We start from the raw sequence: 53,130 nt of genomic DNA, 5'->3' as shown, positions 1-53,130 counted from the left end.
CACCACCCGAACTAGGCTCACCTCCCATGTCGAACCGGCGGATCGGGGTCATGGGTGGCACCTTCGACCCGGTGCACCACGGCCACCTGGTCGCGGCCAGCGAGGTCCAGGCCCGCTTCGACCTCGACGAAGTCGTCTTCGTGCCGACGGGCCAGCCCTGGCAGAAGAGCGAGCGCGAGGTCAGCGCCGCCGAGGACCGGTACCTGATGACGGTCATCGCCACCGCGTCCAACCCGCGGTTCTCGGTCAGCCGCGTGGACATCGACCGGCCCGGTCCGACGTACACCGTCGACACCCTCACCGACCTCAAGGCGAGGCACCCGGACTCGGACCTGTTCTTCATCACCGGCGCGGACGCGCTGGAGCAGATCCTGTCGTGGCGGCGTGCGGACGACGTGTTCGACCTGGCCCACTTCATCGGCGTCACCCGACCGGGCTACGAGCTGGTCGACACGCACCTGCCGCCGGGCGCGGTGTCGCTGGTGGAGGTGCCCGCGATGGCCATCTCGTCGACCGCCGTCCGGGACCGGACGGCCTCCGGACTGCCCGTCTGGTACCTCGTGCCGGATGGTGTCGTCCAGTACATCAGCAAGCGCCGGCTTTACTCGATGCCGGACTGAGCCGGGACGCCGGTACCCTCATTGACTCGTGCGGGCGTAACGGCGTCCGCCGGTGTGATGAGGAGTGACGTGGCAGCCACCGACGAGGCACGACGGTTGGCGCTGGTCGCCGCTAGCGCGGCAGCCGACAAGAAGGCGCACGACGTGATCGTGCTCGACGTGTCCGACCAACTGGTGATCACGGACTGCTTCGTGATCGCCTCCGCCGCGAACGAGCGGCAGGTCGGCGCGATCGTGGACGAGGTCGAGGAGAAGTTGCGCGAGACCGGCCGCAAGGCGGTCCGCCGTGAAGGCGCGCGCGAAGGTCGTTGGGTCCTGCTGGACTTCGTGGACGTGGTCGTGCACGTCCAGCACGTCGAGGAGCGCACCTTCTACGGCCTGGAGCGGCTGTGGAAGGACTGCCCGCGCATCGAGTTCGACGCCGGGCCGCCGACCGACGAGGCCGCCGAGGCATGACCCTGAACCGGCTCGTGCTGTGGCGGCACGGTGAGACCGATTACAACGCGACCGGCCGCATGCAGGGCCACCTGGACTCGTCGCTGACCGAGACCGGGTGGAACCAGGCGCGGTTCGCGGTGCCGGTGCTCGCCGGGTTCGAGCCCGAGCTGGTGGTCGCCTCCGACCTGCGCCGCGCCAGGGACACCGCCACGGTGTTCACCGACGCGACCGGCGTCGACCTGCGCGTCGACGAACGGTTGCGCGAGACGCACCTGGGCAAGTGGCAGGGGCTGACCTCGACCGAGATCGAGGTGGAGTGGCCGGGCGCGCTGGACCTGTGGCGCGTCGACGGCACCCTGGCGCCGCCGGACGGCGAGACGCGCGTCGAGGTCGCCGAGCGCGCGCTCGCCGTGGTGGCCGATGTGGACGCGGAGTTCTCCGGCACGGTCATGCTGTGCGCGCATGGCGGCCTGATCAGCGCGTTGACCGGGAGGTTGCTGGAGCTGCCGGTTGACCGCTGGGCGCTGCTGGGCGGCATCGGCAACTGCCACTGGACCGTGTTCACCCGCCGGCCGCACGGCGACGGCAGGTGGCGGCTGTCGTCGTACAACGCCGGAATCACCCGGTGAGACTGCTCGTCCTCGGCGATTCGCTCTCGTTCCACGGTCCGCAGGGGCCGTTGCCCGCCGATCACCCCCGGTTGTGGCCGAACGTCGCGGCATCGGCGTTGGGCGGGCACGCGGAGCTGGCGGCGGGGTTCGGCTGGACGGCGCGTGACGCCTGGTGGTCGTTGACCGGTGATCCGCGGGTGTGGTCGTTGCTGCCGCGCACGGACGTGGTGGTGCTGGCAGTGGGGCACATGGACACGCTGCCGTCGCCGTTGCCGACCTACCTGCGGCAGGGGTTGCGCTACCTGCGGCCGGACGGGCTGCGGCGGCGGGCGCGGGCCGGGTACCGGACGTTGCAGCCGGTGCTGTCGCGGGCGTTCTGCGGGTACCCGGTGGCGCTGCCGCCTCGGTTGACCGTGCGGTACCTGAACGACTCGGTGTGCGCGGTGCGTGCTCTGCAGCCCGGTATCCGGGTGGTCGGGATGACGCCCTCGGTGCACTGTTCGGCTGCGTACGCCGGTGTGCACAGCGGGCGTGCGGCGGCGGAGCGCGCGCTGCGTGAGTGGGCTGTCGGGGTGGGCGTGCCGCTGCTGGACGTGCCGCCGCTGGTGGGCGAGCACCTTCGGTCACGGCTCGGCAACCCGGACGGCATGCACTGGGGTTGGGAAGGGCACGAGCTGGTCGGGCGGGCCATGGCGGAACTGATCAGGTCCGTGGCGGTCGGCCACTCGGGTGCGGCGGAGCCGTAGTCTCGGCACTCGTGTCCACCACGATCGTCACCGACTCCACGGCGTACCTGCCCGAGGGGTTCGCCGAGCGGCACGGCGTCCGGGTCGTGCCGCTGCACGTGGCCGTGGACGGTCGCAGCAGGTTGGACGGGGTGGATTTCGGGCCGGCCGAGCTGGCCGCCGCGTTGGGGGAGCACCGCCGGGTGACCACGTCCCGGCCGACGCCGGGTGAGCTGGCCGAGGTGTACCGGTCCGTGCTGGCCGAGGGCGCGGAGGCGATCGTGTCCGTGCACCTGTCCCGTGACCTGTCGGGCACGTGGGAAGCCGCGCGGTTGGCCGCGGAGGAGGTCGACCCGAGCCGGATCAGGGTGGTCGACTCGCGGGCCACGGGCATGGGGCTGGGGTTCGCCGCGCTGGCCGCGTGTGCCGCGGGTGGTGACGCGGAGTGCGCGGAGGAAGCCGCGGTGGCCGCCGCTGCCCGGGTCAGGATGTTCTTCTGCGTGGAGACGCTCGACCACCTGCGGCGAGGTGGGCGGATCGGCGCCGCGGCCGCGTTGGTCGGCACGGCGCTGGCGGTGAAGCCGTTGTTGCACGTGGACGACGGTCGGATCGTGCCGTTGGAGAAGGTGCGCACGATGGGGCGGGCGATCGGCCGGCTGGTCGACCTGGCCGCGTCGGCGGCGGGTTCCGGGCCGGTCGGCCTGGCTGTCCACCACCTGGCCGCGCCGGAACGTGCGGCGGAACTGGCGACGTTGCTGGACGAACGCGTGCCTGGCTCGACCGGATGCCTGATTTCCGAGGTCGGAGCCGTGATCGGCGCGCACACTGGCCCCGGTGTGCTGGGTGTGGTGGTGCTGCCCGGAGGGGTGTGCTAGCTCCCTTATCCATCATTCAGCCGGTTATCCACAGATCGAAAACCCGCACCCCACCCCCTGCTTCATCCGGCCTAACGTCGAGCCCATGTTCGACAAGAACCCGGAAACCACGACCGCCCGCCTGAAGGCCCTCATCTCCCAGGAGCGGGGCAGACACCGCGCGGCGGACGCCGAGACGTTGGTCTTCGTCTCGTCGGACGGCCGCGCCGCTCCGGCCGCGCCACTGCTCCGCCTCTTGCGCCGCTGGCTGCCCGAACCAGCCGTCCCGCACCGCCGCAGAATCCTGCTCGCGGGCGTGATGGCCGGCGTGGCGCTGGTCGTCGCCCTGGCCCTGTGGTGGGAGCGCCCGGTGCCGGAGAGCCCACCGGACCTCCCGGTGGCGGAAGCCGCCGTCGTCACCCGCGCCGAGGAACAACTGGTCGTCAACGTGGTGGGCCTGGTGCCCGCCCCCGGCCTGGTGACCGTCCCGAACGGCGCCAGGGTGGCCGACGCGCTGCAAGCGGCGGGCGGCGCCAACCCGGGCGCCGACCTGACCCCGCTGAACCTCGCCCGCAAGGTCACCGACGGCGAGCAGATAGCCGTGGGCATCGCCGTCCCACAACAGTCCGACACGACCACCGAGCCCTTGAACCTGAACACCGCGACCAAGGACCAACTGGACACCTTGCCGGGCGTGGGCCCGGTGACAGCACAGCGAATCGTCGACCGGAGGCAGAAGCGCGGCCCGTTCACGTCCATGGACCAACTGGGCGAGATCGAGGGCATCGGCGACGCGAAGCTGGCCAAACTCCGCGACCTAGTCCGCCTCTGACCGCCCGACACCATGCCGCCGCCCCACCGCCCCACCCCGACCCCACTCGGAGACCACCATGCGTCCCACCCGATCCTGCCCCCATGCCCACCACTCAGCGCCCAATCCACCGCGCCGCAACGCATCCGACCCCCACCGCCAGACCCGCCAACTCCTGAACCGCGTCCGGCGCACCCTCCGCACCACCGGTTCCCGCCTGACCACCCTGTCGAGGTTCCGGTGGGTGACCTCGTGACCCGCGCACCCAGCCCTCACCGCACCACAGACAACCCGCCAACGACATGCTCGTCCCGGGACGGGCCGCACTTACCCCGACTCCCGGCGGCCCGGCCCTGAGCCAAACGTGAGCCCATAAACCCTCACGCATCGGCTGCCGGCTGCTTTCGCATGGCCTGGCCGGCCTGACCCACGGTTCGAGGGCACGGGCGTCGCCACACAAGCGGCCTGAACTGCGGCGCTCATCGGGCTGCACCTAACGAAGTGGGCGTAGTTGGCGGTGTGGGCAATCGGCCTGACCGCCGTCGTTCTCGGTCGTTCTCCGCGGTTCTCCGCGCCCTACATCCGGGGGTGAGGTCGTGAGTCCTCGTGCGTATCTGGTCCCCGCCGCGCTGGCGGTGTGGGCGACGGCCCTGGCCGGGCTGCTGTGGGCGTGGTGGGCCGCCCTCGCGGTCGGTCTGGTCGCTGCCGTGATCGGCGGCTCGGCTTTGCGTCGGTGGCGACCGGCAGCGGTGGCGGTGGCGGTCGCGGGTCCGGTGGCGGCGTGCTGGATCGGTGCCCAGGTGCACGGAGCGGCCCACCACCCGCTGGGGGTCGCGGCGGAGCGGGGCACCCCCACCACTGTCCACTTCGAACTGGACAACCGGCCGCACGGCTTGCGCACCAGTGGTTTCGGCTCGCGGGCGAGCGGGGTCGACCTGGTGCTGGTGCGCGGATCGCTCGATGGCGGCGGTCGGATCGCCGTGCTGGCGCCGGCGGCGCGGTGGCGGGACCTCCTGCCCGGCCAACGGGTCACCGCGCGTGGCACCCTCGCCCTTCCCCGCGAAGGCGAGCTGACGGTCGCGGTGCTTCGGGTTCGCGGGCCTCCGCAGGACGTGACCGAAGCGCCGGTGTGGCAGCGGGTCGCCGAGGACCTGCGGGCCGGACTGCGGAACGCGAGCACCGCGCTCGACCCCGAACCGGCCGGGTTGCTGCCCGCGCTCGTCGTCGGCGACACCTCCGGCCTCCCACCCAGGGTGGTGGAGGAGTTCCGCACGGCGGGTCTCGCCCACGTCCTCGCGGTCAGCGGTGCGAACCTGGCGATCGTCTGCGGCGCGGTCCTGTTGTTGCTGAGGCTGCTGCGGGTCGGTCCGCGTGGTTGCGCGGTGGGTGCGATGGCGGCACTGGTCGGTTTCGTGGTGCTGGCCGGGCCGGAGCCGAGCGTGTTGCGGGCTGCGGTGATGGGTGCGGTGGCGTTGCTCGCGCTGGTCCTGGGTCGGGAGCGGTCGGCGTTGCCGGCTCTCGCGGCCGCGGTGGTGGTCCTGGTGCTCTACGACCCGGAGTTGGCCACCGAGCCGGGGTTCGGGCTGTCGGTGGTGGCGACGGCGGCGCTGGTGCTGCTCGCGCCGAGGTGGGCCGCCGCGATGAAGGAGCGCGGCGTCCCGGTGGGCTTCGCCGAGGCGTTGGCGGTGCCGGTGGCGGCGAACCTGGCCACCGCGCCGCTGGTCGCCGGGCTGTCCGGCCAGGTGAGCCTGGTCGCGGTGGTGGCGAACCTCCTGGTCGCGCCGGTCGTGGCCCCGGCCACCGTGCTCGGTGTGGTGGCCGCCGTGCTGGCGCAGGTCCATGAGCCGACGGCCCGGCTGGTGGTCGAGGTGGCCGGTCCGGCGGTGGGCTGGCTGATCACGGTCGGCCGGCACGCGGCGGCCGTGCCCGGCGCGGCGGTCGGGTGGCCCAGTGGCTGGGTCGGTGGGCTGCTGCTGGCCGGGGTGCTGGTGCTCGGCTACGCGGTCACCAGGCTGCGCCGCGTGCGGACATTGGTCGTGGCGGCCGTCATCGGCGCGGTGGTGGTGGTCGTGCCGCTGAACGTGGTCGCGCCGGGGTGGCCGGTGCCCGGCTGGTCGGTCGTGGCCTGTGACGTGGGCCAGGGCGACGCGGTGGTCCTCGCCACCGCCGAGCGCGACCGGGCGGTGTTGGTCGACACGGGGCCGGACCCCGTGCCGGTGCTGTCGTGCCTGCGGCGGCTCGGGGTGCGGCGCATACCGCTGGTGGTGCTCAGCCACCTGCACGCCGACCACGTCGGCGGGTTGGCGGCGGTGCTGGCTGAGCGGGGTGTGGGCGCGGTGGCGGTGGGGCCGTCGCGGGAACCGGGGTGGGCGTGGGAGGAGGTGAGGGAACGGGCGCGGACGGCGGGGGTCCGCGTGGTGGAGCTGGGCGCCGGGCAGCGGCTGAGCTGGCCGGGTCTGGAGCTCGACGTGCTCGGTCCGCGCGCGGACCCCGTGAGCGGGACGGACACGAACACGGCGGTCAACGACGCGTCGCTGGTGCTGCGGGCCTCCACCGCGGCCGGGCGGGTGTTGCTGACCGGGGACATCGAGCTGGCCGGGCAGGCTGACCTGCTCGGCGGGCACGTGGACCTGCGGGCCGACGTGCTCAAGGTGCCGCACCACGGGTCGCGGTACTCGTCACCGGCGTTCCTCGCGGCGGTCCGGCCGCGGATCGCGTTGGTGAGCGTCGGCGCGGGCAACCGCTACGGCCACCCCAGCGGGGTGCTGGTCGACGCGTTGACGAGCCGGGGCGCGCTGGTGCTGCGCACGGACCGGGACGGCGACACCGCCGTCCTGGCCGGCCCGGACGGGCCGCGGGTCGCCCGCAGGAGCGGCGGCCAACCCGACAACGGACAAGGGGAGAACGATGAGGAACGACGTCTGGATCCGATTGCACTCCGGCTGGTCGCCGCAAGGCGACAACCGGGCCGTGGCGTGGGCGCTGTGGCAGCCCGGCTACACCGCGCAACCCTGGCCGACCGACGAGCTCCGGCCGGCGTTCACGTACTACGTGTGCGAGGAACTGCCCGGCGGTGAGCGCGGAATCGTCGCCAGGGCGACGGCCACCGCCGTGATCCGCCTGGCACAGGTCCCCTCGCCGGACACCGCCTACCGGCTGATCGCCGACGGCCTCTTCGACGCCGACCTCGCCATACCGCCGGAGGCGTGGCACGCCGAGCGCTACAACCAGGAGAAGGCGAAACGACCCTGGCCGCAGATGCTCACCGCCTGGCGCGTGGTCACCGAACCGGTCGGCCCGCACGTCCTGCCCGAGCTGACCGCCTTCCCCCGGACCGGGTGGCTCCGCTCCTCCAGGATCGCCCTATGACCGCGACAGCGGACAGGAGAGCGCCGGCAGGGCGAAGAGGTTGGCCGGCACTGAGCCGACCGCCGCCGCACGGGCTGCCGCCGTGCCGCGCCTAGTGCCGCACCGACCGCCGCCGCGCCGCCTGGTGCGGCGCGGGCCGCCGCCGCGCCGCCCGGGGCCGGAACCATGGTCCGACCCCGGGCGAGCACGGGCGGAAGGTGATCAGTCCTGGAGGGCATTCAGGACGGCCTCGGCCGACGGCGGGACGTTGGCGCGGGGGCCGACGCGGTCGCCGAGGGCGTCCAGGGTCTTGAGGCCGTCGCCGGTGATCAGGAGCACGGTCTCGCCGTCCGGGTCCAGTTGGCCGGTCTCGATGAGCTTCTTCGCGGTGGCGACGGTGACGCCGCCGGCGGTCTCGGCGAAGATGCCTTCGGTCCGGGCCAGGAGGCGGATGCCCTCGACGACCTCTTCGTCGGTGACGTCCTCGATCGCGCCGTTGGTGCGGCGGACGGCGTCCAGCACGTAGGGGCCGTCGGCGGGGGCGCCGATCGCCAGCGACCTGGCGATGGTGTCCGGGCGGACCGGGGTGACCACGTCGTGGCCCGCCTTGAAGGCGGCCGAGACGGGGGAGCAGCCGGTGGCCTGCGCGCCGAACACGCGGTACGGGGTCTGCTCGACCAGGTCGAGGTCGCCCAGCTCGCGGAAGGCCTTGTCGACCTTGGTCAACTGCGAGCCGGACGCGATGGGCACCACGATCTGGTCGGGCAGCCGCCAGCCGAGCTGTTCGGCGACCTCGTACCCGAGCGTCTTGGAGCCCTCGGCGTAGTAGGGGCGGACGTTGACGTTGACGAACGCCCAGTCCTCGTGCTCGGCGGCCAGTTCCTGCGCCAGCCGGTTCACGTCGTCGTAGTTGCCGTCGACGGTGATCAGGTTGCCGCCGTAGACGGCGGTCATGAGGATCTTCGCCTGCTCCAGCGTGGAGGGGACCAGGACCACCGACTCCCAGCCCGCGCGGGCCGCGGCGGCGGCGACGGCGTTGGCCAGGTTGCCGGTCGACGGGCAGGCCAGGACCTTGAAGCCCAGTTCGCGGGCGGCGGCGAGGGCGACGCCGACCACGCGGTCCTTGAACGAGTGGGTCGGGTTGCCGGTGTCGTCCTTCACCCACACCTTGCGCACGCCGAGGGCCTTGGCGAGGCGGTCGGCCTGGACCAGGCGGGTGCCGCCGGGGTTGGTGTTGGGGTGCGACTCGACGGTGGTCGGCACGGGGAGCAGGCCGCGGTAGCGCCAGATCGACCGGGGGCCCGCCTCGATGTCCTCGCGACGGATCCGACCGAAGTCGTAGGCCACTTCCAGCGGCCCGAAACACTCGAGACAGGCGTATTCGGCGGCGAGCGGCGTCTCGTGGCCGCATTCGCGACACGACAGCGCGCGGGCAGGACCGAGGTCGAAGGAGGTGGTGGCCGAGGGCACACTGACAGCAGTCATCGCGAGGTATCTCCTCATCTTTCCCGCGCACCGCGGGTCGGAATTGGCACCGTGGTCGCCAGCGGACGCTGTGCGACGGGTTGCCGGGGCTTCTTCGGGCCGATCCCTCTGCCCCTCTGGATGAGCGGTATTCAGTTGTGGGCTTCAACTTACGTCACGATCCCGACCCTCAGCCAGAGACGTCCACCATCCGGACGTCTGCCACCCGTGGGAGGATCGCGCCCGTGAGTGCGCCCGCTGACATGCCCGACGCCGTGCACCTGATCCTCGGCGAGGAGGAGTTGCTGGTCGAGCGCGCGGTGCGCGGTGCGTTGGCGGCGGCGCGCAAAGCCGATCCGCAGGCCGACCTGACCCGCGTTCGCGTGACCGATCTCACCACGCCTGAGCTGGCGGAACTGGTGAGCCCGTCCCTGTTCGCCGAGGGACGGGTGGTTGCGCTGGAGGCCGCGCAGGAGTGCGGCAAGGAGATCGCCGACGCGGTCGTCGGCTACGCCAAGGCCCCGGCGGACGGGGTGACGGTGGTGGTCGTCCACAGTGGCGGCGGGCGCAGCAAGGCGGCCAAGGACCTGCCCGCGGCGCTGCGCAAGGCAGGTGCCCGCGTGACCGAGTGCCCGAAGATCACCAAGGCGGCGGACCGGGAAGCGTTCGTGCGCAACGAGATCCGCGCGGCGGGCGGCGGCAAGGCCGATCCGGAGGCCGTGGCGGCGCTGATCGAGGCGGTGGGGTCGGACCTGCGCGAGCTGGCGGCGGCGGCCTCGCAGCTCGTCGCCGACACCGGCGGCAAGGTGGACGCCGAGGCGGTCCGCCGCTACCACCGCGGCCGGGCCGAGGTGACCGGGTTCGCGGTCGCGGAGAAGGCCGTGATGGGCGACCGGGCCGGTGCGCTGGAGGCGTTGCGGTGGGCGATCCAGCTCGGCGTGCCGCACGTGCTGGTCGCCGACGCGCTGGCCGACGCCGTGCGCACGATCGCACGGGTGTCCGCGGTGGGCCGGGGCGACCCGTTCAAGCTGGCGGGCGAGCTCGGCATGCCGCCGTGGAAGGTGAAGAAGGCCCAGGGCCAGTCGCGTGGCTGGGAGGACCGGGGGCTCGCGGCGGCGATGACGGTGGTCGCGGACCTGAACGCCGACGTCAAGGGCGTCGCCGCCGACTCGGGCTACGCCCTGGAGCGCGCGGTGCTGAGAATCGTCGCCGCTCACGGCCGCCGCTGAGCGCGGAGCCGGTTGTGCGGCTATCGACCGCGCGACTGCCGGGGCGGTGGATGGCGGGCGCTGACTGCCTGCCGCCGGGGCGCTAGGGCGCTGACTGGTGGGGCGCTGACTGGTGGGGCGCTGACTGGTGGGGCGCTGACTGGTGGGGCGCTGACTGGTGGGCGGCTGCCACCGACGCGGCGACGCGCGTGGCTGTGAGGTAGGCGGCTGCCGGGTCGCCGGGTTGGTGGCTGCTCGGCCGCTGGCTGCGGGCCTGCCGGCCGGGGTTGCCCGCTCGCGGGGCTGTCTGCTGGCGGGGCTGTCTGCGGACCGGGTTGCATTGCCGGCTGCTGTGGCCTGCTGTCCGAGAGAGCGCAAACGACAAGCGCCGCCCACCCCGCGCGGGGTGGGCGGCGCTTCAGCGTGAAGACCAGATCAGATCTGGTTGGCGCGCCGCGCCAGCGCCGACTTCTTGTTGGCGGCCTGGTTGGCGTGGATCACGCCCTTGGAGACGGCCTTGTCGAGCTTGCGCGACGCGTCCTGCGCCAGCGCGACAGCCTTCTCCTTGTCACCGGCCTCGGCGGCCTCACGGAACTTGCGGATGGCGGTCTTGAGGGACGACTTGACGGCCTTGTTGCGCAGGCGCGCCTTCTCGTTCGTCTTGATCCGCTTCATCTGGGACTTGATGTTCGCCACGCGAAAGCCACCTTTTCCTCGGTCTCGGAGTCGCACCGCGCTTGTCACCGGCTCCGCCCCACGAGGGGGCGGTCTTCCTCCACAGCGGAATGCCGCGCGGTACGACCGAGAAGGTTATCAGGGCAGCTCACCGCACCGTGAATCGAGCCCTCCCGTCGCCGACCACGACCTCGTAGTCACCCCTGGCGACCTCGGGCTTGCCCGAGGCGTCCACGTCACCCGCCGTCACCGCGAGCCGCCGCACGTCGAACGTCACCTCGACCGCCCGCTGCTCGCCGGCCTTCAACGCCACCCGCGTGAAGCCGACCAGGCGCTGCGGCGGCGTGAGCACCTTGCTCACGGGCTGGTGCACGTACACCGGCACGACCAGCGTGCCGTCACGCCCACCGGTGTTGGCCACGGTCACCGACACCTTCACCTGGCCGTCCCGCCGCACCTCCGCCGAACCCAACTTCGGCGCGGACGTGGTGAACGTCGTGTACGACAGGCCGTGCCCGAACGCGAACGCCGGGTCGTACCCGGAGCCGGCCACGGTGTTCGCACCGCGCAACTGGTCGTACGAGAACGGCTGGTCGCCGACCGCCTTCGGCCACGACACCGGCAGCCGGCCGCTCGGGTTCACCGCGCCGAACAGCACGTCGGCGATCGCGCTGCCGCCCTCGGAACCGGGCAGCCAGCCCGCGACCAGCGCCGACGCGTCCGCCACCGTGCCCAGCACCTGCGGCCGGCCGGTCAGCAGCACGACCACGACCGGCTTGCCGGTCGCGCGCACGGCGTCGACCAAGCCCTGCTGCGCAGCGGTCAGCGCGGGCTCCTCGGTGTCCGCCTCACCCTCCGCGCCCGGGTCCTCACCGAGCACGACGACGACCGCGTCGGCGTCACCGGCCTGCGCCACCGCGTCGGCCTGCGTGGCCGCGCTCACCACGTTCGCCGACGGCGCGGCGGCCTTGATGCCCTGCAGCACGGTCACCGTCGGCGGCATCGGCGACCCGTTCGGCACGCCCTGCCAGCCGACCGACCAGCCACCGAGCTGCCTGGCCGCGGAGTCCGCCGTGTCACCGGTCACCACGAGCTTGCCCACGCCGGTCGACAGGGGCAGCACGCCGTCGTTGCGCAGCAGCACCGTGCTCTCCGCCGCCGCCTGACGGGCCAGCGCCCGGTCCGCGCCGTTCACGATCGCGTCGGCCTTCTCCACGTCGACGAACGGCTTCTCGAACAGCCCCAGCTCGAACTTGAGCTTCAGGATCCGCCGCACGGCCTGGTCGATCCGCTTGCCGGGGATCGCGCCGCTCCGCACGCCCGCCAGCAGCCCGGCGGTGAACCCGGCCGCGTCCGACGGCTCCATCGCCATGTCGACGCCCGCGTTCACGGCCATCGCGATGGCCTCCTCGTAGTTCGCCGCCACGTGGTAGCGGTCCACCAGGAACCGGATGTCCTCCCAGTCGGTGATCGCCACGCCCCGGAACCCCATCCGGTCGCGCAACTGCGTGGTCAGCAGGTACTTCGACGCGTGCGCGGGCACGCCGTTCACCGCACCGGAGTTGATCATCACGGTGCCGACGCCCGCGTCGAACTGCGGCTGGAACGCGGGCAGCACGGTGTCCTGCAGGTACCGGATCGGCAGCTGGGCGGGCGCGCGGTCGTGGCCGTTGAACGGCTCCGAGTAGCCCGCGAAGTGCTTGGCGGTCGCGGTCAGCTTCGCGGTGCCGTCGGTCGGGTCGGCCTGCTGCCCGCGCACGTTCGCCGCCGCGAGCGCGCCGGCCAGCACCGGGTCCTCGCTGTAGGTCTCGTAGTACCGGCCCCAACGGGTGTCGCGCGCGATGTCGGACACCGGCGCGAAGTTCCAGAACACGCCGGTGGCGCGCATGGCCCGACCGGTGGACTTGCCGAGCTGCTCCTGCAGCTCCGGGTTCCACGTCGCGCCGAGGCCGATCTGGTGCGGGAACATGGTGGCGCTGAGCACGTTCGAGTGGCCGTGCACACCGTCCGCGCCGTAGATCAGCGGGATCCGCAGCCTGCTGTGGTCCAGCGAGTACTTCTGGATGGCGTTGGTCATCTCGGCCCACGCGCGCGGCGTGTTCGGGTTCGGCGCGTCGCCGCCACCGGACAGGATGGAGCCGACCTTCGCGTCCTCCAGGACCGCCTTCATGCAGTCCTCGCGCAGCGGACCGGGGTTCCACTCGCAGTTGCCGCGAAGCTTGCCCAGCCTGATCTGGGTCATCTGGCCGACCTTCTCCTCCAGCGTCATGCGCTTGAGGAGGCTCTCGACGCGTCGGTCGACCGGCGCCCGGGCGTCCTGGTAGTCCTGCCCGGCAGGCTCGATGATGCCGCTGGCCTGCGCGCCGGTGACCAGCAGGGCCAGGGCGACCAAGGCGGCCACCGCGGTCCGCTTGCGGGATCTCAACACCGAGAAACCTCCTGCGTGGTTCGGGAGAACGTCCGAGGACACCCTTTCCCGCGTGACCTGGCACACAACAGGGCCGAACGGCCCATTTGGGAGCGTTCCCACACCGTCGACCAGCACGGAGAGGCGTACTGCTAAAAAACAGTACAACCGTCCGGTTAGACTGGACGGGTGACCGCCGCACTCGACTGGCCCGGTTTCGGGCACATCTCGCTCGCCGCCCTGCTCTTCCTCTGCCTGGCCGCCGTCGTCGCGGGCGCGGTCGACGCGGTGGTGGGTGGCGGCGGACTGGTCCAGCTGCCCGCGCTGCTGCTGATCGCGCCCGGTGGCCAGCCGCTCTACGCGCTGGCCACCAACAAGATCGCCTCCGTGGTCGGCACGGCGGCCGCGGTGCGCACCTACTCCCGGCAGACCACGATCGACTGGTCCTCGGCGTTGCCGATGGCGGCGGCCGCGTTCGCGGGCGCGGTGGGCGGTGCGGCGTTCGCCGGTGCGTTGGCGCCCGGTGTGCTCAACGGCGTGGTGCTCGTCGCGCTGGTCGGCGTCGGCCTCTACACGTGGCGCAAGTCGGAGTTGGGCGTCGCCGAGACGCCGAGGTTCACGCGCTTCGCGCAGATCGCCGTGATGGCCGCGGGTGGCGCGCTGATCGGCTTCTACGACGGCTTGGCGGGTCCGGGCACGGGCGCGTTCCTGGTGTTCCTGCTCGTGGGTCTCGTCGGGTTCGCGTTCCTGCGCGCCTCGGCCACGGCCAAGGTCGTGAACGTGGCCACGAACCTGGGCGCACTCCTGTACTTCATCCCGGCCGGAAAAGTGTTGTGGGGCTTGGGTTTGGTGCTCGCGCTGTGCAACGTGACCGGAGCGGTGTTCGGCGCGCGCCTGGCGGTGCGGCGAGGCTCGGCGTTCGTGCGCCGGGTGTTCCTCACCGTCGTGGTGGCGCTCGTGGTCAGTCTGGGGTGGAAGGCGGCGGTTGGATGACCCGGAACGTCGCGCCCATCGGGTCGCCGACCGTGGTGAACCGGCCGAACCGCGACTCGACCACGTCGCCGACCGTGACGCCGCCCAGCTCGCTCACCCGCCGCACCGCCGCGTCGGCGTCGGCCACCGCGAAGTAGGTCATCCAGTGCGGCGGGATCTCGGCGGGGATCTCGTCGGCCATCCCGAACACGCCCGCCACCGCGCGCCCCTCGACCCGCAGCTGCGTGTACGGGAAGTCCGGCAGCGGGTCCAGCCCCACGTCGAACACCTGTTGGTAGAACTCCGCCGCGCCGAACGGGTCGCGGGTGGCGAGCTCGTTCCACACCACCGAGCCGGGCTCGTTCACCACGTACGCGCCGATGTGCGTGCCCGCCTCCCAGAGCCCGAACGCCGCGCCGTACGGGTCCACCGCGATCGCGCCGCGGCCCGGTCCACCGGTGTCGAACTCCGGCACGAGCACCTTGCCGCCGTTGGCGTTCAGCTTCTCCACCGACTCGTCCAGGTCGTCGGTCGCCAGGTAGGTCGTCCACACCACGGGGAACATCACGTCCGACGGCATCTCGCCGAAACCCGCCACGGGCAGGCCGCGCACCAGCGCCATCGTGTAGTGCCCGGTCTCCGGGCCGCCGATCTCGAAGTCCCAGCCGAACAGGCCGCCGTAGAACTCCATGGTGGCTTCACGGTCGGTGGTCATCATGTCCACCCACGCGGGTGTTCCTGGCAGGTACGGGGCGTCCATCTCGCTCACCTGGCCAACAGTCGCACCAGCCGTCACGCTCCGCGAGTTGATCACGGCCCGACCGGGTGGCACGCGAACGCCGTCGGTGCGATGGGTCCGCACCGACGGCGTCGGTCATCCGGTGGAGCCGTCCCCGTCGCTCTTGCGGGGCCGGCCACGCCTGGGTTGGTCGGCCGCGCCGGTGGGCAGGCGGCCGGCTTCGGCGAGCGCTCGGCGCAGCAGGAACTCGATCTGCGCGTTCGTGCTGCGCAGCTCGTCGTTCGCCCACCTCGTGAGCGCGTCGTGCACCGCCGGGTCGAGGCGCAGCAGGACGCTCTTGCGCTCGGCCACGTCAGGTGTACAGCGACCCGGCGTTGACCACTGGCTGGGTGGATCGGTCGCCGCAGAGCACGACCAGCAGGTTCGACACCATCGCCGCCTTGCGCTCCTCGTCCAGTTCCACCACGTCCTCCTCGGCGAGCTTGGCCAGCGCGAGCTGGACCATGCCGACCGCCCCCTCGACGATCCGAGACCGCGCCGCCACCACCGCGCCCGCCTGCTGGCGTTGCAGCATCGCCTGCGCGATCTCCGGAGCGTAGGCCAGGTGCGTGAGCCGGGACTCGATCACCTTCACGCCGGCGGACTGCACGCGTGCCGCGATCTCCACCGACAGCGTCTCGGTGATCTCGTCCGCGTTCTCCCGCAACGACAGCCCGAGCTCCTCGTGGTTGTCGTACGGGTAGCTGGTCGCGATGTGCCGCACCGCGGTCTCGGTCTGGATGCCGACGAACCGCACGAAGTCGTCCACCTCGAACTTCGCCCGCGCGGTGTCCTCGACCTGCCACACCACCACGGCGGCGATCTCGATCGGGTTGCCGTCCGCGTCGTTGACCTTCAACGTCGCGGTCTCGTGGTTGCGGATCCGGGTCGACACCTTCACCTTCGTGGTGAACGGGTTCGCCCACCGCAGGCCGTCCTGGCGGACGGTGCCGGTGTAGCGGCCCGCGAACTGCAGCACGCGCGACTCGCCGGGCGCGACGGTGAACAGCCCGGCGCCCGCGAGGGCGCTTCCCGCCATCAGCAGCGCGCCGCCCACGATCCCCGGGACGCTCGGCCCGTCGTCGCCCGGGATCGAGCTGAGGACGAGCACCGCGACACCCAGCAGCAGCGCGACCACCGCGCCGCCGAAGACACCCCACCCCGAGACCGCGCGCGCCTCCCGCTCCCGGACCACCGGAGTCGGCATCTGCACCGCCAAGTCCGCCATCGCGTCCATGTTCCACCCCTCGTTCGCATATCGCGTGCTTAGCAAAGTGATATCACTTTTTTCGAAGGTCGGGCAAGTCGGGCGGGTTACGAGGACAGAAGTTGACCGCAATGGGTCCTACGGTGGGCGCATGACCCCGGTACTGAGCCGTCGCGCCCTCGGCCGAGCCACCCTGGCCCGCCAGTTCCTGCTGGCCCGCACCGGGGCGACCGTGCCCGAGGTCGTCGCGCACCTGGTCGGGTTGCAGGCCCAGACGCCGCACACCTGGTACACCGGCCTGTGGTCGCGGATCGCGGGCTTCACCCCCGACCGGGCCGCGGACCTGCTCGTGGACCGGCAACTGGTGCGCATCGCCGTGATGCGGTCGACGATCCACCTCGTGACCGCCGCGGACGCCCTCGCGCTGCGCCCCGCGGTCCAGCCCGCGCTCGACCGGGACCTGTTCCGCAACTTCACCCACGGCCGGGACATGCGCGGCCTGGACGTGGACGCCGTGGTGGCCGCCGGTCGCGCGTTGCTGGCCGAGAAGCCGCGCACCAACAAGGAACTCGGCGCGCTGCTGCACGAGCAGTGGCCGGACCGCGCCCCCGCCTCGCTCGCCTACGCGATCCGGTGCCTGGTGCCGTTGGTGCAGGTGCCGCCGCGCGGGCTGTGGGGTCGCAGCGGCACGATCGCGCACACCTGCGCGGAGACGTGGCTGGGCGCGTCGGTGGTGGACCGGCCGTCGGTGGACGACCTGGTGCTGCGCTACCTGGCCGCGTTCGGGCCCGCGACGGTGAAGGACGTGCAGACCTGGTCCGGCCTCACCAGGCTGCGCGAGGTGGTCGAGGGGCTGCCGCTGCTGCGGCTGCGCGACGAGGACGGCCAGGAGCTGTTCGACCTGCCCGACGCGCCCCGGCCGGACGAGGACGTGCCCGCGCCGCCGAGGTTCCTGTACGACTTCGACAACCTGCTGCTCTCGCACGCCGACCGCCGCCGGGTCGTCACCGACGACGTACGCGCGCAGAAGTACGACCCGCACGGTCCCGTGCCGCAGTTCTTCCTGGTCGACGGCGTCACGGCGGGCGACTGGAGGCTGCACCGCACCAAGGAGGTCGCCACGCTGGAGCTGCGGCCGTTCCACCGCGTGCCCGCGATGGACGAGGTGGAACGGGAGGGCGAGCGGCTGCTGGCGTTCCTCGCGGCGGACGTGCCGCGGCACGAGGTCCGGACAACCTCGCCGGCGGCGGCACGTCTCTGAACGCATGGGGACGATCACCGTGCGCTCACCACGCGCCGAGGACGTGGCTCCGCTCGTCGAGGTCCACGTCAAGGCCCGCCGCAGCTACTACGACGGCCACCTGCCCGAGGCGGAGTTGGCCGAGTGGGAGCAGGCGGTGCGGGCCAGGGGCTACGACCTCGCCAAGCCCGGCCGGGTGTGGCTGTGCGCCGAGCTGGACCACGTGCTCGCCGGCTTCGCGCTGGTCACGCCCGGTGGCGAGTTGTCGCAGCTCCAGGTCGACCCGGCGTGCTGGGGCAACGGCGTCGGCCACGCGCTGCACGAGGCGGCGATGGACGCGCTGCGCGACCTCGGCGTCACCACCGCCCGCCTCGACGTGTTCGCCGAGAACCACCGCGCGCAGCGCTTCTACACCGCGCACGGCTGGCGCGCGGACGGCCGCGACGGCGACCACGTGCGAATGGCGCTCGACCTGCAGGTGTGATCGGCTGGCCGGCGTGGAGATCCTGAGCAGCCGCGTCCTCGTCCGCTCACGGCAGCCGGAGCGCGCTCGGGCGTTCTACCGGGACGTGCTGGGCCTGGCCGTGTACCGGGAGTTCGCCGGCGGGACCGTGTTCTTCCTCGGCCAGGGGTTCCTGGAGGTCTCCGGCGCCTCGACCGAGCACCCCACGGACGCCACGCAGCTGTGGCTGCAGGTGCGTGACCTGGGACGGGCCGCCGAGGAACTCGCCGAGCACGTCGTCCGGCCCGCCCGCCGCGAGCCGTGGGGCCTGGACGAGCTGTGGATCGCCGACCCGGACGGCAGGCGGATCGTGCTGGTCGAGGTGCCCGCCGACCACCCGCTACGCCGGGACGTGCGCCAGTAGCTGCACCGCGGGCCCGACCACGCCGCCGTACTGGTGCAACGACGTGCGCACCCCGGTGAACCCCGCCGCCTCGGCCTCCTGGATCAGGTCGTACTCGGAGGTGTCCAGCACCCGCCGGTGCACCGAGACGACCAGCCTGCCGCCGGGCCGCAGCACCCGGAGCAGCTCGTGGAACGCCGCCGGCCGGTTGCCCCACAGCTGGAGGTTGTTCACCGAGATCACCACGTCGACCGAGTCCTCGGGCTGACCGGTACGCGTCGCCGCGCCCTCGCGCAGCTCCACGCGGCCCGCCACGATCAGCTCCGCGCACCGCTCGCGCGCCTCGTCCAGCATGACCTGCGACGGGTCGACGCCGATCGCCTTGAGCGCGCGTTCGCCGGCCAGCTTGAGCCCCACCCCCGGACCCGGGCCGAGCACCAGAACGACCTCTTCCGACGTCGGCGCGGCCACCTCGGTGACGTGCTCCTCGACCTTCGCGTTCAGCACGGCCATGACCCGGCCGCCCAGCTCACCCACCTTGCCGCGCGGGTGCCCGAACGCCGCGTCCAACGCCTTCATCAGGTTGTTCGCCATGCCTCCAGGGTCGCCGCGGCGCGTCGCGACCGCATCGGGGACCGCCCTGAGACCGGCCCGGGGGCACCCCGGGAGTGCTGCTCGGAGGCAGCGGTCCCGGGGGTGGGTCTCACCGCCAGCCCATCCGCCGCAACGCGTCCACGACCAGCGAGAACCGCTCCGGCTCCAGCACCGAGCCCTCCCGGCGGATGTCGTCCTCGTCCAGCTCGAACACCCGGTCCAACCGCAGGTAGGAGTGCCTGCCGTCGCGGTCCCAGCGACCCACGCCGAGGTCGAGGCAGTCGTCCAGCTCGTGCCGGTCGGGGGTCTTGCTGGTCAGCATCAGGCCGAGCAGCGCCCGGCGGTGGCGGCCGACGACCAGCAGCGGCCGGTCCTTGCCGCGGGTCGGGTCCTCCTCGAAGGGCACCCAGGCCCACACGACCTCGCCCGGGTCGGCCAGTCCGTCCAGGTCGGGGGAGTACTCCAGGGTGGCCGCCACCGCGGCCGTGTGGACCTCGCGCACCGCGCCCCTCGACGGGCGGGCGTCTTCACCGTTCGCACGCACGGCGGGCAGCTTATGGCCTCCGTCACGCACGCGTGGAACGCCACGACGGCGTGACGTGAGATGCTGTGCCTAGTTGAAATGGGCAGATCCCGTCCTTCCTGTGCGAGGAACCTGAGTGACCACGTTCGCCGACCAGACGTTCACGCCTCCGGACCTGATCCGGAACTTCTGCATCATCGCGCACATCGACCACGGCAAGTCGACCCTGGCCGACCGCATGTTGCAGCTCACCGGCGTCGTCGACGCGCGGGCGATGCGCGCGCAGTACCTCGACCGCATGGACATCGAACGCGAACGCGGCATCACCATCAAGGCGCAGAACGTGCGGCTGCCGTGGCAGGTCGAGGGCCAGGACCACGTGCTGCACATGATCGACACCCCGGGTCACGTCGACTTCACGTACGAGGTGTCGCGGGCCCTGGAGGCGTGCGAGGGCACCGTGCTGCTGGTCGACGCCGCGCAGGGCATCGAGGCGCAGACGCTGGCCAACCTGTACCTCGCGATGGAGAACGACCTCACCATCATCCCGGTGCTCAACAAGATCGACCTGCCCGCGGCGGACCCGGACAAGTACGCCAAGGAGCTCGCGCACATCGTCGGCTGCGAGCCCGAGGAGGTGCTGCGCGTCTCGGCCAAGACCGGCCTCGGCGTCGGCGCGCTGCTGGACGAGGTCGTCAAGCGCGTGCCCGCGCCGGTCGGCGACGCCGACGCGCCGCCCCGCGCGATGATCTTCGACTCGGTGTACGACACCTACCGCGGCGTGGTCACCTACATCCGCGTGGTCGACGGCAAGATCACCCCGCGCCAGCGGATCCGGATGATGTCCACAAACGCGACCCACGAGCTGCTGGAAGTGGGCATCATCTCGCCCGAGCCGAAGCCGAGCGCGGGCCTCGGCGTCGGCGAGGTGGGCTACCTCATCACGGGCGTGAAGGACGTGCGCCAGTCGAAGGTCGGCGACACCGTGACGGCGGAGAAGCACGGCGCCACGCAGCCGCTGGCCGGCTACCGCGAGCCGCGCCCGATGGTCTACTCCGGCCTGTACCCGGTGGACGGCTCGGACTACCCGATCCTGCGCGAGGCGTTGGAGAAGCTCCAGCTCAACGACGCCGCGCTGACGTTCGAGCCGGAGACGTCGGCGGCCCTGGGCTTCGGCTTCCGCTGCGGCTTCCTCGGCCTGCTGCACCTGGAGATCACCCGCGACCGGCTGGAGCGCGAGTTCGGCCTCGACCTGATCTCCACCGCGCCCAACGTGGTCTACCGCGTGGTCATGGACGACGGCACCGAGCACGTGGTGACCAACCCGTCCGACTGGCCGGACGGCAAGCGCGCCGAGGTGTACGAGCCGATCACCAAGTGCACCATCATCGCGCCGAGCGAGTACATCGGCGCGATCATGGAGCTGTGCCAGTCCAAGCGCGGCCAGCTCGGCGGCATGGACTACTTGTCCGAGGACCGCGTGGAGCTGCGCTACACCATGCCGCTCGGCGAGATCATCTTCGACTTCTTCGACGCCCTGAAGTCGCGCACGCGCGGCTACGCGTCGTTGGACTACGAGGAGTCGGGCGAGCAGGACGCCGAGCTGGTGAAGGTCGACATCCTGTTGCAGGGCGAGCCGGTGGACGCGTTCAGCGCGATCGTGCACAAGGACCACGCGTACGGGTACGGCACGAAGATGGCGAGCAAGCTGCGCGAGCTGATCCCGCGGCAGCAGTTCGAGGTGCCGATCCAGGCCGCCGTCGGCGCCCGCGTGATCGCCCGCGAGACGATCCGCGCCATCCGCAAGGACGTGCTCGCCAAGTGCTACGGCGGTGACATCACGCGCAAGCGCAAGCTGCTGGAGAAGCAGAAGGAAGGCAAGAAGCGGATGAAGATGGTGGGCCGCGTCGAGGTCCCCCAGGAAGCCTTCGTCGCCGCCTTGTCCACCGACGACTCCGGCAAGGACAAGGGCAAGAAGTAGTACCACCGGCCAAATCCGCGCCGACCGCCACATCTTCGGGTGACTGGTCGGCGCGGATTGCTGTTTTCGGGGATCCCCTCCGCCATGGTTGGCGCACCAACCGGAAGGAGGGGACCATGACGGTCATGGCGCATGACCAAGGCGGACGTCCCTACACGGTCGAGGACCTTGGAGGGATGCCAGATGATGGCCGGCGTTATGAGCTCATCGACGGGATGCTGCTCGTGAGTCCAGCTCCCGGCGCTCGGCACCAGAAGGTCGTCTTGAGGCTCGGCATGTTCATGGAGCTGCGATGCCCGGACGACTTGCACGTGTTTTCCGCACCCTTCTCAGTGCGGACGTCCGAGTCGAATGAGCTGCAGCCCGACCTTCTCGTGGCCAGGGATGCGGATCTGACCGACAAGCTGCTGCCTGTCGCACCGCTGCTGGCGGTGGAGGTGCTGTCGCCGAGTACCGCGCTGAACGACCTCAACACCAAGAAAGCGGCCTACGAGCGGATGGGGGTGCGCAGCTACTGGATCATCGATCCGCAGGACCCCAAGCTCACCGTGTTCGAACTCGACGCCGATGGTTGCTACGGACAGGTGGCCGAGGTGAAAGGGGAGGACTCGTTCGACGCGACGCTGCCGTTCCCGGTGCGGATTGTGCCTGCGCAACTGCTCGGCACCCTGTACAACCGGCCCGTGGAATGACGGAAGGGCCCTCAGGACGCCCCTGTCCTGAAGGCCCTCGAAGGGGTGTGGCGGCTCAGCCGTGGTTGCGCAGCGTGGTGCTGAGCGCCTGGCGGCGGAGGATCGCTTCGATCTCACGCGCCTCGTGGCTGGAGTGCCGGGCGAGGATGGCTTCCATGTCCATCCGGGCGCTCGGGGTGTCGTAGGCGGCCAACTCGCGGTTCAGGTCCGCTTCCCGCTTGCGGATCTGCCGCCGGGTGGCGAAGTACGTGCGAACGGTCTCCAGAACGGTGGTCATATCGCCTTTCGGTCGTCCTTCTGTATCGGTTCACCTACTATGATGCCGCACGTCAGAGCCTTGTGCGACCGGATTCGACGTGATCTCCGCCGCAAGTGTCACGGCGGCGTGAAGGCCACGTCACCGGCCCAGGATGTCGAGGGCCTTCGAGTACTTCGCCCGCAGCCGGTCCTGGGTGGCGGTGTCCAGCAGGGCCAGTCGGGGCGGTGACGTGTTGTCGGCGATGTCGGCCCGCTTCACCTCCACCGCGACGGGATCGGTCAGCACCCTTCCCAGGTAGTCCTCCTGCGACTCCCCCTCACGGTGGCTCAACGTGACGACGGTCGCCACCACCTCCGGCGGGCAGCCGGCCGCCAGCAGGTCGTCGGCGGTGAGGGCGGTGTCCTCGACGACGTCGTGCAGCACGGCCGCCATGCGCGCGTGCTCGCCGGACACCCGGCCCATCACCCGCAGCGGGTGGCCGATGTAGGGCTGCCCGGACTTGTCGACCTGTCCCTCGTGGGCCGCCCGCGCGATCCGGATGGCGTCATCAACGGTGAACGTCATCGGATCATTGTTCACACCTTGACAACCCGCAGTGGTCTAGTCCATTTTTCGAGTGGCCCACCTCACCTGTGCTGGGCCTTGGCCGCCGACGAGGACGTGGAGGTCGACGTGGTTTCGAGGACGAGACGCGCACTGGGCGCGGTGCTGGCGGGTGTGCTCGCCATCGCGGGCCTGACCCTGGTCGTGGTGGGCAGCGCGTCGGCCGCCAACCTGGTCGCCAACCCCGGGTTCGAGGGCGGCACGGGCGGGTGGACGTGCAGTGCCGCGGCGACGGCGGCGACCACGACCAAGCGCAGCGGCACGCACGCGATGGCGGGCACGCCTGCGGGCCAGGACAACGCCCGCTGCTCGCAGACGATCTCCGTGCGTGCCAACACCGCCTACCAGCTGTCCGCGTGGGTCCAGGGCAGCTACGTGTACCTGGGCGTGACCGGCACCGGCAGCGGCGACAAGAGCACGTGGACGCCGGGCTCGGCGGGCTTCAGCCGGCTCTCGATCGACTTCACCACCGGCGCGAGCAGCAGCGTCACCATCTACGTGCACGGCTGGTACGGCCAGCCGACCTTCTACGCCGACGACGTGAGCCTCGACGGCCCCGGCACCCCGCCGACGAGCACCACCACCAGCACCACCACCAGCACCACGACCACGACCACGACGACCACCACCACGACCACGACGCCCGGCAACCCGGACCCGTCGCTGCCCAAGCACGCGCTCACCGGGTACTGGCACAACTTCGACAACGGCTCGCGCCTGCTCAAGCTCGCCGACGTGCCCACCACGTACGACATCGTGGCCGTCGCGTTCGCCGACGCCACCACCACGCCGGGCGCGGTCGCGTTCACCCTCGACCCGACGTTGTCGAGCAAGCTCGGCGGCTACACCGACGCGCAGTTCAAGGCCGACATCCGCACGCTGAAGGCGCGCGGGCAGAAGGTGATCATCTCCGTCGGCGGCGAGAAGGGCACGATCAGCGTCGGCAACTCCACCGCGGCGACCACCTTCGCCAACAGCGTCAAGACCCTGATCGCGAACTACGGGTTCGACGGCGTGGACATCGACCTGGAGAACGGCGTCAACGCCACCTACATGGCGCAGGCGTTGCGCGCCATCCACGCGGGCGGCGGCAAGGTCATCGCGATGGCGCCGCAGACCATCGACATGCAGTCCACCGGCGCGGAGTACTTCAAGCTGGCGTTGGCGGTGAAGGACATCCTCACCGTGGTCAACATGCAGTACTACAACTCCGGCTCGATGCTCGGCTGCGACCAGAAGGTCTACTCCCAGGGCACGGTGGACTTCCTGGTCGCGCTGGCCTGCATCCAGCTGCAGAACGGCCTGCGCCCCGACCAGGTCGGTCTCGGCCTGCCCGCCTCGCCGTCCGGCGCGGGCGGCGGCTACCAGTCGCCCGCCAACGTGAACCGGGCGCTCGACTGCCTGGCCAAGGGCACGAACTGCGGTTCGTTCAAGCCCGCGCAGACCTGGCCCGGCATCCGCGGTGCGATGACGTGGTCGATCAACTGGGACGCCTCCAACAACTGGCAGTTCGCCAACGCGGTGGCGCCGCACCTGGACACGCTGCCCTGACCCCACCGCGCGTGTCCTACCTCCAGAACCCCCGAGTTGACCGCTCGGAACGCGGCGTTTTGCGGCAGAACGCCGTAGACCTGGCACTACGTGACCACAGCGGTGGCGCGGGTTAGGGTCGCGCCATGTTGGACCGACTCGAAGTGCCCGTCATCGCCGCGCCGATGGCCGGTGGGGCGTCCACACCCGCGCTCGTGGCCGAGGTCGGCCGGGCGGGCGGCCTCGGGTTCCTGGCCGCCGGCTACCTGTCCGTCGAGGCGGTCGCCGAGCAGATCACCGCGACCACCGCGCTGACCGACCGGCCGTACGGGGTGAACCTGTTCGTGCCCGGCCCCCGGTCCACCACCGACCTGTCCGGTTACCGCGACCGCGTCAAGGCGCAGTCGCCCGCCGAGCCGGGCGAACCGCGGTGGGACGACGACGCCTACGCCGCCAAGCTCGAGCTCGTGATGGCGTTGCGCGTTCCGGTGGTCTCGTTCACGTTCGGCTTGCCGAACCCCGAGGACGTGCACCGGCTGCACGCCGCCGGCTCCACGGTCGTCGTCACGGTCACCACACCGCAGGAAGCCGCCCAGGCGGCGCAGGTCGGCGCCGACGCGCTGTGCGTGCAGGGCAGCGAAGCGGGCGGGCACCGCGGCACGTTCGCCGACGACGGCGTCTCGCCCGGGGGCGGCGAGCTGTTCGGCGTGCTGGCGGCGTTGCGGCTCGTCCGCGCGAAGGTGGACCTGCCGCTGATCGCGGCGGGCGGCCTGGTGCACGGCGCGGACGTGGCCGCCGTGATCACCGCGGGCGCGGTCGCGGCGCAGCTGGGCACCGCGTTCCTGCCGACGCCGGAAGCGGGCACGTCCGCCGCGCACCGCCAAGCCCTCGCCGAAGGCACCCGCCGCACCGCGTTGACCAGGGCGTTCAGCGGACGTCCGGCGCGCGGCCTGGTGAACCGGTTCCTGGTGGACAACCAGGGGCAGGCGCCCGCCGCCTACCCGGAGGTGCACCACCTGACCCGGCCGGTGCGCGCGACCGGCGACCCGGAGCTGATGTCGTTGTGGGCCGGGCAGACCTACGCGCTGGTCCGACCGGCCCCGGCGGCCGAGGTGGTGGCGAGGCTGGTCGGCGAGGCGCGCCAAGCCCTTTCCGTCGCGATCACGCGCATTTCACCGGCGTAGCACCACAGAATGGCGACGTGACCACCGCGCGCGAACTCGCCGACGAGATGCTGACCCTGGTCCTGGACGACGATCCCGTCATGGCGACGCTGCTCGGCATCCCGGGCTGGGACGACCGGCTGCCGGATCCGAGCGCCGAGGGCGGACGCGCGCTGCGCGCCCGGGCCGAGGACGTAGCGCGGCGGGCGCGCGCCGTGGACGACGACCCGGTGACGCGCGCGGTGGTCGTGCAGCAGGCGTGGAGCCTGGTGCACCGCCTCGACGCGAACCTGGTCGAGCACACCCACGCCGAAGGCCTCACCGCGCCGCTCGCGGTCCTGCTCGGCGCGTTGCCGCTGATCCGCCCGACCGACGACGGGGCGCGGCAGGCGTACCTGACCCGGCTGTCGTCGCTGCCCGGCTACCTCGACGTGCTCACCCGAAGACAGCGCGAGTCGACCCGACGTCCGCTCAGACACCTGGTGGAAGCCGCCGTCCACCGCCTAGACCGCTACCTGACCGACGACGAGGACCCGCTCGGCACGCCGTTGCACGGCAGCCCGCACGCCGCCGAGTGCGCCCGACTGCTGCACGAGACCGTGCGCCCCGCCATCACCCGCTACCGCGACTTCCTGCGCGCCGAGGTCGTCGACCGCGGTCGCGGCGAAGACCGGCCCGGCCTGTGCTGGCTGCCCGACGGCGACCTGATCTACACCGACCTGGTCCGCATGTACACCACGACCGGCCACACGCCCGAGGAACTGCACCGGATCGGCCTGAACCTCATCGAGGAACTGGACCGGGAGTACGAGGAGATCGGTGGCCGGGTGTTCGGCCCGACCACGGCCGCCGGCGTGCGCGCCCGGCTGATGGCCGACCCGGAGCTGCGCTGGAGCAGCCCCGAGGAGATGGTGACGCTGGCGGCGCGGACCATCGCCCGAGCGGAGGAGGCCGCCGAGGCCTGGTTCGGCACGGTGCCGCGAGCCCGGTGCGCGGTGGAGGTCGTGCCGGGGGCGGAGGCGCCGAACGCGCCGCTGGCCTACTACGTGGACCCGGCGATGGACGGCTCCCGGCCGGGCACCTACTTCGTCAACACCCACCAGTCCGGGCTGCGCGAGCGGTTCAGCGCCGAGTCGACCGCGTTCCACGAGGGCGTGCCGGGTCACCACTTCCAGATCGCGCTGGCCCAGGAGGTCGACGACCTGCCGCTGCTGCGCCGGTTCGCGGGCATCGAGGCCTACCTGGAGGGCTGGGCGCTCTACGCCGAGCGGCTGGCCGACGAGATGGGCCTCTACAGCGACGACGTGGCGCGGCTGGGGATGCTGTCGGGCGACTCGCTGCGCGCCGCGCGCCTGGTGGTGGACACCGGTCTGCACGCGTTGCGCTGGACCCGGCAGCAGGCCGTGGACTACCTGCGCGCCAACGCCGTCATGCCGGACGTGGACATCTTCTCCGAGGTCGACCGGTACATCGAGAACCCCGCGCAGGCGCTGTCCTACATGGTGGGGCGGCTGGAGATCCAGCGCCTGCGCGGTGAGGCGGAGCGGAGGCTGGGCGACCGCTTCGACATCAGGGCGTTCCACGACCTCGTGCTCGGCGGCGGGCCGCTGCCGATGGCCGTGCTCGCCGACGTGGTCGACGACTGGTGCGACTCAGTCCTCGCGGTCGGCGTTCGCGGGGTTGTTGAGGACTGACCTGCGCTTGCTGTAGGCGAAGTACACGACCAGCCCGATGAGGAACCAGACGCCGAAGCGCAGCCAGGTCTCCGGCGCGAGGAACGTGATCAGCCACAGCGAGAACACCACGCCGATGATCGGCACGACCGGCATGCCCGGCGTCTTGAACGTGCGCGGCAGGTGCGGCTGCTTGTACCGCAGCACGATCACCGCGACGCAGACCACCACGAACGCCAGCAGGATGCCGATGTTGGTCAGCTCGGCGGCCTCGGCGATGGGCAGGAAGCCCGCGATGACGGCGGACGCGACGCCGAGCACCCACGTGGTGCGCGTGGGCACGTGCTTGACCGGGTGGGTCTTGGCGAACCACTTCGGCAGCAGGCCGTCGCGCGACATCGAGTAGCCGACCCGCGCCGCGCCCATCAGGAACGTGAACAGCACCGTCGTGATGCCGAGCACCGCGCCGACGGAGATGATGATGCCCAGCGCCGGCAGGCCGATGTCGGCGAACGCCGAGGCGAACGCGCTCTCCGCGTCCACGTCCTTGTAGTTGACCATGCCGGTGAGCACGAGGCAGGCCAGCACGTACAGCACCATCGAGACGGCCAGCGAGTAGATGATCGCCTTCGGCATGTGCTTCTGGGAGTCCTTGGACTCCTCGGCGGCCGTGCTCATGGCGTCGTAGCCGAACACCGCGAAGAACACCGTGGCCGCGCCGGTGAGCGCGCCCGAGATGCCGAACGGGAAGAACGGGTTGTAGTTGTCGGTGTTGATGTGGAACGCGCCGACGACGATCACCAGCAGCACCACGGCGACCTTCAGGTACACCAGGGTCGTCTCGAAGCGGGCCGCGTTCTTCATGCCCATGTTGAGCACGAACGCGATCAGCAGGCAGAGCAGCACGGCGAACAGGTTGACCTTGTAGCTGCCCGCCGCGACGTCACCGGTCTCGGTGCCGGGCGCGCCGAGCATCCACACCGGCAGGTCGAGGCCGAGCAGGTTCAGCAGCTCGTTGAAGTAGCCGCTGATGCCGATCGCCACCACGGCCACGATCGCGGTGTACTCCAGCAGGAGGTCCCAGCCGATGAACCAGCCGACGATCTCGCCGAGCACGGCGTAGCCGTAGGTGTAGGCCGAGCCCGCCCTGGGGATCAGGCCCGCGAACTCCGCGTAGGAGAACGCCGCCGCGGCGCTGGCGATGCCCGCGACGAGGAACGAGATCAGCACGGCGGGGCCGGCGGTCTTGTTGGCCACGGCGCCCGCCAGCGAGAAGATGCCCGCGCCGATGATGCCGCCGATGCCGATCGCGGTGAGCTGCCACAACCCCAACGTCCGGGTCAGCGCCGTCTTCTCGTCACTGATCTGCTCGATCGGCTTGCGGCGGAACACCCCGCTGCCACGGCCGAACCCGTCCTGGACCGTCATTCGTCCAACTCCCTCGGTGGATCGGTGTGCGGCGAACCGTACGCCGGTCAACTGTCACGGGGTTTGTCCGATTGCACCATTCGAGGGAGTGGATTTTGTGCGGGCGTACGGGTTGACGAAGCTCAGCCGCGCGTGAAGACGATCTTGCCCGCGGTCTCGCCGTCGAGCATCGCGCGCAAGCCCTCCTCGACCCGCTCGAACGGCAGCTCCGCGCCGATCTGCGGGCGCAGGCCCGTCAGGTCGCAGAACGACAGCAGGTCGCCCAGCTCCTCGCGCGTGCCCATGGTCGAGCCGACCACCCGCAACTGCAGGAAGAACAGCCTCGGCAGCTCGGCCGCCGACGCGTCACCGCTCGTCGCGCCGGAGATGACCAGCGTGCCGCCCGGCTTGAGCGCCTTCATGGAGTGCGACCAGGTGGCCTTGCCGACGGTCTCGAACACCGCGTCCACCCGTTCGGGGAGCCGCGCGCCGGACTCGAACGCCTGGTGCGCGCCGAGGCTCTCGGCCAACGCGCGCTTCTCCTCGCTGCGGCCGGTCACCCACACCCGGAACCCCGCCGCACGGCCCAGCTGCACCAACGCCGTCGAGACGCCGCCGGACGCGCCCTGCACGAGCATCGTCTGCCCCGGCCGCAGCCCCGAGTTCACGAACAGCATCCGGTACGCGGTCAGCCACGCCGTGCCCATGCACGCCGCCTCGGCGAAGCTCAGCCCCGCGGGCTTCGGCAGCGCGTTGCGCTTCGGGACGACGACGTACTCCGCGAACGTGCCCTGGTGCTTCTCGGTGAGCAGGGTGCGACGCGGGTCGAGCGTCTCGTCGCCGGACCAGTCCGGGTCGCCGATCACGGAGTGCAGCACGACCTCCGTGCCGTCCTCCAGCACGCCCGCGCCGTCGCAGCCGAGGGTCATCGGGAACTGCTCGGGCTTGATGCCGACGCCGCGCAGCGTCCAGAGGTCGTGCATGTTGAGGCTCGCCGCTTTCACGGCCACCTTCACCCAGCCCTCCGGGACCTCGGGTTCCGGTCGTTCGCCCACGCGCACGGCGGCGATCGGGTCTTGGGGGCTCGGCTCGGCTGCGTAGACGGCGAACATGCGGGCAACTTACCGAGTGGTAGTGATCCGTGTGCGGTGAAGCGCGTCACGGGACTACGCTCGCCGGTGTGGTTGACGCGTTCGAGCAGTGGTGGGACGGGGTCGAGCTGTGGCTGGCGCAGCTGGCGTTCCCGTTCCAGTTCGCGCTGCTCATGTGCGTGCTGCTGCCGTTGTCCCTCGGTGTGGCCAGGTTCATCGACCGGGTCGTGGACAACGCCTCGACCAGGTTCAACCCGGTGCCCAAGGTCGACCCGGCAGGTGAGAAGGACCGGCCCCGGGAGGTGGACGCGGGCGGGCCTTCGTAGGCTCTGCGACCGTGACTCCCGCCCGGCGCCTCTCCGTCGCACTGCTCGGCCTGATCGCGCTGGTCGTGGTCGGCTACTTCGCCAAGGACCTCACCGGCACGTCGTCGGACCCCGCGCCGCCTTCGGCCTCCGCTTCGGTGCCGGGCGCGGGCTCGGGGCTGCCGGTCGAGCCGCTGTCGGGCCTGCCCGCGCAGGTGAAGGCCACGTGGGAGCTGATCGGGAAGGGCGGGCCGTTCCCGTACCCGCGCAACGACGGCGTGACGTTCCAGAACCGCGAGAAGCTGTTGCCCGCCAAGCCCTCCGACTACTACCGGGAGTACACCGTGCCCACGCCGGGCAGCGACGACCGCGGCGCGCGGCGGCTCGTGACCGGGTCGTCCGCCGAGGTCTACTACACGGCCGACCACTACGAGTCGTTCGTCGTCGTGGACGTGAGCAAATGACCTACCGGCACGTGGTGCGCCGGGGCGCGCGCACGAAGAAGGACGCCATCGGGGCCATCGCGGAGGCGTTGAGCTTCCCCGACTGGTTCGGGCACAACCTGGACGCGCTGTACGACTGCCTGACCGACCTGTCGTGGCTGCCCGAGGGCGAGCACGTGCTGGAGTGGGAGGGCGGCAACGCCGAGGTGGAGGCCGTGCTGGCGGACGCGGTCGCCCGAACCGCCGAACTGGGCGACCGCGTGCTGACCGTGGTCTACCCGGACTAGTCCTCCGCAGGCACCCACGACGGCTTGCGCTTGCCCACGAACGCGGCGATGCCCTCCTGGCCCTCGGGGCCGCCGAAGTGCCGTGCGGACAGGGCGAGCATGTCGGCGAACACCTCGCCCAGGTCGGTGGACCGCGGTTCCTGGAGCATCCGCTTGGTGGCGGCGAGGGCGTTCGGCGCGCCCAGCGCGAGCATGTCGGTGTAGCGGGTGACCTCGGCGTCGAGGCCGTCGGCGGGCACGGCCGAGTTGATCAGGCCGATGGCGACGGCCTTCGGCGCGGCGAATGCCTCGCCGGTCAGGAACAGCTCGTGCGCGGCACGTGGCAGCAGGCGGGGCAGCACGGTCACCGAGATGACGGCGGGCACCAGGCCGATGCGGACCTCGCTGAACGCGAACGTGGCCGTGTCCACCGCGACCGCGATGTCGCACGCCGCGACCAGGCCGACGCCGCCCGCGCGCGCCGGGCCCGCCAGCCGTGCGACCACGGGCTTCGGGCTGGTCCAGAGCTGGTCGAGGATCGCCGGGAACTCGTTGACCCCCTGCTGGTCGGCGCTCGCGCCGCCCGCCTCCTTGAGGTCCATGCCGGAGCAGAACACCGGTCCGGTGTGGCTCAGCACGATCACGCGCACGGCGTCGTCGGCCGTGGCGGTCTTGAGGTGCCCGGTCAGCTCGGCGCGCAGCTGCGCGGACAGGGCGTTGCGGTTGTGGGGTGAGTCCAGCGTGATCGTCGCGATGCCGCGCCGCACCTCGTAGTGGACCAGCTCGTCTGCCATGGGTGGCACTCTACGATCCGGACTTCTTGACAGCGTGCTGTCAAAATGACAGGATACTGTCATGACGACGAAGACGGTTCACCTCGCCCTCTACGACACCCTGGCCGACTGGGAGTTCGGGTACGCGACGGCGCAGATCAACACGCCGCAGTTCCAGAAGGTGCCCGGTCGGTACCGGGTGCGGACCGTCGGTGCGACGCTCGACCCCGTGACGTCCATCGGCGGCCTGCGGATCACGCCGGACCTGGCGTTGGCCGACGTCGACCCGGCGGACAGCGCGATGCTGATCCTGCCCGGCGCGGACACGTGGGAGAGCGGCGACAACGCGGTGTTCGGGGCGGCGGCGCGGCGGTGGCTGGACGCGGGCGTGCCGGTGGCGGCGATCTGCGGCGCGACGATCGGCCTGGCCGCCGAGGGCCTGCTGAACACCCGTGCGCACGGCGGCAACGCGGTCGAGCAGCTGGCGGCCGTGCCGGGGTACACCGGCGCGTCGTTGTTCAGCCCGGAACGCGCGGTGCGGGCGGACGGCGTGATCACGGCCGGCGCGGCGTCGGCGTTGGAGTTCGCGCGGGAGATCTTCGTGGAGCTGGACCTGTACGAGCCGGCCGTGCTGGAGGCGTGGTACGGCCTGTACCGGACGGGCGACCCGGCGTGGTTCGGCAAGCTCGTCGCCGCGGTGTCGTGAGCGGCGTCGAGCCCCGCACGGAGGCGGGGGATGTGCTGACCGAGGTCATCATGCGCACGTTCCGCCTCTACGGCGGCTTCCTGGAGGCGGCGGAGCTGATGACGAAGCCGGTCGGTCTGACCGCCGCGTGGTGGCAGGTTCTCGGCGCGGTCCTCCGCGAGCCGTTGCCGGTGTCGGGGATCGCGCGGGAGATGAGCTTGACCAGGCAGAGTGTGCAGCGCATCGCCGACGTGCTGGTGGAGAGGGGTTTGGCCGAGTACCTGCCCAACCCGGCGCACAAGCGGGCCAAGCTGTTCCGCCCCACGGCGGCGGGCTACGCGGCCGTCTCCGGCCTGGCGCGGGCCCAGCACGCGTTCACCAACCGCATCTCGGCCCAGGTGGACCTGGACGACCTGCGCACCACGCTCAAGGTGATGGAACGACTGGTCGAGGCCTTGGACGCGGACGAGTGGTCCACAGGCGACGCCTGACCGGACGTCCCGCCGCCCTGCCCGCGCCGGTGCGACGCCCTACCGTGAAGTCATGGATCTCGGCGAGACGTTCGAGTGGGAAGGGCGGCGCATCGCCTGGGGTCGTGCGGGCAGGGGGCCCGCGGTGGTGTTCTGCCACGGGACGCCGTGGTCGTCGTGGCTGTGGCGGCCGTTCGCCGAGGCGTTGAGCGGCGACTTCACCGTGCACCTGTGGGACATGCCCGGCTACGGCCGTTCGTCGAAGCACGCCGGGCACCCCGTCGACTTCGGCGTCCAGGCGGAGGCGTTCACGGCGCTGCTCGCGCACTGGGGGCTGGACCGGCCGCACGTCGTCGCGCACGACTACGGCGGCGCGGTCTCGCTGCGCGCCAATCTGGTGCACGGTGTGCCGTTCGCGTCGCTCCTGCTGGCCGACGTCGTGGCGATCCCGCCGTCCGGCTCGCCGTTCTTCCGACTCGTCCAAGAGCACCCGGACGTGCTCGCCCGCGTGCCGCCGTACATCCACGAAGCGCTGGTCAGGGCTTACATCGGCAACGCGAGCCACCGCGAGCTGCGCGAGGACGACCTCGCGGAACTCGTGGCGCCCTGGCTGGGCGAGGAGGGCCAACCGGCGTTCTACCGCCAGATCGCCGCGTACGACGAGCGCTACCTAGTGGAGAACGAGGCGCTGCTGGACCGCGTCGACCTCCCGGTGACCGTCCTGTGGGGCGTCGAGGACACCTGGATCCCGTTGGCGACCGGCGAACGGCTGGCCGCCGCCATCCCCGGCGCGGCGCTCACCCAGGTCGCCGGGGCGGGTCACCTGATCCAGCTCGACGCACCGGTGGCGGTGGCGTCGGAGTTGCGTTCCTGGCTCACCCGGGTGTCGTCCTGAGGGCGGTCGGGACGTTCTGAGCGTTGAACTCGGGTGTTCCGAACGTAGGACACGCGCGACGCGAACGTAGGACACACGCGTGCTGGACGTAGGACTCTCGCGGGGTCAGGCGGTGCGGGCCAGGTCGGCGGTCAGGGCCGAGCGGTAGCGGTGGAGGATCAGCTCGGCCACTTCCGGGTCAGGGCCCAGCGGTGGGGCGATGATCGCGCCCTCGCCGGCCAGCCGGGTCACGCGGTCCGGGAGGAAGCCCGGTGCCAGGAACCACGACGCCACGGCGATGCGGCGGGCGCCTCGGGCGCGCAGGCGGGCCACCGCCGTGGGCACGTCAGGGGTGGCGGCGGAGGCGAAGGCGGCTTCCACGCCCGCCCAGCCGGCGCCTGCGGCCCAGCGGGCGGCGATGGAGGACACCAGGGCGTTCGCCGGTGCGTGGGACGAGCCCGCGCCCGCCAGGACGACGCCGAGCGTGCGGTCGCGGGAGCGGACGCCGACCGAGGCCAGGCGACGCAGGGCGGCGGACTCCAGGCGGGGATCCGGGCCGAGCACGTCGGAGATCGTCACGTCCAAGCCGGGCAGCCGGGCGTCCGCCACCGCGCCCGGCACGTCCACCCGCGCGTGGAAAGCCTTGCCCAGCAGCAACGGCACCACCACGGCCGAACGGTGGCCGTCCGCGTACGCCCCGCGCAGCACGTCGCCCAGCAACGGCACGGAGAGGTCCAAGAACGACCCGCGCACGTCCAGCGACGGCGCCAACGCCCGCACCACGTCCAACAACTCGTGCACCACGGCCGCCGAGCGCGGATCGCGGCTGCCGTGCGCCACGGCCACCAACGCCGTCACAGCGCGCCCGTCAATCCGCGCGCCCGCAGCACCGCCCGCTCCAGCGGCCGGAACACCAGCAGCTCGATCCCCACGCCGACCAGCAGGATCAGGAAGATCGCCGCGATCACCATCGAGATGTCGTTCAACGCCGACCCGTTGTGCAGGTACTGCCCCAGCCCCTCACCGAGCTGCGGCGACGTGGCGATGATCTCCGCCGCCATCAGCGACCGCCACGAGAACGCCCACCCCTGCTTCAACCCGGCCAGGTAGCCCGGCAGCGCGGCGGGCAGCAGGATGTGCCGAGCCGCCGCCATCCGACCGGCGCCCAACGCCTGGCCGACGCGCGGCAGCAGCGGCGGGATCTGGTCGACGCCCGACACCAGGCCGTTGGCGATCGACGGCACCGAGCCCATCAGCACGACGAAGTAGATGGTCGCGGGCGTCGCGCCGAACCACAGGATGCCCGCCGGCACCCACGCCACCGACGGCAGCGACTGCAGGCCGGTCAGCAACGACCCGATGGCCGCCCGCACCACGCGCACCTTGGCGATCAGCAGCCCCAGCGGCGTGGCGATCACCACGGCGGTGAGGAAGCCGAGCACGGCGCGGCTGACCGACGTCCACAGCACCTCGAACGCCCGGCCGGTCTCGACCGCCTCGAGGACCGCCGCCCACACCGTGCCGGGCGCCGGTAGCTGGTACTCCGGCCAGAACGCCAGCGCCCACAACGCCTGCCACACGCCGAGCAGCAGGGCGAACGCGATCAGCGGCGGCACGGCGGTGCGGACGAACCGCTTGCGCCACGACGGCCGCCGCTCCTCCGACGGCGCGTCGAGCGCGTCCAGCCCCGCGCCGACCGCCGAGAGGTCCGTGTCAAGCTGCGGCATGACCGCTGATCACCTCTCGCAGGTGGGTCGTGATGTCCTCGATGACGGCGGGCTCGTCGCAGTCCGCGGTGGACCACTCGCGCACCACCCGGCCGGGACGGGAGGACAGCAGCACGACCCGCTGACCCAGCCGCACGGCCTCGCGCACGTCGTGCGTGACGAACAGGATCGCCGTCGACGTCTCCCGCCACACCCGCACCAGCTCCGCCTGGAGCACGTCGCGGGTGATGGCGTCCAGCGCGGCGAACGGCTCGTCCATGAGCAGCAGCCCGGGCGTGCCGTCCTCGGCGCTGCCCAGCGTGGAGGCCAGGGCGCGCGCCAGCGCCACGCGCTGCCGCATGCCGCCGGACAGCTCGTGCGGGCGCTTGTGGCCCGCGCCGACCAGCCGCACCAGCGACAGCAGCTCGCTGGCCTTCTCCCGCCGCGGGCCGCGCTTGAGCCCCGCCAGCCGCAACGGCAGCTCGACGTTGCGCGCCGCGGTCAGCCACGGCATGAGCGCGGCTTCCTGGAACATCACGGCGGGCCGCGAGGTGTTCAGCTCGATGGTGCCCGAGGTGGGCGCGTCCAGCCCGGCGACCACGTTCAGCAAGGTCGACTTGCCGCAGCCGGACGCGCCGAGCAGGCACACGAACTCGCCCGGGGCTACCGACAGGTCGACGCCGTCGAGCGCGACGACGCCGGCCGAACCGTGGCCGAAGACCTTCCGCACCCCGGACAAGGTCACCGCGGCGTCCACGTCGGACACGGCCGCTGGGGTCTCAAGCGTGGCGGTCATGGTGTGCCTGCCTTCCTCGAGTTACTTCTTGTCCAGCCCGGCGGTGTCCACGGTCGGCTTGCCCGCCGCCGAGAGCACCTTGTTCAGCAGCGTGAAATCGGCGAGGCCGGCCACGTTCGCGGCCTCCTTCGCCACGCCCGCGGTCACCGCGTCCTGCGCCAACCGCGGGAAGGACTTGGCCTGCGGGTCCAGCGTCAGCTCGATGTTGTCGAACGCCCGGTCCAGCACCGGTTCGCCCAGCGCCTTGCCGGTGAGCTGCTTCAACGCGTTGTTGACGACCTGCTTGGCCTCGACCTTGTTGTCCAGCGCGAAGTCGGTGGCCGCGAGGTGGCCGCGCAGCAGCGCCTCGACGGTCTGCGGGTGCTCTTGGAGGAACTTCGCCCGCACGAGGATCACCGTGGTCGGGAACTTGCCGCCCTCCCACAGGTCCTTCTCGTCGAGCAGCACCTTCGCGCCGGCGTCCAGCACGAGCCGTGACGACCACGGCTCCGGCGCCCACGCGCCCTGGATGTCGCCGCGCTTGAACAGGTCGAGCGACTGCGAGTTCTCGACGTTGGTCACCTGCACGTCGAGCTTCTCGTCGGCCAGCCACTTCTTCAGCGCGACGTCCTGCGTGTTGCCGAGCTGCGGGGTGGTGAGGACCTTGCCGTTCAGGTCGGCGGGCGAGGTGATCTCGGGCTTGACCACGAGCTGCGCGCCGCCCGACGTGGCGCCGGCGACCAGCCGGACCGCTTCGCCGCCCGACTTCGCGTAGGCGTTGATGGCCGGGCCGGACCCGATGAACGACACGTCCAGCGAGCTGCCCAGCAGCGCGTTCACCGCGTCGGGGCCCGCGTTGAACGTCTGGGTGGTGAGCTTGGTCGAGCCGAGCTCCTTGGCGAAGAAGCCCTTGTCCACGCCGATCAGCGCGGCGGCGTGGGTGACGTTGGGGAAGTAGCCGAGGCGGATCTCCGCCGCCGCCCCCTTGTCCTGGGTGGGGGCGGCGTCGGCGCCGCGGTCGATCCGGGAGCACCCGGCGAGTGCCGTGAGTGCGGTCAGTACTGCCAGCGAGGTGGTCAGGAAGCGGCGCTTGGTGCTCACGATCGCGGGACCTTTCAGGGGCCGGGGGACACGAGGGCGTGGCTGTCGGGCTGGGCGGCGTCGCCGCCCTCGGTACAGCTGTCCACGCCGTCCACCTCCGGCAGCGGGGCGCCCACGAGCCCGGCGGCCAGCGTGCTGCCGTCGGCGGCGTCGATGACCAGGAACGCCCCCGTGCGGCGGTCCTTCGTGTAGTCGTCCACCGGGATCGGCTCGGCGGTGCGCAGCGAGACCTGGCCGATCTCGTTGAGCGACAGGGACCCCGGCGCGTCGGTGCTGGCGAGCTTCTGCTCGTCGAACCGGGTGCGCAGCTCGGTGACGATCGCCTGCACGGTCCGCGTGCCGTGCTTGACCAGCACGCGCGCGCCCGGCGTCAACGCCTTCTCCGACAGCCAGCACACCGTGGCGTCGAACTCGTCGGTCACCTTCGGCGGCTGCCCGGCGGTGGCGATCAGGTCGCCGCGCGAGATGTCGAGGTCGTGCGCCAGCAGCAGGGTCACCGAGTGGCCCGCGGCGGCTTCCTGCAACGGGCCGTCCGCGGTGTCGATGCCGGTCACCGTGGACCGCAGCCCGGCGGGCAGCACGGCGATCTCGTCGCCGACCCGCACCGTGCCCGCCGCGACCTGGCCCGCGTAACCGCGGTAGTCCGGGTGCTCGGCGGTGCGCGGGCGGATCACGTACTGCACCGGGAAGCGGAACGGCGCGTCGTGCGCGTCGGCGTCGACCGGCACGGACTCCAGGTGCTCCAGCAGCGTCGGGCCGTCGTACCAGGGCGTCCGCGTCGAGCGCTCCACCACGTTGTCGCCCGCCAGCGCGGACACCGGGATCTCCACCACGGCGTCCTCGGCGTACCCGAGGGCCGTGGCGTGCGCGGTGAACTCCTTGGCGATGCGGGAGAACGTGACCTCGTCGAAGTCCACCAGGTCGATCTTGTTGACCGCCAGCACCAGGCGCGGCACGCCCAGCAGCGCCAGCACGGCCGCGTGCCGCCGGGTCTGCTCGATGACGCCCTTGCGCGCGTCGACCAGCAGCACGCCGAGCTGCGCGGTGGACGCGCCGGTCACGGTGTTGCGGGTGTACTGCACGTGGCCGGGGGTGTCGGCCAGCACGAACGAGCGCTTCGGCGTGGCGAAGTAGCGGTAGGCCACGTCGATGGTGATGCCCTGCTCGCGCTCCGAGCGCAGGCCGTCCACCAGCAGCGACAGGTCCGGCGTGGTCAGGCCGCGGTCGGCGCTGGCGCGGTGCACCGCGTCGAGCGTGTCGGCCAGCACCGACTTGGTGTCGTACAGCAACCTGCCGACCAGCGTGGACTTGCCGTCGTCCACGCTGCCCGCCGTCGCCAACCTCAACAGGTCGCTCATCTAGAAGTAGCCCTCCCGCTTGCGGTCTTCCATGGCGGCCTCGGACAGCCGGTCGTCCGCGCGGGTCGCGCCGCGCTCGGTGAGCCTGCTGGCCGCCACCTCGGCGATGACGGCTTCGATGTCGGCGGCGTCGGACTCGACCGCGCCGGTGCACGACCCGTCGCCGACGGTCCGGTAGCGGACGGTCTTCTCGAGCACCTGCTCGCCCTCGCGCGGACCGCCCCACGGGCCTTCCGCCAGCCACATCCCGTCGCGCAGGTACACCTCGCGCCGGTGCGCGTAGTAGATCGACGGCAGCTCGATGCCCTCGCGGGCGATGTAGTGCCACACGTCCAGCTCGGTCCAGTTGGACAGCGGGAACACCCGGACGTGCTCGCCCGGGCGGTGGCGGCCGTTGTAGAGGTTCCACAGCTCCGGGCGCTGCCGGCGCGGCTCCCACTGGCCGAAGGCGTTGCGCAGGCTGAAGATCCGCTCCTTGGCGCGGGCCCGCTCCTCGTCCCGGCGACCGCCGCCGAACACCGCGTCGAACTTGTGGCCGGTGATCGCGTCCAGCAGCGGCACGGTCTGCAACGGGTTGCGCGTGCCGTCGGGGCGCTCGGCCAGCCGGCCGTCGTCGATGTAGTCCTGCACCTTGGCGACTTCCAGCCGCAGCCCGTGCTGGGCCACCACCTTGTCGCGGAACTCGATGACCTCGTCGAAGTTGTGCCCGGTGTCCACGTGCAGCAGCGGGAACGGCACCGGCGCGGGCCAGAACGCCTTGACCGCGAGGTGCAGCAGCAGGGTGGAGTCCTTGCCGCCGGAGAACAGGATCACCGGCCGGTCGAACTCGCCCGCCACCTCGCGGAAGATGTGGATCGCCTCGGACTCCAGGCGGCCCAACGTGTCGAGAGCTGTCGCGGTGGTCATCCGTGCAACCCGCATTCGGTCTTGGCCTGGCCCGCCCAGCGACCGCTGCGGGCGTCGGCGCCCGGCAGCGGCTTCGCGGTGCACGGCGCGCAGCCGATGGAGGGGTAACCCGCCTGCACCAGCGGGTTCTCGAGGATCCCGTGCTCGGCGATGTAGGCGTTGAACTGCTCGTCGGACCAGGGCGCGATCGGGTTGACCTTCACCAGCCCGTTGCGCTCGTCCCACGTCACGATCGGCGTGTTCGCCCGGGTCGGCGCGTCGACGCGGCGCACGCCGGTGACCCACGCGTCGTAGTCCTTCAGCGTGCGCCGCAACGGGATGACCTTGCGCAGCTCGCAGCACCGGTTCGGGTCGGTCTTGTTCAGCAGGCCGAACTGGGCCTCCTGGTCGGCCACCGACTGCTCGGCCGCGGCGTTGACGATGTGCACGCCGGGGTAGACCAGGTCGACGGCGTCCCGCGTGCCGATGGTCTCGGCGAAGTGGTAGCCGGTCTCCAGGAACAGCACGTCCACGTCCGGCTTGACCTTGGTCGCCAGGTCGATCAGGACGGCGTCCTGCATGTTCGACGCGACGATCCAGCTCTCGCCGAACGTGCGGGCGGTCCACGCGAGCGCCTCTTCGGCACTGGCGTCAGCCAGCTCTGCCGAAGCGGCCTCCGCGATCACCTTCAGTTCCTCGACCCTGGTGGGGGCGGTCATCGCTGCACCTCCTGAGGAAGGTTGAGACCAACGAACTTGACGGTGAACACGCGGCGACAGGAGGCGCACAGCCACGAGTAGCCGGGCTCCTCCTGCGGACGGAGGTCCTCGTCGCCGCAGTACGGGCAGTAGAAGGGCGTAGCGCGCTCGGTGCTCATGGCCGCTTCTCCGGAGACGGCGGCGCGGTCGCCTGGAAGTCGCGAAGGACCGACGCGACCGCGCTCACTTGAGATCACCCTCGTCCGCTCGGGCGACCCACTGCGGGAACCGCTCGTCCGGCTCCCGCTTGGCCACGAAGTTGCGCACCACGCGCTCGACGTAGTCCGACAGCTCGGCGGCGGTGACCTTGTGGCCGCGCAGCTTGCGGCCGAAACCGGCGTCCAGTCCGAGCCCGCCGCCCAGGTGCACCTGGAAGCCCTCGACCTGCTTGCCGTCGGCGTCGGTGACGATCATGCCCTTGAGCCCGATGTCCGCGGTCTGGATGCGGGCGCACGAGTTGGGGCAGCCGTTGATGTGCACGGAGATCGGCTCCGTGATGCCCGCCACCACGTCGGCCAGCCGGGACTCCAGCGCGGACACCAGCTCCACCGCGCGCGCCTTGGTCTCGACGATCGCGAGCTTGCAGAACTCGATGCCGGTGCAGGCCATCACGCCCCGCCGCCACGGCGACGGCTCGGTCTGCAACCCCAGCTTCGCCAGGTCGGCCTGGAGGTTCTTGACCTCGGCCTCGGGCACGTCCAGCACCACGAGCTTCTGCTGGGGCGTCAGCCGCACCCGGTTCGAACCGGCGCGCTCGACCACCTTGGCGATCTCGACCAGCGTGGAACCGGACACCCGGCCCGCGATCGGTGCCGCGCCGATGTAGAACAGGCCGTCCTTCTGCTTGTGCACGCCGATGTGGTCGCGGGGGTTGGTCGGGTTGTGCGGCGCGGGGCCGTCGACCAGCTTGCGCTTGAGGTACTCGTTCTCCAGGATCTCGCGGAACTTCTCCGGGCCCCAGTCCGCGACCAGGAACTTGATCCGCGCGCGGTGCCGCAGCCTGCGGTAGCCGTAGTCGCGGAAGACGCTGATCACGCCCTCCCACACGTCCGGCACCTCGTCGACCGGCACCCACGCGCCCAGGCGCTTGCCGATCATCGGGTTGGTGGACAGGCCGCCGCCGACCCACAGGTCGAAGCCGGGGCCGTGCTCGGGGTGGTCCACGCCGACGAACGCCACGTCGTGGATCTCGTGCGCCACGTCCGGCAGGCCCGAGATCGCCGTCTTGAACTTGCGGGGCAGGTTCGAGAAGCGCGGGTCGCCGATGTAGCGGCGCAGGATCTCGTCGATCGCGGGCGTGCCGTCGACCACCTCGTCCTCGGCGATGCCCGCCACCGGCGAGCCGAGCACCACGCGCGGGCTGTCGCCGCAGGCCTCCATCGTGGTCAGGCCCGCGTCCTCCAGCTTCTGCCAGATGGTCGGGACGTCCTCGATGCGGATCCAGTGGTACTGCACGTTCTGCCGGTCGGTGATGTCGGCCGTGTCCCGCGCGTAGGTCTGGGACAGCTCGCCGATCAGCGCCAGCTGCTGCGTGGTGAGCCGGCCGCCGTCGATGCGGACGCGGAGCATGAAGTACTCGTCGTCCAGCTCCTCCGGCTCCAACGTCGCGGTGCGACCGCCGTCGATGCCGGGCTTGCGCTGGGTGTAGAGCCCGTACCAGCGGAAACGGCCGCGCAGGTCGGCCGGGTCGATCGAGTCGAAGCCACCGTGGGCGTAGATGTTCTCGATCCGCGACCGGACGTTGAGCGGGTTGTCGTCCTTCTTGCTCCGCTCGTTCGGGTTCAGCGGCTCGCGGTAGCCCAGCGCCCACTGCCCCTCACCTCGGCGCTGCTTGGTGCGCTGAGGCGTCGTCGTCGGGGGGACCATCCTCGTCCTCCGGGGATTCGGGGCGCTGGTGCGCGTGCGAGTCCCGGTGGAGCTGTGGTGGGGGTCTCGTCAGCGCACCCGGCGCCGACGGGAACAAAAAGGCAGGCGCGGGTTATGCCGAACGACGGCACATCGCGCTGGAGACACGACGGAAGTCGACGTGGCGGCGGACCACCAGGCGGACTCCGGTCGATGTCATGTGCCTCAGCGTGCCATGCGTCCATCTCGTGGTCCACCGCCATCCGCATCGTGGGACGGGTTGCGCTGCTGGTAGATGGGACAATGGGAGCCATGCCCTCCGCTCTGCCGATCGGTGACCCCGCGCCGCCCGACGGCTCACTGCCCACCTCCGCGCTCACTGGTCTGGGTGACCGCCCGTTCGGGGTCTACGTGCACGTCCCGTTCTGCGCGACCCGGTGCGGCTACTGCGACTTCAACACCTACACCGCCGGTGAGCTGGGCACTTCCGCGTCACCGGCGTCCTGGCTGGAAGGGCTGCGGCGCGAGTTGGACCTCGCGGCGTCCGTGCTGGGTGTCCCGCCGGCGGTCGACACGGTGTTCGTCGGCGGTGGCACGCCGTCGCTGCTCGGCGCCGAGGGGTTGGGCCAGGTGCTCGACGCGGTGCGGTCGTCGTTCGGCCTCGCGCCGGGCGCGGAGGTCACCACGGAGTCCAACCCGGAGTCCACGTCGCCTGGGTTCTTCTCCGCCATCCGTGATGCTGGTTACACCCGCGTCTCGCTCGGGATGCAGTCGGCCGCCCGGCACGTGCTGGCCGTGCTCGACCGCGTGCACACGCCGGGCCGCCCGGTGGCCGCCGCTCGGGAGGCGCGCGCGGCTGGGTTCGAGCACGTGAACCTCGACCTCATCTACGGCACGCCGGGCGAGACCGTGGACGACCTCCGGTCGTCGCTCGACGCCGTCCGGAGCGCGGGCGTGGACCACGTGTCGGCGTACGCGCTGATCGTCGAGGAGGGCACCGCGCTGGCCCGCCGGGTGCGCCGCGGCGAGCTGCCGATGCCCGACGACGACGTGCTCGCGGACAAGTACGAGCTGATCGACGCGGCCATGACCGCGCAGGGTTTGACCTGGTACGAGGTGTCCAACTGGGCCGCGTCGGCGGACGCCGCGTGCCGGCACAACCTGCTGTACTGGCAGGGCGCCGACTGGTGGGGCGCGGGCCCCGGCGCGCACAGCCACGTGGGCGGCGTGCGCTGGTGGAACGTCAAGCACCCGGCGAAGTACGCCGAACTGCTGGCCGCCGGCGCGTCACCCGCCGCCGGCCGCGAGGTCCTCGCCGACGACGACCGCCGGGTGGAACGCGTGCTGTTGGAACTGCGCCTGGCCACCGGCCTGCCGCTGGACGTCCTCGACCTGGAGGGCCAGGCCGAGGCCAAGGCCGCCGCCGCCGACGGCCTGCTCGACGACACCGCCCTCGCCCGCGGCCGCTGCGTGCTCACCGACCGGGGCCGACTGCTCGCCGACGCCGTGGTCCGCCGGCTCACGTGATCAGTACGACTGTCGGACCCCGTCGGTAGAATCACTGCAAGGGTTTCCCCTGGCGGGGACCCGCGCGAAGCCGTTGCTCGAGCGTGACCGACGTCGAGTGGCCGATCGTCCGGTAGCCCAACGGCCCGTACAGGCGCGTGACCTTCCCGTCCGGCTCGGTCTCGAGGAACGGCGTGCAGCCCGAGCCGAACACCAGCGCGGTGAGGTCGGCGCAGACCGCCGACGCGATGCCACGACCCCGGAACGCCACCGGCACCGCGATCCCCGCCACCTGCGAGAGACCGTGCCGCGGCGCGGTGTGCGCGCCCGCGCCCACCGGCTCGCCGTCCAGCCGGGCCAGCACGATCACCCCGTCGTCGCGCAGCAACGACCGCTGCCGCGCCACGTCCTCCGCACCGACCACCCCGTCGACGCCGAACGCCGTGTGCTGCACCACCGACACCGCGTGCAGGTCGTCGTCCGAGGTCACCGCCTCGACCGTCAGCCCGGCGGGCCGCGGTGGCACGACCAGCTCGTCGATCGCCATCACCGGCAGCAGCCGGTCGACGGCGAACCCGGCCGCCTCCAGCGCCGCGTCCACCGCCGGCCACGGCCGCAGGTACTCCAGCCTCGGCGTGCGCGACCGGGACCGGAACGCCGCCACCAGGGCGTCCACCTCACCCCGCGTAGGCGCCGCGCCCTCGTCGGGCACGGCGTAGTTCATGGACAGGTGGTCGCCGTGCGCGTCGAAGCGGACGAGGAACGGCCCGACGCGCTCGGCATCGGCCCTGATCACGTCGCGCAGGGCGGCCTGGATGCGGGTGAGCACACCCGAAGCTACCGACCTCGACCGCCGACCGCGCCGAAGTCCGGCGAGCGGGTTTTCCGATCCGGGCGCGAACCTCCGTAAACTCGAGGTGAAGGACCCTGTCCGTCCCTGGAGGTGACGTGCGTGAACGCCGATGAGCGCCGGTTCGAAGTGTTGCGCGCGATCGTCGCCGACTACGTCTCCAACCAGGAGCCCGTCGGCTCGAAAGCCCTGGTCGAACGGCACAACCTGGGCGTTTCGAGCGCGACCGTGCGCAACGACATGGCGACGCTGGAAGAGGACGGGTACATCACCCAGCCGCACACCAGCGCCGGCCGGGTGCCGACCGACAAGGGCTACCGCCTGTTCGTGGACCGGCTCAGCGAGGTCAAGCCGCTGTCCACGCCCGAGCGCCGGGCCATCCAGAACTTCCTCGAAGGCGCCTACGACCTGGACGACGTGCTGCGCCGCAGCGTCCGGCTGCTGGCCCAGCTGACCCGCCAGGTCGCCGTCATCCAGTACCCGACGCTGAGCCGCTCCACCGTCCGGCACATCGAGGTGCTCGCCATCACACCGGCGCGCCTGATGCTGGTGCTGATCACCGACACCGGCCGCGTCGACCAGCGCTCGGTCGACCTCGGCGACGTGATCACCGAGGACAACGTGGCGCGCATCCGGTCCATGCTCAACGGCGCCATGGTCGGCAAGCGCCTGTCCGACGCCTCCGCCGAGGTCGCGAAGCTGCCCGACGAGGTGCCGGGCGACCTGCGCGACATCGTGCTGCGGGTGAGCACGGTGCTCATCGAATCGCTGGTGGAGCACCCCGAGGAACGCCTGGTCCTGGGTGGCACGGCGAACCTCACCCGCAACGTGGCAGACTTCCCCGGTTCGCTGCGCCAGGTGCTCGAGGCGCTGGAGGAGCAGGTCGTGGTGCTCAAGCTGCTCGCCGCGGCCCGCGACCCGGGCCGCATCCTGGTGCACATCGGCGAGGAGAACGAAGCGGCCGAGATGCGCAGCACCTCGGTCGTGTCCATCGGCTACGGCAGCCGGGACAACCTGCTCGGCGGCATGGGGGTGGTGGGGCCCACCCGCATGGACTACCCCGGCACGATGGCGGCGGTGCGAGCGGTCGCCAACTACGTGGGGGAGATCTTGACCGGACGGTGACGGCGGGGAACACCGCGGTCCCGAAGGACGTTCCGCAAGCGAGCGGACGCGTGTCGAAGCGCGTTCGCAGGAGGAAACACGGTGGCGAGGGACTACTACGGCACGCTCGGGGTCTCCAAGAACGCGACTCCCGACGAGATCAAGCGCGCCTACCGCAAGCTCGCGCGGCAGCTGCACCCCGACGTCAACCCCAACGAGGAAGCGCGCTTCAAGGAGGTGACCGCCGCCTACGAGGTCCTGTCGGACCCGAAGAAGCGGCAGGTCGTCGACCTCGGCGGCGACCCGTTGGAGTCGGGCGGCGGTGGCGGCATGCGCGACCCGTTCGCGGGATTCGGTCTCGGCGACATCATGGACGCGTTCTTCGGTGCGGGCGGCGGTGGCGGACGTGGTCCGCGCAGCCGCGTGCAGCCCGGCTCCGACGCGCTGATCCGGCTGTCGATGACGCTGGAGGAGTGCGCGGCGGGCGCTTCGCGCGAGCTGACCGTCGACACGGCGATCCTGTGCGACCGGTGCGTCGGCAGCGGCTGCGCGGACGGCTCGTCCCCGGTGCGCTGCGACACGTGCGGCGGGCGGGGCGAGGTGCAGTCGGTGCAGCGCTCGTTCCTCGGCCAGGTCGTCACGGCGCGGCCGTGCCCGGTGTGCCGCGGCCTCGGCGAGGTCATCCCCGACCCGTGCCAGCAGTGCGCGGGCGAGGGCCGGGTGCGCTCGCGGCGCACCATCTCGGTGCAGATCCCGGCCGGCGTGGCCGAGGGCATGCGGGTGCGGCTCGCGGGCCAGGGCGAGGTCGGCCCCGGCGGCGGACCGGCCGGTGACCTGTACGTCGAGGTCGAGGAGGTGCCGCACGAGGTCTTCGAGCGTGACGGCGCCAACCTGCACTGCTCCGTCCGCATCCCGATGACGACCGCGGCCCTCGGCGCCGTGCTGCCGTTGCAGACGCTGGACGGCGAGGAGGAGCTGGAGATCGAGCCCGGCACCCAGCCGAACACCGAGCTGGTGCTCACCGGCCGCGGCATGCCCCGGCTGCGGTCCAGCGGTCGCATCGACGGCCGCGGCGACCTGCACGTGCACCTCGAAGTCGTCACGCCGACCAAGCTGGACGCCCGGCAGGCCGAACTGCTGCGCGAGCTCGCCGTGTCGCGTGGCGAGGACGAGCCGACGCTGGCGCACAACGGCAAGGGCGGCGGCGGGCTCTTCTCGCGGCTGCGGTCCGGCCGCAACCACCGGTGACGCTGCCGGTCTTCCTGGTCGCCGCGCTGCCTCCCGGTGACGAGGCCGTCCTGGACGGCCCCGAGGGGCGGCACGCGGCCACCGTGCGCCGGTTGCGCGCGGGGGAGGAGCTGGTGCTCTCCGACGGCACGGGCGCGCAGGTGCGGTGCGTGGTGGCGGAGGCGTTCAAGGACTCCCTGCGGCTGCGCGTCGTCGAACGGTGGACCGTGCCGGAGCCGTCCGTGCGGGTGGTCGTGGCGCAGGCGCTGGTGAAGGGCGACCGGGGGGAACTGGCCGTGGAGCTGGCCACCGAGGCCGGTGTGGACGGCGTCGTGCCGTGGCGTGCCTCGCGCTGCGTGACCAAGTGGGAGGACGGGCCACGCGGCGTGAAGGCCCTCGAACGCTGGCGCAGCACCGCGCGTGAGGCGGCCAAGCAGGCGCGCCGGGCGCGCGTGCCGTCGGTCGCGGAACCCGTTTCCACCGCCGGGTTGGCGCGGTTGGCGTCCTCGTCGGCGGTCACTCTGGTTTTGCACGAATCCGCTTCGGTCGGCATCGGATCGGTTCAGCTGCCCGCGTCGGGTGATGTGCTGCTGGTCGTCGGACCGGAAGGCGGCATCACCGACGAGGAATTGTCCACGTTGACCGGTGCGGGCGCGCACGTAGTGCGACTGGGACCTACCGTTCTGCGAGCGTCGACGGCGGCTGCGGTCGCTTTGGGTGCGCTGGGTGTGTTGACCGATCGCTGGCGGTAATTGGTGTTGCCCCCTTCTGGCGAACGCCTGACATAGGGGTTACCCTCATGGCAGAGGGGTTCCATTGGGCTAACCAGGGTCGACCCCTCGACCAGACTCGCCGGACACCTCCCCCCTCGGTCCGGCGCCGCCGCGTCGCGGTGGGACGACCCCCAGGTCCCACCGCGACGCGGCCTCTTTTTTGTGTCCAAGGGGTTTCGATTGCGCATCGTGTACGGGCCGCACCCGAGCCAGTTCGGCGAGTTTTCCGCGCCGTCCGGTGAATCGTTTCCGGTGATCGTGGTAATCCATGGTGGTTTTTGGCATCAGCGTTACGGATTGGAACTCGGCCGACCGCTGGCCGCTGACCTGGTCATTCACGGCGTGGCCGCGTACAACGTGGAGTACCGGCGGGTAACCGGGGGCGGCGGTTGGCCGGCCACGGGCGACGACGTGCTCGCCGCGATCGACGCCCTCGACCCGGCGCTCGGCCCGGTGGTCACGCTGGGTCACTCCGCCGGCGGGCACCTGGCCGTGTGGGCCGCCGCCCGCCACCCCCGCGTGGTCGGCGCCGTCGCGCAGGCGGGCGTGCTCGACTTCCTCCAGCACCCGGAGATCACCCGGCGTGCCGCCGAACTGCTGGGCGGCACCCCGGCCGAGGTCCCCGACCTCTACGCCGACGCCTCACCCGCCGCGCAGCTGCCCATCGGCAAACCCCTGGTCCTGGTCCACGGCGAGGACGACGAGGACGTGCCGTTCGCCCAGAGCGTGGCGTTCGCCCGCGCCTCCGGCGCCGAGCTGGTCGGCCTGCCCGCCACCGACCACATGTCCCTGATCACACCCGGCACCCCGGCCTGGACCGCCTGCCGCACCGCCGCCCTCCGCCTGGCCCGAACGTAGAACTCGGGGTACCTGGACGTTCGACACGCGGGCCTTGAGCGTTCGACACGCGCGAGAGTCCTACGTCCGCGCCGCGCGTGTCCTACGTTCAGAACGCGCGTGTCCTACGTTCAGGTACCCCGAGTTCAACGCTCAGGACGCGTGACCGGCCCGGGTCGGTAGCCTGCGGAGCCATGTCCGACTGCTTGTTCTGCCGCATCGTCGCCCGTGAGATCCCGGCGACCGTGGTGCACGAGACCGACACCACGCTGGCGTTCCGCGACATCGCGCCCCAGGCGCCGACGCACGTCGTGCTGGTGCCGAAGGTGCACGCCGCGGACGCCGTGGCCCTGGCCGCCGCCGCGCCCACCGTGCTGGACGACCTGTTCCTGGCCGCCGGCGAGGTGGCGAAGGCCGAGGGCGTCGCCGACAGCGGCTACCGGCTGCTGTTCAACACCGGCGCGGACGCCGGTCAGACCGTCTTCCACGCCCACCTGCACGTCCTCGGCGGACGGCGGCTCGGCCCGCTCGCCTGAGCCCGGGAGCCTCAACCCAGGGCCTGCATCACCGGCGCGTAGAGGCGCGCACGGTCACCGCTGAACGCACCGCGCACCATCAGGTCCGCCGTGAACCGCGGCAGCACCCCGTGCGCCTCCAGCCACGCGCCCAACGCCGGGTCCCGCACGTCCACCCGCGCCGTCGCACCCGCCGCCACGTCCGCGACCAACTCCGCCGCACGCACCGCCGACGGCGCCACGACCGGACCCACCATCGTCAACGGCCCGTTGCGCCACGCCGCCACGAACCCGTCATCGGCCACCCTGACCTGCGACGCGAACCTGAACAGCTCGTCCCACATCGCCGACCGGTCGGCGCCGAACACCTCGGCGTCGACCGCCACCAGCTCCGCCCGGTCCGCCTCCTCCGCCGGCCGCGACGTGCCCGCGGCCGTGCCGCCGAACGCGCCGACGTGCGCCGTCACCACGCCCACCGACCGGAAGCCCAACTTCTCGTACAGCGGCTTGCCGTAGGAAGTCGCGTGCAACGACACCACCGGCGTGCCCGCGAACTCCAGCGCGTGCTCCACCACCCTCCGCCCGAGCCCGCGACCGCCGTGGCTCGACGCCACCAGCACCATGCTGACCGCCGCGTGCTCGTCACCGAATCGGGTGACGATGGCGGTGCCGACCAGCTCATCACCGTCGAACAGCCCGAACCCGGTGCCGACCCGCAGCAGGAACGCCCACTTCTCCGGCTCCTCCGGCCACCCCCGGTCCGACGCGAGGCGAACGCAGGCGGGCAGGTCGTCCGGGGTGAGCACGCGCAACCTCGTCACGTCCCGAGTACACCCGCCGTGTCCAACCCGTTTCTTACTCCGGTGCGGAGTGTCGGTGGTGGCGGCTAGCATCGGGAGCGGTAGGTCGAGTTCATTCGAGCAGGGCGCGAACGCGCAGGAAGAGGGCCCGAGGCCACGTGGCCGGTACCGACGACAACACGCCGCAGGCAGCCCCGACCGCGGCCGACGCCCAGTCCAAGTTCGCCGTGCCCGACGGCGCGGTGCTCGCCCTGCTCGGGTCGCGTGACGAGAACCTCCGGCTCGCCGAGGAACTGCTGGTCGCCGACGTGCACGTGCGCGGCAACGAGATCACGCTCTCCGGCCAGCCCGCCGACGTGGCGTTCGCCGAACGCGTGTTCGCCGAGCTGGTCACGCTCGCCAGCCGCGGTCAGCAGATCGGTCAGGACACGGTCCGGCGCACGGTCGCGATGCTGTCCGCAGGCACCGCCGAGTCGCCGGCCGAGGTGCTGAGCCTCGACATCATCTCCCGGCGCGGCCGCACCATCCGGCCCAAGACGCTGAACCAGAAGCACTACGTGGACGCGATCGACCAGAACACCGTGGTGTTCGGCATCGGTCCCGCCGGCACGGGCAAGACCTACCTGGCCATGGCGAAGGCCGTGCAGGCGTTGCAGGCCAAGCAGGTCAACCGGATCATCCTGACCCGCCCGGCGGTCGAGGCGGGCGAGCGCCTGGGCTACCTGCCCGGCACGCTGTACGAGAAGATCGACCCGTACCTGCGCCCCCTCTACGACGCGCTGCACGACATGGTCGACCCCGAGTCGATCCCCCGCCTCACCCAGGCGGGCACGATCGAGGTCGCCCCGTTGGCCTACATGCGCGGTAGAACCCTCAATGACGCGTTCATCATCCTGGACGAGGCGCAGAACACCACGCCCGAGCAGATGAAGATGTTCCTCACCCGATTGGGCTTCGGTTCGAAGATCGTGGTGACCGGTGACATCACGCAGATCGACCTGCCCGGCGGTCAGCGCAGCGGCCTGAAGGTCGTCAAGGACATCCTCGAAGGCGTGGACGACGTCCACTTCTCCATCCTGACCAGCAACGACGTGGTGCGCCACCGGCTGGTCGCGGACATCGTGGACGCCTACGAGAAGTGGCAGGTCGAGCAGGACGAAGGCGACGCGGCGGACCGGCACCAGCACCACGCCGGACCCGGTGCGCGGTCGCGCGGGCAACGCCGGGGACGATAGGCGCCGTGAGCATCGAGATCGCGAACGAGTCGGGCGTGAACGTGGACGAGCCGTCCATCGTCGCCGCCGCCCGGTTCGCCCTGGACCGGATGGGCGTCAGCCCGTTGGCCGAGCTGTCCGTCCTGCTGGTCGAGCTGGACGTGATGGCGGACCTGCACCAGCGCTGGATGGACCTGCCCGGGCCGACGGACGTGATGGCGTTCCCGATGGACGAGCTGGACTCGGCCCGCCGGCCGGACGCGGCGGGCCTGGGGCCTGCGCTGCTCGGCGACATCGTGCTGTGCCCGGACTTCGCCAAGGACCAGGCCAAGAAGGCGGGCCACAGCCTGCTGGACGAGCTGCACCTGCTGACCGTGCACGGTGTGCTGCACCTGCTCGGCTACGACCACGCGGAACCGGCCGAGGAGCGGGAGATGTTCACGTTGCAGAACCGCATCCTGGGCGACTTCCGCACGGCGGCGGCCGAGGCGGAGCGCAAGTCGGCGCAGCGCGAGGCCGACTCGAAGCTCCTCGGGGCGGTCGGCCTGGAGGACGCGGACCGGCCCGAGCCGACAGCCTGAGGCGGCCGAGGTGATGGGCAGTCCCGCCGGCTTGCTGGTGCTGGCCGTGGTGTTGGTGTTGTCGGCGGGCGCGTTCGCGGGCGTCGACGCGGCACTGGGCACGGTGTCGCGGGCACGCGTCGAGGCGTTGCAGCGGCAGGGCCGGGCGGGCGCGGGGCACTTGATCCAGCTGCTGGCCGACCGGCCGCGGCACGTGAACCTGCTGCTGTTGCTGCGCCTGGGCTGCGAGCTGGCGGCGACGGTGCTGGTGACCGTGGTGTGCCTAGGCCTCATCGCCACCGACTGGGTGGCCATGCTGGTCGCCGGGCTGAGCATGCTCGTGGTGTCGTACGTGCTGGTCGGCGTGGGTCCGCGGACGCTCGGCAGGCAGCACCCGTACGCGGTGAGCCTGCTCGCGGCGGGCCCGATCCGGGTGCTCGGCCGCGTGCTGGGGCCGTTGAGCAAGCTGCTGATCCTGGTCGGCAACGCGATCACGCCGGGCAAGGGTTTCCGCGAGGGCCCGTTCTCCTCCGAGGTCGAGCTGCGCGAGCTGGTGGACATGGCGCAGGAGCGCGGCGTCGTGGACGAGGGCGAGCGGGAGATGATCCACTCGGTCTTCGAGCTCGGCGACACGATCGCGCGCGAGGTGATGGTGCCGCGCACCGAGATCGTGTGGATCGAGCAGGCCAAGTCGATCCGCCAGGCGCTGGCCCTGTCGCTGCGCACCGGGTACACGCGGGTGCCGGTGATCGGGGAGAGCGTGGACGACATCGTCGGCGTGGTGAACCTCAAGGACCTCGTGCGGCTGACGTTGGCCGAGGAGCCGAACGGCACGGCGGTGGCGGACGTGATGAAGCCGGCGTCGTTCATCCCGGACTCGAAGCCGATCGCGGACCTGCTGCGGGAGATGCAGCTGTCGCGCAACCACCTGGCGGTCGTGGTGGACGAGTACGGCGGCACGGCCGGCCTGCTCACCATCGAGGACATCCTGGAGGAGATCGTCGGCGAGATCACCGACGAGTCCGACACCGACGACCGGCCGCCGGTGGAGCACCTGACCGACGGTTCGGTGCGGGTCAGCGCGCGGTTGCCGGTGGACGACCTGGACGCGTTGTTCGGCACGGAGCTGGACGACCACGAGGTCGAGACGGTCGGCGGCCTGCTGGCTCAGCGCCTGGGCCGCGTGCCGTTGCCCGGCACGGAAGCGGAGATCGCGGGCCTGCGGATGCGGGCCGAGGGCGGCAAGGACGAACGCGGGCGGATGCGCATCACGACGGTGCTGGTCCGCCCGGTGCACAACGGCGACGACAGCGAGGGGACCACCGGTGAGTGACCTCGACCCCGAGGACCAGAAGATCGTCACGCTGGCGCGCTCGGCGCGGGCCCGCACGGGTGCGGCGGAGGGCGCGGCGGTGCGCGACACGGACGGCCGGACCTACGCGGCCACCACGGTCGCGTTGCCGTCGCTCAAGCTCACCGCCCTCCAGGCGGCCGTCGCGGCGGCGGTGTCGAGCGGCGCCGAGGGCTTGGAGGCGGCAGCCGTCGTCACCGCCTCGGCGGACGTCGACGCCGACTCCGTCGCGGCCGTGCGTGACCTGACCGCCGGCGCGCCGGTGCTGCGGGCCGACGCGTCCGGCGCCGTCCAGGAGACCGTGTAAGGGCTGGAGCAGCACGCCTGCCGAGAGGGTCGACGCGGATGCCCGGTGGGCGGATCGCCTGAGCCGGCTCCGCCGCCGGGGGTTCCGCGCTCGAGCGATGGCGACTTCGCGGTCACGCGGCGG

General features: G+C 71.7%; 58 protein-coding genes and 1 riboswitch. Of the genes, 34 read left to right on the top strand and 24 right to left on the bottom strand.

Annotation, left to right across the window (positions count from 1 at the left end; all coding sequences use genetic code 11):
• The first annotated feature begins 26 nt into the window (after positions 1-26).
• The 8 genes from nadD (at position 27) to LNK82_RS45080 (ending at position 7,428) form a co-directional block, all read left to right on the top strand.
• On the top strand, positions 27-620 hold the full coding sequence (nadD, locus tag LNK82_RS45115) for a nicotinate-nucleotide adenylyltransferase (protein WP_230572964.1): 594 nt from the start codon (positions 27-29) through the stop codon (positions 618-620).
• A 69-nt stretch (positions 621-689) separates the two neighbouring features.
• A complete protein-coding gene (gene rsfS / locus LNK82_RS45110) occupies positions 690-1,076 on the top strand; it encodes a ribosome silencing factor (RefSeq protein ID WP_230572962.1) in 387 nt (128 codons plus the stop codon).
• Entirely contained in the window at positions 1,073-1,687 is a 615-nt protein-coding gene (locus LNK82_RS45105; protein WP_230572961.1) for a histidine phosphatase family protein, read from the top strand. The genes rsfS and LNK82_RS45105 overlap by 4 nt, the downstream gene beginning before the upstream one ends.
• Positions 1,684-2,415, top strand: a complete 732-nt coding sequence (octT, locus tag LNK82_RS45100; protein ID WP_230572960.1) for a diglucosylglycerate octanoyltransferase — start codon at positions 1,684-1,686, stop codon at positions 2,413-2,415. Before LNK82_RS45105 ends, octT begins: the two co-directional genes overlap by 4 nt.
• Before the next feature lie 11 nt (positions 2,416-2,426).
• Positions 2,427-3,269 carry a DegV family protein gene (locus tag LNK82_RS45095; protein WP_230572959.1) on the top strand — a complete coding sequence of 281 codons (843 nt, stop codon included), beginning with the start codon at positions 2,427-2,429 and terminating at the stop codon, positions 3,267-3,269.
• An 85-nt stretch (positions 3,270-3,354) separates the two neighbouring features.
• A complete protein-coding gene (locus LNK82_RS45090; protein WP_230572958.1) occupies positions 3,355-4,080 on the top strand; it encodes a ComEA family DNA-binding protein in 726 nt (241 codons plus the stop codon).
• Between the two features lie 575 nt (positions 4,081-4,655).
• Positions 4,656-7,136 (top strand): DNA internalization-related competence protein ComEC/Rec2, encoded by a 2,481-nt coding sequence (locus LNK82_RS45085; protein WP_230572957.1) that lies wholly within the window; start codon positions 4,656-4,658, stop codon positions 7,134-7,136.
• Positions 7,137-7,170: 34 nt separating this feature from the next.
• Complete coding sequence (locus LNK82_RS45080; protein ID WP_230572956.1) at positions 7,171-7,428, top strand: hypothetical protein; 258 nt, start codon at positions 7,171-7,173, stop codon at positions 7,426-7,428.
• A 201-nt stretch (positions 7,429-7,629) separates the two neighbouring features.
• On the opposite strand, the gene thrC is transcribed toward LNK82_RS45080, so the two are convergent.
• Positions 7,630-8,892 (bottom strand): threonine synthase, encoded by a 1,263-nt coding sequence (thrC, locus tag LNK82_RS45075; protein WP_230572955.1) that lies wholly within the window; start codon positions 8,890-8,892, stop codon positions 7,630-7,632.
• Positions 8,893-8,903: 11 nt separating this feature from the next.
• A riboswitch (SAM riboswitch) is annotated at positions 8,904-9,019 on the bottom strand.
• Positions 9,020-9,116: 97 nt separating this feature from the next.
• Between thrC and holA the strand changes: the two genes are divergently transcribed.
• Complete coding sequence (holA, locus tag LNK82_RS45070; protein ID WP_230572954.1) at positions 9,117-10,100, top strand: DNA polymerase III subunit delta; 984 nt, start codon at positions 9,117-9,119, stop codon at positions 10,098-10,100.
• A 414-nt stretch (positions 10,101-10,514) separates the two neighbouring features.
• Here holA and rpsT read toward each other — a convergent pair whose 3' ends face one another.
• Positions 10,515-10,775 (bottom strand): 30S ribosomal protein S20, encoded by a 261-nt coding sequence (rpsT, locus tag LNK82_RS45065; RefSeq protein ID WP_230572953.1) that lies wholly within the window; start codon positions 10,773-10,775, stop codon positions 10,515-10,517.
• Positions 10,776-10,902: 127 nt separating this feature from the next.
• Positions 10,903-13,182: a glycoside hydrolase family 3 N-terminal domain-containing protein gene (locus LNK82_RS45060; protein ID WP_230572952.1), complete on the bottom strand. Its 2,280-nt coding sequence runs from the start codon at positions 13,180-13,182 to the stop codon at positions 10,903-10,905.
• 168 nt (positions 13,183-13,350) lie between these two features.
• Between LNK82_RS45060 and LNK82_RS45055 the strand changes: the two genes are divergently transcribed.
• Positions 13,351-14,154, top strand: coding sequence for a sulfite exporter TauE/SafE family protein (locus LNK82_RS45055; protein WP_230572951.1), 804 nt, complete (start codon positions 13,351-13,353; stop codon positions 14,152-14,154).
• Here LNK82_RS45055 and LNK82_RS45050 read toward each other — a convergent pair.
• The 3 genes from LNK82_RS45050 to LNK82_RS45040 form a co-directional block, all read right to left on the bottom strand.
• Positions 14,123-14,893, bottom strand: a complete 771-nt coding sequence (locus LNK82_RS45050; RefSeq protein WP_230572963.1) for a VOC family protein — start codon at positions 14,891-14,893, stop codon at positions 14,123-14,125. The two genes, LNK82_RS45055 and LNK82_RS45050, sit on opposite strands and share 32 nt — an antisense overlap.
• A gap of 114 nt (positions 14,894-15,007) precedes the next feature.
• Positions 15,008-15,223, bottom strand: a complete 216-nt coding sequence (locus tag LNK82_RS45045; protein ID WP_230572950.1) for a type II toxin-antitoxin system antitoxin — start codon at positions 15,221-15,223, stop codon at positions 15,008-15,010.
• 1 nt (position 15,224) lies between these two features.
• Positions 15,225-16,139 (bottom strand): SPFH domain-containing protein, encoded by a 915-nt coding sequence (locus LNK82_RS45040; protein WP_372470815.1) that lies wholly within the window; start codon positions 16,137-16,139, stop codon positions 15,225-15,227.
• 130 nt (positions 16,140-16,269) lie between these two features.
• On the opposite strand from LNK82_RS45040, the gene LNK82_RS45035 reads away from it, so the two are divergent.
• From LNK82_RS45035 to LNK82_RS45025, 3 genes are read left to right on the top strand one after another with little or no spacing between them, the layout of a single operon-like run.
• On the top strand, positions 16,270-17,379 hold the full coding sequence (locus LNK82_RS45035) for a winged helix DNA-binding domain-containing protein (RefSeq protein WP_230572948.1): 1,110 nt from the start codon (positions 16,270-16,272) through the stop codon (positions 17,377-17,379).
• 4 nt (positions 17,380-17,383) lie between these two features.
• A complete protein-coding gene (locus LNK82_RS45030; protein WP_230572947.1) occupies positions 17,384-17,842 on the top strand; it encodes a GNAT family N-acetyltransferase in 459 nt (152 codons plus the stop codon).
• A 13-nt stretch (positions 17,843-17,855) separates the two neighbouring features.
• The gene (locus LNK82_RS45025; protein ID WP_230572946.1) at positions 17,856-18,224 is read left to right on the top strand and encodes a VOC family protein; all 369 of its coding nucleotides are present in this window, start codon (positions 17,856-17,858) and stop codon (positions 18,222-18,224) included.
• Here the strand turns inward: LNK82_RS45025 and LNK82_RS45020 are convergent.
• Both LNK82_RS45020 and LNK82_RS45015 read right to left on the bottom strand, forming a co-directional pair.
• Positions 18,201-18,797, bottom strand: a complete 597-nt coding sequence (locus LNK82_RS45020; RefSeq protein ID WP_230572945.1) for a class I SAM-dependent methyltransferase — start codon at positions 18,795-18,797, stop codon at positions 18,201-18,203. The two genes, LNK82_RS45025 and LNK82_RS45020, sit on opposite strands and share 24 nt — an antisense overlap.
• A 109-nt stretch (positions 18,798-18,906) precedes the next feature.
• On the bottom strand, positions 18,907-19,341 hold the full coding sequence (locus tag LNK82_RS45015; RefSeq protein WP_230572944.1) for a type II toxin-antitoxin system PemK/MazF family toxin: 435 nt from the start codon (positions 19,339-19,341) through the stop codon (positions 18,907-18,909).
• A gap of 115 nt (positions 19,342-19,456) precedes the next feature.
• Between LNK82_RS45015 and lepA the strand changes: the two genes are divergently transcribed.
• The gene (gene lepA / locus LNK82_RS45010) at positions 19,457-21,301 is read left to right on the top strand and encodes a translation elongation factor 4 (protein ID WP_230572943.1); all 1,845 of its coding nucleotides are present in this window, start codon (positions 19,457-19,459) and stop codon (positions 21,299-21,301) included.
• A gap of 116 nt (positions 21,302-21,417) precedes the next feature.
• Positions 21,418-21,993: a Uma2 family endonuclease gene (locus LNK82_RS45005; protein WP_230572942.1), complete on the top strand. Its 576-nt coding sequence runs from the start codon at positions 21,418-21,420 to the stop codon at positions 21,991-21,993.
• Positions 21,994-22,048: 55 nt separating this feature from the next.
• On the opposite strand, the gene LNK82_RS45000 is transcribed toward LNK82_RS45005, so the two are convergent.
• A complete protein-coding gene (locus LNK82_RS45000) occupies positions 22,049-22,270 on the bottom strand; it encodes a hypothetical protein (RefSeq protein WP_230572941.1) in 222 nt (73 codons plus the stop codon).
• Positions 22,271-22,390: 120 nt separating this feature from the next.
• Positions 22,391-22,816, bottom strand: coding sequence for an HD domain-containing protein (locus tag LNK82_RS44995; protein ID WP_230572940.1), 426 nt, complete (start codon positions 22,814-22,816; stop codon positions 22,391-22,393).
• Between the two features lie 108 nt (positions 22,817-22,924).
• Here LNK82_RS44995 and LNK82_RS44990 point away from each other — a divergent pair, with 108 nt between their 5' ends.
• From LNK82_RS44990 to LNK82_RS44980, 3 genes are all read left to right on the top strand, one after another.
• A complete protein-coding gene (locus LNK82_RS44990; protein ID WP_230572939.1) occupies positions 22,925-24,406 on the top strand; it encodes a chitinase in 1,482 nt (493 codons plus the stop codon).
• Between the two features lie 125 nt (positions 24,407-24,531).
• On the top strand, positions 24,532-25,569 hold the full coding sequence (locus tag LNK82_RS44985) for an NAD(P)H-dependent flavin oxidoreductase (protein ID WP_230572938.1): 1,038 nt from the start codon (positions 24,532-24,534) through the stop codon (positions 25,567-25,569).
• Positions 25,570-25,586: 17 nt separating this feature from the next.
• Complete coding sequence (locus tag LNK82_RS44980) at positions 25,587-27,242, top strand: DUF885 domain-containing protein (RefSeq protein ID WP_230572937.1); 1,656 nt, start codon at positions 25,587-25,589, stop codon at positions 27,240-27,242.
• Here the strand turns inward: LNK82_RS44980 and LNK82_RS44975 are convergent.
• Positions 27,201-28,649 (bottom strand): amino acid permease, encoded by a 1,449-nt coding sequence (locus LNK82_RS44975; protein ID WP_230572936.1) that lies wholly within the window; start codon positions 28,647-28,649, stop codon positions 27,201-27,203. The genes LNK82_RS44980 and LNK82_RS44975 overlap by 42 nt on opposite strands.
• 122 nt (positions 28,650-28,771) lie before the next feature.
• The gene (locus LNK82_RS44970; RefSeq protein ID WP_230572935.1) at positions 28,772-29,740 is read right to left on the bottom strand and encodes a zinc-binding dehydrogenase; all 969 of its coding nucleotides are present in this window, start codon (positions 29,738-29,740) and stop codon (positions 28,772-28,774) included.
• Positions 29,741-29,808: 68 nt separating this feature from the next.
• On the opposite strand from LNK82_RS44970, the gene LNK82_RS44965 reads away from it, so the two are divergent.
• From LNK82_RS44965 to LNK82_RS44955, 3 genes are read left to right on the top strand one after another with little or no spacing between them, the layout of a single operon-like run.
• Positions 29,809-30,045, top strand: coding sequence for a hypothetical protein (locus LNK82_RS44965; RefSeq protein WP_230572934.1), 237 nt, complete (start codon positions 29,809-29,811; stop codon positions 30,043-30,045).
• Between the two features lie 11 nt (positions 30,046-30,056).
• Complete coding sequence (locus LNK82_RS44960) at positions 30,057-30,488, top strand: guanyl-specific ribonuclease (RefSeq protein ID WP_230572933.1); 432 nt, start codon at positions 30,057-30,059, stop codon at positions 30,486-30,488.
• The gene (locus tag LNK82_RS44955; protein ID WP_230572932.1) at positions 30,485-30,754 is read left to right on the top strand and encodes a barstar family protein; all 270 of its coding nucleotides are present in this window, start codon (positions 30,485-30,487) and stop codon (positions 30,752-30,754) included. Before LNK82_RS44960 ends, LNK82_RS44955 begins: the two co-directional genes overlap by 4 nt.
• On the opposite strand, the gene LNK82_RS44950 is transcribed toward LNK82_RS44955, so the two are convergent.
• The gene (locus tag LNK82_RS44950) at positions 30,751-31,527 is read right to left on the bottom strand and encodes an enoyl-CoA hydratase-related protein (RefSeq protein ID WP_230572931.1); all 777 of its coding nucleotides are present in this window, start codon (positions 31,525-31,527) and stop codon (positions 30,751-30,753) included. The genes LNK82_RS44955 and LNK82_RS44950 overlap by 4 nt on opposite strands.
• A gap of 61 nt (positions 31,528-31,588) precedes the next feature.
• Between LNK82_RS44950 and LNK82_RS44945 the strand changes: the two genes are divergently transcribed.
• Genes LNK82_RS44945 through LNK82_RS44935 form a run of 3 tightly spaced genes read left to right on the top strand, consistent with a single transcriptional unit; the run spans position 31,589 to position 33,556 of the window.
• Positions 31,589-32,212, top strand: coding sequence for a DJ-1/PfpI family protein (locus LNK82_RS44945; protein ID WP_230572930.1), 624 nt, complete (start codon positions 31,589-31,591; stop codon positions 32,210-32,212).
• Entirely contained in the window at positions 32,209-32,682 is a 474-nt protein-coding gene (locus tag LNK82_RS44940; RefSeq protein WP_230572929.1) for a MarR family winged helix-turn-helix transcriptional regulator, read from the top strand. Before LNK82_RS44945 ends, LNK82_RS44940 begins: the two co-directional genes overlap by 4 nt.
• A gap of 52 nt (positions 32,683-32,734) precedes the next feature.
• Positions 32,735-33,556, top strand: a complete 822-nt coding sequence (locus tag LNK82_RS44935) for an alpha/beta fold hydrolase (RefSeq protein ID WP_230572928.1) — start codon at positions 32,735-32,737, stop codon at positions 33,554-33,556.
• Between the two features lie 105 nt (positions 33,557-33,661).
• Here LNK82_RS44935 and LNK82_RS44930 read toward each other — a convergent pair whose 3' ends face one another.
• From LNK82_RS44930 to LNK82_RS44890, 9 genes are all read right to left on the bottom strand, one after another.
• Positions 33,662-34,393, bottom strand: coding sequence for a sirohydrochlorin chelatase (locus LNK82_RS44930; RefSeq protein WP_230572927.1), 732 nt, complete (start codon positions 34,391-34,393; stop codon positions 33,662-33,664).
• Positions 34,390-35,262, bottom strand: a complete 873-nt coding sequence (locus tag LNK82_RS44925; RefSeq protein WP_230572926.1) for an ABC transporter permease — start codon at positions 35,260-35,262, stop codon at positions 34,390-34,392. Before LNK82_RS44925 ends, LNK82_RS44930 begins: the two co-directional genes overlap by 4 nt.
• The gene (locus tag LNK82_RS44920; protein ID WP_230572925.1) at positions 35,249-36,037 is read right to left on the bottom strand and encodes an ABC transporter ATP-binding protein; all 789 of its coding nucleotides are present in this window, start codon (positions 36,035-36,037) and stop codon (positions 35,249-35,251) included. Before LNK82_RS44920 ends, LNK82_RS44925 begins: the two co-directional genes overlap by 14 nt.
• Before the next feature lie 21 nt (positions 36,038-36,058).
• Positions 36,059-37,117 (bottom strand): ABC transporter substrate-binding protein, encoded by a 1,059-nt coding sequence (locus tag LNK82_RS44915; RefSeq protein WP_230572924.1) that lies wholly within the window; start codon positions 37,115-37,117, stop codon positions 36,059-36,061.
• A 14-nt stretch (positions 37,118-37,131) separates the two neighbouring features.
• Entirely contained in the window at positions 37,132-38,475 is a 1,344-nt protein-coding gene (locus tag LNK82_RS44910; protein ID WP_230572923.1) for a sulfate adenylyltransferase subunit 1, read from the bottom strand.
• On the bottom strand, positions 38,476-39,381 hold the full coding sequence (gene cysD / locus LNK82_RS44905) for a sulfate adenylyltransferase subunit CysD (RefSeq protein ID WP_230572922.1): 906 nt from the start codon (positions 39,379-39,381) through the stop codon (positions 38,476-38,478).
• Positions 39,378-40,079 (bottom strand): phosphoadenylyl-sulfate reductase, encoded by a 702-nt coding sequence (locus LNK82_RS44900; protein ID WP_230572921.1) that lies wholly within the window; start codon positions 40,077-40,079, stop codon positions 39,378-39,380. Before LNK82_RS44900 ends, cysD begins: the two co-directional genes overlap by 4 nt.
• On the bottom strand, positions 40,076-40,237 hold the full coding sequence (locus LNK82_RS44895; RefSeq protein WP_033437321.1) for a hypothetical protein: 162 nt from the start codon (positions 40,235-40,237) through the stop codon (positions 40,076-40,078). The genes LNK82_RS44900 and LNK82_RS44895 overlap by 4 nt, the downstream gene beginning before the upstream one ends.
• Before the next feature lie 64 nt (positions 40,238-40,301).
• Positions 40,302-41,984, bottom strand: a complete 1,683-nt coding sequence (locus LNK82_RS44890) for a nitrite/sulfite reductase (protein WP_230572920.1) — start codon at positions 41,982-41,984, stop codon at positions 40,302-40,304.
• 291 nt (positions 41,985-42,275) lie between these two features.
• On the opposite strand from LNK82_RS44890, the gene hemW reads away from it, so the two are divergent.
• Complete coding sequence (gene hemW / locus LNK82_RS44885) at positions 42,276-43,490, top strand: radical SAM family heme chaperone HemW (RefSeq protein WP_230572919.1); 1,215 nt, start codon at positions 42,276-42,278, stop codon at positions 43,488-43,490.
• A 31-nt stretch (positions 43,491-43,521) separates the two neighbouring features.
• Here hemW and LNK82_RS48110 read toward each other — a convergent pair whose 3' ends face one another.
• Positions 43,522-44,298 carry a GNAT family N-acetyltransferase gene (locus LNK82_RS48110; protein WP_230572918.1) on the bottom strand — a complete coding sequence of 259 codons (777 nt, stop codon included), beginning with the start codon at positions 44,296-44,298 and terminating at the stop codon, positions 43,522-43,524.
• A gap of 123 nt (positions 44,299-44,421) precedes the next feature.
• Between LNK82_RS48110 and hrcA the strand changes: the two genes are divergently transcribed.
• The 5 genes from hrcA (at position 44,422) to LNK82_RS44855 (ending at position 48,796) form a co-directional block, all read left to right on the top strand.
• Positions 44,422-45,444 carry a heat-inducible transcriptional repressor HrcA gene (gene hrcA, locus LNK82_RS44875; protein ID WP_230572917.1) on the top strand — a complete coding sequence of 341 codons (1,023 nt, stop codon included), beginning with the start codon at positions 44,422-44,424 and terminating at the stop codon, positions 45,442-45,444.
• A gap of 81 nt (positions 45,445-45,525) precedes the next feature.
• Complete coding sequence (dnaJ, locus tag LNK82_RS44870; protein WP_230572916.1) at positions 45,526-46,671, top strand: molecular chaperone DnaJ; 1,146 nt, start codon at positions 45,526-45,528, stop codon at positions 46,669-46,671.
• Entirely contained in the window at positions 46,668-47,402 is a 735-nt protein-coding gene (locus LNK82_RS44865) for a 16S rRNA (uracil(1498)-N(3))-methyltransferase (RefSeq protein ID WP_230572915.1), read from the top strand. The genes dnaJ and LNK82_RS44865 overlap by 4 nt, the downstream gene beginning before the upstream one ends.
• Positions 47,403-47,720: 318 nt before the next feature.
• Complete coding sequence (locus LNK82_RS44860; RefSeq protein WP_230572914.1) at positions 47,721-48,281, top strand: alpha/beta hydrolase family protein; 561 nt, start codon at positions 47,721-47,723, stop codon at positions 48,279-48,281.
• 173 nt (positions 48,282-48,454) lie between these two features.
• Positions 48,455-48,796, top strand: coding sequence for a histidine triad nucleotide-binding protein (locus LNK82_RS44855; protein WP_230572913.1), 342 nt, complete (start codon positions 48,455-48,457; stop codon positions 48,794-48,796).
• Between the two features lie 11 nt (positions 48,797-48,807).
• Here the strand turns inward: LNK82_RS44855 and LNK82_RS44850 are convergent, their stop codons facing one another.
• Positions 48,808-49,596 (bottom strand): GNAT family N-acetyltransferase, encoded by a 789-nt coding sequence (locus LNK82_RS44850; protein WP_230572912.1) that lies wholly within the window; start codon positions 49,594-49,596, stop codon positions 48,808-48,810.
• A 137-nt stretch (positions 49,597-49,733) separates the two neighbouring features.
• On the opposite strand from LNK82_RS44850, the gene LNK82_RS44845 reads away from it, so the two are divergent.
• Genes LNK82_RS44845 through LNK82_RS44830 form a run of 4 tightly spaced genes read left to right on the top strand, consistent with a single transcriptional unit; the run spans position 49,734 to position 53,007 of the window.
• The gene (locus LNK82_RS44845; protein ID WP_230572911.1) at positions 49,734-50,810 is read left to right on the top strand and encodes a PhoH family protein; all 1,077 of its coding nucleotides are present in this window, start codon (positions 49,734-49,736) and stop codon (positions 50,808-50,810) included.
• 5 nt (positions 50,811-50,815) lie between these two features.
• Positions 50,816-51,370, top strand: coding sequence for an rRNA maturation RNase YbeY (gene ybeY, locus LNK82_RS44840; protein WP_123743568.1), 555 nt, complete (start codon positions 50,816-50,818; stop codon positions 51,368-51,370).
• A 13-nt stretch (positions 51,371-51,383) separates the two neighbouring features.
• Positions 51,384-52,682, top strand: a complete 1,299-nt coding sequence (locus LNK82_RS44835; RefSeq protein WP_230572910.1) for a hemolysin family protein — start codon at positions 51,384-51,386, stop codon at positions 52,680-52,682.
• The gene (locus tag LNK82_RS44830; protein WP_230572909.1) at positions 52,675-53,007 is read left to right on the top strand and encodes a cytidine deaminase-like protein; all 333 of its coding nucleotides are present in this window, start codon (positions 52,675-52,677) and stop codon (positions 53,005-53,007) included. The genes LNK82_RS44835 and LNK82_RS44830 overlap by 8 nt, the downstream gene beginning before the upstream one ends.
• Positions 53,008-53,130 lie beyond the last annotated feature (123 nt).

This window comes from Saccharothrix luteola, assembly GCF_020859565.1.
Taxonomy (GTDB): Bacteria; Actinomycetota; Actinomycetes; order Mycobacteriales; family Pseudonocardiaceae; genus Actinosynnema; species Actinosynnema luteola.
This window is presented reverse-complemented; position numbering and strand designations above follow the sequence as displayed.

Coding starts and splice junctions, on each gene's coding strand:
- LNK82_RS44895 (WP_033437321.1), bottom strand. CDS start 40,237: ATGAGCACCGAGCGCGCTACGCCCTTCTACTGCCCGTACTGCGGCGAC.
- LNK82_RS44945 (WP_230572930.1), top strand. CDS start 31,589: ATGACGACGAAGACGGTTCACCTCGCCCTCTACGACACCCTGGCCGAC.
- LNK82_RS45090 (WP_230572958.1), top strand. CDS start 3,355: ATGTTCGACAAGAACCCGGAAACCACGACCGCCCGCCTGAAGGCCCTC.
- LNK82_RS44935 (WP_230572928.1), top strand. CDS start 32,735: ATGGATCTCGGCGAGACGTTCGAGTGGGAAGGGCGGCGCATCGCCTGG.
- LNK82_RS45030 (WP_230572947.1), top strand. CDS start 17,384: ATGGGGACGATCACCGTGCGCTCACCACGCGCCGAGGACGTGGCTCCG.
- LNK82_RS44955 (WP_230572932.1), top strand. CDS start 30,485: ATGACCTACCGGCACGTGGTGCGCCGGGGCGCGCGCACGAAGAAGGAC.
- LNK82_RS44855 (WP_230572913.1), top strand. CDS start 48,455: ATGTCCGACTGCTTGTTCTGCCGCATCGTCGCCCGTGAGATCCCGGCG.
- LNK82_RS44985 (WP_230572938.1), top strand. CDS start 24,532: ATGTTGGACCGACTCGAAGTGCCCGTCATCGCCGCGCCGATGGCCGGT.
- LNK82_RS45040 (WP_372470815.1), bottom strand. CDS start 16,139: ATGGCGGACTTGGCGGTGCAGATGCCGACTCCGGTGGTCCGGGAGCGG.
- LNK82_RS44995 (WP_230572940.1), bottom strand. CDS start 22,816: ATGACGTTCACCGTTGATGACGCCATCCGGATCGCGCGGGCGGCCCAC.
- LNK82_RS45005 (WP_230572942.1), top strand. CDS start 21,418: ATGACGGTCATGGCGCATGACCAAGGCGGACGTCCCTACACGGTCGAG.
- cysD (WP_230572922.1), bottom strand. CDS start 39,381: ATGACCACCGCGACAGCTCTCGACACGTTGGGCCGCCTGGAGTCCGAG.
- LNK82_RS45050 (WP_230572963.1), bottom strand. CDS start 14,893: ATGGACGCCCCGTACCTGCCAGGAACACCCGCGTGGGTGGACATGATG.
- LNK82_RS45020 (WP_230572945.1), bottom strand. CDS start 18,797: ATGGCGAACAACCTGATGAAGGCGTTGGACGCGGCGTTCGGGCACCCG.
- LNK82_RS44900 (WP_230572921.1), bottom strand. CDS start 40,079: ATGACCGCCCCCACCAGGGTCGAGGAACTGAAGGTGATCGCGGAGGCC.
- LNK82_RS44975 (WP_230572936.1), bottom strand. CDS start 28,649: ATGACGGTCCAGGACGGGTTCGGCCGTGGCAGCGGGGTGTTCCGCCGC.
- LNK82_RS45035 (WP_230572948.1), top strand. CDS start 16,270: ATGACCCCGGTACTGAGCCGTCGCGCCCTCGGCCGAGCCACCCTGGCC.
- hemW (WP_230572919.1), top strand. CDS start 42,276: ATGCCCTCCGCTCTGCCGATCGGTGACCCCGCGCCGCCCGACGGCTCA.
- nadD (WP_230572964.1), top strand. CDS start 27: ATGTCGAACCGGCGGATCGGGGTCATGGGTGGCACCTTCGACCCGGTG.
- thrC (WP_230572955.1), bottom strand. CDS start 8,892: ATGACTGCTGTCAGTGTGCCCTCGGCCACCACCTCCTTCGACCTCGGT.
- LNK82_RS44950 (WP_230572931.1), bottom strand. CDS start 31,527: ATGGCAGACGAGCTGGTCCACTACGAGGTGCGGCGCGGCATCGCGACG.
- LNK82_RS44890 (WP_230572920.1), bottom strand. CDS start 41,984: ATGGTCCCCCCGACGACGACGCCTCAGCGCACCAAGCAGCGCCGAGGT.
- LNK82_RS44910 (WP_230572923.1), bottom strand. CDS start 38,475: ATGAGCGACCTGTTGAGGTTGGCGACGGCGGGCAGCGTGGACGACGGC.
- LNK82_RS45105 (WP_230572961.1), top strand. CDS start 1,073: ATGACCCTGAACCGGCTCGTGCTGTGGCGGCACGGTGAGACCGATTAC.
- LNK82_RS44925 (WP_230572926.1), bottom strand. CDS start 35,262: ATGCCGCAGCTTGACACGGACCTCTCGGCGGTCGGCGCGGGGCTGGAC.
- LNK82_RS44835 (WP_230572910.1), top strand. CDS start 51,384: ATGGGCAGTCCCGCCGGCTTGCTGGTGCTGGCCGTGGTGTTGGTGTTG.
- LNK82_RS44970 (WP_230572935.1), bottom strand. CDS start 29,740: ATGTTCGCCGTCTACGCAGCCGAGCCGAGCCCCCAAGACCCGATCGCC.
- LNK82_RS44920 (WP_230572925.1), bottom strand. CDS start 36,037: ATGACCGCCACGCTTGAGACCCCAGCGGCCGTGTCCGACGTGGACGCC.
- LNK82_RS45000 (WP_230572941.1), bottom strand. CDS start 22,270: ATGACCACCGTTCTGGAGACCGTTCGCACGTACTTCGCCACCCGGCGG.